The following is a 57671-nucleotide window of genomic DNA, read 5'->3' as shown; positions in this document are numbered from 1 at the left end:
TTATTACATTATTTAAAACAAGCAAACCATCATCACCGCAACAGGCCAGTAGCTTATTACAAGAACTAAAAAAGACAATATCACCCGATGATCTGCTACGGCAAAAAGAATATATTCGTGCCAAATGTTGGAATCAGAAAGTCGAAACAAATGCTCAAATAGAACAAGCGATATCATTCGCAAATGAACAACTTGATATTTTTAATTCACCCGCCCCTTCAAAAATCACAATTGATTTAACATTATGCAAAACAACTTATCAACGATTATTAGGTCAAGTTGATACTACATTGCAAGATTTAACAAACGCGATTAACCAAGCATACATCATAGAGGCACCATTATTGATTGCCCACGGGTACAGTCAACGGGGCACTTTGCACTCATATCAAGGTAATTACTCTGCATCCCTTGAAGATTTACTGACCGCACAAAGTCACTACGAGTCTCTTAAATTGAACTATTGGGCCAATATAAACTTAGGCGAGCTCGCAACTAGCTACCGCCGATTTGGTGATGCAAAAAGCGCCTTAAAATATCAATTGCAATTAGAAGATATTTATATAAAAGAAGGCAAACTATTTGAAGCTAATGACATAAACATTCAAATAGCCTCTTCGTTAGAGCAATTAAACGACTTAGAAGAAGCCAATGCCCGTTATCGGGTGAGCCAGCAATTTCTGCATGATAAGCAGCCAGTAATTTCAGCGGATATGTCGATAAATATAGCTAATAATCTCATATCATTAGGCCAATACAGCAAGGCACTAACTTTATTACAGCAAGCAGAAAGTACCATTACACCTGAGTACAATGCTCCTTATAGTTTTTTACAATTATATTTAGCAAACACACAATTTAAACTTAATAATTACCCCGCTAGCTTAGCTGCGTTACAAAACGCTGAGAAGGCCTTTATCATTGATAAGAATCAACGTGGTCTTAGTCAAGTACTAGAGCTTAGAAGTAACATTTATCAGGCAGATAAGGATTGGCAAAACGCCTACCAAAGTTTAGCAGACTATCTCAAAGTTCATTTAGCACAAGACGAAAGAGTACTTACTAAACTCAATGCTGAATTACGAACACGCTTTGATACTGACAGAATTAAACATGAAAATGACCTACTGCTGCAGCACGCAAATGATAAAGAAATACAGCTGCATATGTTACAACGTAATAAGACAATGCAAATTATCATAATTACCCTAGTCGGTATTATTTTAATATTGGTGTCTATATTCGCTTATAAGCAGATGAATCATAAACAGCAATATAGAAAGCTCGCATTTACTGATGAATTAACCCAAGTAGCTAACAGACGGGAAACTTACGTTCAGGCTGAAAAATGCCTTACTCTCTGTAAGAAAAGCCAAAAACCATTTTCATTAATCTTCTTTGATGCTGATTATTTTAAATTAGTTAATGATGAATTAGGGCATTATATCGGCGATCAAGTTTTAATCTGTCTTGCCAACATTGCAACTAAGGTCATCCGCAACGGAGATATCGTAGGTCGCGTCGGGGGAGAAGAGTTTATAATTTTACTGCCTGATACCGATATTGAAATAGCATTAACAATCGCAAATAGGCTGTTAACTACTATTGAACAGTATGAATGGTCAACAGTGTCAAGTAACTTGACACAAACGGTCAGTGCTGGCGTCGTAAGATATCAAGAAGAAAAAGACTTATCAGAGTTATTATTAAAAGCCGATAAAGCGCTCTATGAAGCAAAAGCTGCTGGTCGTAATCATGTAAAAGTGTATTTGTAATGTTTACTGAAAGTAAAAATGAACAATTACAAAACTTGTTAATATGCACAAAAATGGTTAGTGAAAACTCCCGATAAATGTCACAGCAAAGGTAAGCACCTAAGTAACTTTCCTCCCCATTAAATAAGCATGCGCCTTTACTTCTCCTAACTCAGCACTAAACGCGCTTTTATCAGTACTTAACGCTTTATAAATCACTCATCCAATCTAATTGCTTATTCGCTTGATTTTTACGATCCATCAAATCACGTATTAAAGGAGTTAAAATTAGCTCCATCGCTAGTCCCATCTTGCCCCCTGGAACTACGAGGGTATTAATTCGTGACATAAATGCCCCATCAATCATTCGTAGATAATACTGAAAGTCAACATTTTTGACTTCACGAAAACGAATGACGACAAAACTCTCATCTAAGCTAGGAATTGCCTTAGCGCTAAATGGATTTGAGGTATCGACAGTAGGCACCCGTTGAAAGTTAATATGAGTGCGAGAAAATTGTGGTGTAATAAAGGATATATAGTCCTCCATACTGCGTACTATGCTGGCTGTCACAGCCTCTCGAGAGTGACCACGCTTATTAGTGTCGCGAATGATCTTCTGGATCCATTCCAAATTAACAATCGGTACCATGCCAATAAGTAAATCAACATGTTTGGCAACGTCATTGTCCTTGGTTACTACACCGCCATGGAGCCCTTCATAATATAACAAATCAGTACCTTCCCCAAACTCTTCCCACGGGGTAAAAGTACCTGGCATTTGATTGTACGGAACTGCTTCATCAAACGTATGCAAATAGCGTCGAATTTGGCCTTTACCTGTTTCACTATAATCATGGAACAATTTTTCGAGGGCGGTAAAATCATTAGCGAGATCACCAAAGTAACTGATGTTAGTGCGTGCCTCTTTTGCTTTACGTTTTTCCATATCCATTTCTTGTCGGGAAAAACGATGAAAACTATCCCCTTCGACATTGACTGAGGAAATGCCGAGTGTTCTAAAGATATGCTCAAATGCAGCAGTCGTTGTAGATGTTCCAGCTCCTGATGAGCCAGTAACGGCTATAATAGGATTTCGTGTCGACATAAAGGCTCAAAGATTCAACTAAAGTATAATAGATATTTTATACGGTGAATTTACGTTTAGGTCAAGGAAGAAAGCGACAAGTTTAACAGTGAAAACGGCATAACCACTATCCATATGATTAATATATTCATCAAATTCTAGGTAATAAAAAACCGAGCCAAGGCTCGGTTTTTTAATTAAAGTATAAACTTTCGTTTAAGCTTCAGCTGACTCTTCAACTACTTCAGGAGCATCTTCTACTACTGGGCGGTCTACTAATTCAATGTATGCCATAGGCGCTTTATCACCAGTACGGAAACCACATTTTAAAATGCGAGTATAACCACCTGGACGTTCTTGGTAACGAGCACCAAGTTCGCTGAATAAAATACCTACTACTTCTTTATCTTGTGTACGAGCAAACGCTAAACGGCGATTTGCAACACTGTCGGTTTTGGCCAATGTAATCAGTGGCTCAACAACGCGACGTAGTTCTTTAGCTTTAGCTACAGTCGTTTTGATAACGCCGTGCTTTACTAAAGAGCTTGCCATATTGCGGAACATCGCTTGGCGATGACTGCTATTACGGTTTAACTGGCGACCGCTTTGACGATGACGCATAAGTTAATCCTTCTCTCAAACTATTAAAAAAATGATGATCGAACTAGTCGTTGTCAACAATGCTTTCAGGTGGCCAGTTTTCTAGGCGCATGCCTAGAGACAAACCACGCGACGCTAACACGTCTTTGATTTCAGTTAGAGACTTCTTACCTAAATTAGGCGTTTTAAGAAGCTCCACTTCAGCACGTTGTACTAAATCACCAATGTATTGAATTGCTTCTGCTTTTAAACAGTTAGCTGAACGAACAGTTAATTCTAGATCATCAACAGGACGAAGCAAAATTGGGTCGAACAATGGTTTTTCTTCCACTTGTTCTACTTCTTTGATATCACGAAGTTCAACAAACGCATCAAGCTGTTCAGCAAGAATAGTTGAAGCACGACGGATAGCTTCTTCCGGATCCAATGTACCATTGGTTTCCATATCTAAAACTAATTTGTCTAAATCTGTACGTTGTTCAACACGTGCAGAATCAACATCATAAGCAATTCTAACTACTGGGCTGAATGAGGCATCAACCAACAAACGACCAATAGCACGATCTTCTTCCTCGGCATCACGGCGCGCAGAAGCGGGAACATAACCACGTCCCATTTCAACTTTAATGCGCATGCTAACAGAACCTTCACCTGTTAAGGTGCAGATAACATGGTCAGGATTTGCAATTGTTACATCTCCGTCATGTTGTATATCAGCTGCCGTTACAGGGCCTTCACCAGACTTAGTTATGGTAAGAACGGCTTCATTCTTGCCTTCTAACAAAACTGCAAGCCCTTTAAGGTTTAACAATATTTCGATGATGTCCTCTTGAACACCTTCTTTACTACTGTACTCATGTAAAACACCGTCAATTTCAACTTCAGTAACGGCACAACCCGGCATTGAAGATAAAAGAATACGACGTAACGCATTACCTAAAGTGTGACCAAAACCACGTTCTAGTGGTTCCAAAGTTACCTTAGCACGACGAGGGCTAACGGTTTCAATGCCTACTAAGCGCGGTCTAAGGAATTCGGTTACAGAACCCTGCATATATGTCCTCTCTTAAAGTGCAACTTTACTATTTAGAGTAAAGTTCAACAATCAACTGTTCATTAATTTCGGCAGATAAGTCAGCACGATCTGGAACACGTTTGAAAACGCCTTCAAGCTTCTTATTATCTACTTCAATCCAAAGTGGCTTCTCACGTTGATCAGCCAATTCTAAAGCAGCGATGATACGCGCTTGAGTTTTAGACTTCTCACGAACAGAAACAGTATCTTCAGCTTTAACAGTGAAAGATGGAATATTAACTACAACGCCATTTACCACGATAGCCTTATGGCTAACTAATTGACGGGCTTCAGCACGTGTGCTTGCATAACCCATACGGTAAACTACGTTATCTAAACGAGTCTCTAAAAGCTGTAACAAGTTTTCACCTGTGTTGCCTTTTTGACGTGCCGCTTCTTTGTAGTAATTACTGAATTGTTTTTCTAGTACGCCATAAATACGACGAACTTTTTGTTTTTCACGAAGTTGAACACCGTAGTCAGACAAACGACCGCGACGGGCGCCATGTTGACCTGGTATTGTTTCGATTTTACATTTAGTGTCAATTGCTCTAACACCGCTTTTAAGGAACAAATCTGTACCTTCGCGGCGGCTAAGCTTTAACTTAGGACCTAAATATCTAGCCATTTTCTTTCTCCAACTATCCTAAAAAGTGCAATTAAACGCGACGTTTCTTAGGAGGACGACAACCATTATGAGGAATAGGTGTAACGTCAGTAATGTTGGTGATTTTAAAACCAGCAGCATTTAAGGCACGGATAGCAGATTCACGACCTGGACCTGGACCTTTAACGAACACTTCAATATTCTTCAAGCCAAACTCTTTTGCAACAGCGCCTGCGCGGTCTGCAGCTACTTGCGCAGCGAACGGAGTTGATTTACGTGAACCACGGAAACCTGAACCACCGGCAGTCGCCCAAGATAACGCATTACCTTGACGGTCTGTAAGAGTCACGATTGTGTTGTTGAAAGAAGCATGGATATGAGCCATGCCATCAGCAACTTGTTTTTTTACGCGTTTACGCGTACGAACTGGTGTTTTAGCCATTGTCTAGTTCCTCTTACTTCTTAATTGGCTTACGAGGACCTTTACGGGTACGCGCATTTGTTTTAGTGCGTTGACCACGTAGAGGAAGACTGCGACGGTGACGAATGCCACGGTAACAACCTAAATCCATAAGACGTTTAATGTTCATTGAAACTTCACGGCGTAAATCACCTTCAACGGTAAATTTATCCACTTCAGCGCGTAGCAAATCTATTTTTGCTTCGTCTAATTCACTGATCTTCGTTGATTCAGCGATACCAGTAGCTGCACAAATTGCTTTCGCACGTGTAGCTCCGATACCGTAAATCGCAGTAATGGCGATTACTGCATGCTTACGATCAGGGATGTTAATGCCAGCGATACGGGCCACTAACACATCTCCTATTAATAATTAAAATTACTTTGGTTGGAAAGCCCGTTAGGATACCCAACCATTCTCTTTTTCTGCAAATCGAAGCGGCATTATACAGATAAATCTGCATAATGCCACTTCTAAAAGATATTAGGTTAAAAGCTAAGCTTAACCTTGTCTTTGTTTGTGCTTTGGTTCAACACAAAGAACGCGAATTACGCCTTTACGCTTTACCACTTTACAATTACGACAAATCTTTTTTACGGATGCACGTACTTTCATTTTATACTCCGTTAACTAAATCGACTCGGTCTAACGACCATAGCCTTTTAAGTTCGCTTTTTTAAGTACATTGTCATATTGATGAGACATCATATGCGTTTGTACTTGTGCCATAAAGTCCATAATCACTACTACGATAATCAATAAAGATGTACCGCCGAAATAGAACTGTACGTCCCATGCCATGATCATAAACTGTGGAACCAAACAGACAAAGGTAATATACGCTGCACCAGCTAAGGTTAAACGTGTCATTACTTTATCAATATATTTGGATGTTTGTTCACCCGGACGAATCCCTGGAATGAACGCACCTGACTTTTTCAAGTTATCTGCAGTTTCACGCGGGTTGAATACAAGAGCCGTGTAAAAGAAACAGAAAAATATAATTGCTGCCGCTAACATCATCACATACAAAGGTTGCCCTGGAGACATAGCTCCTGAAACACCTTGTAAGAAATCAGCTACGGGGCCGTCACCTTGACCAAACCAGCTCGCAAGCGTGCCTGGAAACAAGATTAAACTTGAGGCAAAGATTGGCGGTATAACACCAGCCATATTCACTTTCAAAGGTAAGTGAGTACTTTGTGCAGCAAACACCTTACGACCTTGCTGACGTTTCGCGTAATTAACAACAATACGTCGTTGACCACGTTCCACAAATACTACTAAGAAAGTTACTGCAAATACCACAACGCCTATAAGCAATAATACTAATAAGTGCAATTCACCTTGACGCGCCATTTCAGCCGTTTGACCAACTGCGGATGGCATGCCAGCAACAATACCTGCAAAGATAATAATCGAAATACCATTACCAATACCACGTTCAGTAATTTGTTCACCTAACCACATTAAAAACATGGTACCAGTGATTAAACTAATGACTGCGGTGAAATAGAAACTAAAGCCTGCATTAATAACAAGCCCTTGCATCATATCCGGTAAACTTCTGGCAATCGCTATCGATTGTACTGTTGCTAGAACTAAAGTGCCGTAGCGTGTGTATTGACTGATTTTACGACGTCCAGCTTCACCTTCTTTTTTAAGCTCTGCCATTGCGGGATGAACCACAGTTAGCAATTGCATAATAATCGAAGCTGAGATGTACGGCATAATACCAAGCGCCAATACTGAGGCTCGCTCAAGTGCACCACCGGAGAACATGTTAAACATTTCTACAATGGTGCCCTTTTGTTGTTCAAAGAACTGAGCTAATACAGCGGCGTCAATACCAGGGATTGGCACAAAAGACCCTAAACGAAGCACAACTAAGGCGACGAATACGAACCATAATCTTTGTTTAAGCTCAGACAAACCGCCTGCGCCCTTACTACCTTGTGAAGTAGCCGTTCCTGGTGTAGCCATTGTGTATTATTCCTCTACTTTGCCACCAGCAGCTTCAATTGCTGCTTGTGCGCCTTTAGTTACTGCAATACCACGTAATGTAATTGGACGAGTAATTTCGCCAGATAACATAACTTTAACAGCTACGATATTACGTGTAATTAGGCCAGCGTCTTTAAGTGCGTGAATATCAACAACATCGCCTGTAATTAGGTTTAATTCGTGTAAACGAACTTCAGCGCGAACTAAAGACTTACGTGAAGTAAAACCAAATTTAGGTAAACGTTGTTTCAATGGCATTTGACCACCTTCAAAACCAGGACGTACACTACCGCCAGAACGAGACTTCTGACCTTTGTGACCACGACCACCAGTTTTACCGATGCCTGAACCAATACCACGACCACAGCGTTTTTTAGCTTTGTTAGATCCCGGTGCAGGGGATAAAGTATTTAAATGCATAATTAATCCTCCACCTTAACCATATAGTAAACCTTGTTAATCATACCACGTACAGATGGAGTATCTTCTAACTCAACTGTATGATTGATACGACGTAGACCAAGGCCTCTTAATGTAGCTCTATGCTTCGGTAAACGACCGATAGAGCTTTTTAGTTGAGTTACTTTAACTGTTTTAGACATGCTCAATTACCCCAGTATTTCGTCAACGCGCTTGCCACGTTTAGCTGCCATGCCTTCTGGTGAATGCATATTCACTAGGGCAGAAACAGTAGCGCGAACTACGTTGATTGGGTTAGTAGAACCGTATGCTTTTGACAATACGTTCTGAACGCCTGCAACTTCAAGTACTGCACGCATCGCGCCACCGGCGATGATACCTGTACCTTCAGAAGCTGGTTGCATGTAAACTTTAGAACCAGAATGCTTGCCAATAATGACATGCTGAAGAGTAGTTCCCTTCAGGTCAACGTTTACTATGTTACGGTGTGCTTTTTCCATTGCTTTTTGGATTGCAGCAGGCACTTCACGTGCTTTACCGTAGCCAAAACCAACACGACCGTTACCGTCACCAACTACTGTTAGTGCAGTAAAGCTGAATATGCGACCACCTTTAACCACTTTAGATACGCGGTTAACGGCGATTAGCTTTTCAGCCATATCACTTTGCTGTGAGTTTTCTTGATTATGATTAGCCATTATAAACCCTTAGAACTGAAGACCAGCTTCACGAGCTGCTTCTGCTAACGCTTTTACGCGACCATGGTAAAGGAAACCAGAGCGATCAAAAGCTATCTTAGAGATACCTTTTGCTACAGCACGTTCAGCGATTGCTTTACCTACTGCAGTTGCTGCTGCAACATTACCTGTTTTTTCAATTTGAGCTGCAACTTCTTTATCTAAAGTAGACGCAGATGCGATTACTTCAGAACCCGTAGGAGCGATCAATTGAGCGTAAATGTGACGAGGAGTACGGAATATAACTAAACGATTCGCACCCAACTCGCTAATTTTTGCACGAGCGCGTTTAGCGCGGCGCAAACGAGATGTTCTCTTATCCATAGTATTACCCTACTTCTTCTTAGCTTCTTTACGACGAACGTATTCATCAGCGTAACGTACACCTTTACCTTTATAAGGCTCTGGCTTACGGTATGCACGAATGTTCGCTGCGGTTTGACCAACTAAATGTTTATCACAACCTTTCAGTGTGATTTCAGTTTGGCTAGGAGTTTCAACAGTAATTCCTTCAGGAATAGCGTGTTTAACTGGGTGTGAAAAACCTAAAGATAAATCTAAAGATTTACCAGCAGCTTTTGCACGGTAACCAACACCCTGTAAAACTAATTTCTTTTCAAAACCTTTACTAACACCTTCAACCATATTGTTGATTAAAGCGCGTGCAGTACCGGCTTGAGCCCATGCATTTCTGTCATCACATGCGATTGTAGTAATGATGTTGTTCTCTTCTTGAGAAACAGCAACAAAACTATGGATCGTACGTGATAATTCACCTACTGGACCTTTAACTGTAATGTCTTGACCTGATAACGTAATGGTAACGCCGGCAGGGACAACGACAGGTGCTTTTGCAACACGAGACATATTATTCTCCTTACTCTACGAAACCAAGAACTTCACCGCCAATACCCGCAGAGCGAGCGGCGCGATCCGTCATCAAACCTTTAGAAGTCGAAATGATCGCAATACCCATACCAGCAAGAACTTTAGGAAGTTCATCACAGCTTTTGTATATACGAAGACCAGGACGTGAAACACGTTTGATCTTTTCAATTACTTCTTTACCTTCAAAATACTTCAAAGTTACAGCTAGCTCAGGTTTTACATCACCTGATACTGAATAATCTGAAATATAACCTTCTTCTTTAAGCAAGTTTGCAATTGCAACTTTAACTTTTGAAGATGGCATTTGTACTGCAACTTTTGCTGCAGATTGACCGTTGCGGATGCGTGTAAACATGTCCGCGATAGGATCAGTCATCATAACCATTTACTCCCGTGAATTACCAACTAGCTTTCTTAAGACCTGGAACTTCACCACGCATCATAGTTTCGCGTAACTTAATACGGCTTAAACCAAATTTACGTAAGAAACCATGTGGACGACCAGTAACATTACAACGATTACGTTGACGGCTACGTGATGAATCACGAGGTAAACTTTGAAGTTTCAATACAGCATCCCAGCGTTCTTCATCAGAAGAATCAACACCAGAGATGATTGCTTTTAATGCAGCACGCTTTTCAGCATATTGTGCTACTAACTTAGTTCTTTTAGCTTCACGAGCTTTCATTGACGTTTTAGCCATAACTCTACACCTTCTTCTTGAACGGGAAATCAAAGGCAGACAATAGAGCTAGTCCTTCTGCATTATCTTTCGCGCTAGTAGTAATAGTGATATCTAATCCGCGAATTTTATCGATTTTATCGTATTCGATTTCAGGGAAGATAATTTGCTCACGAACGCCCATGCTGTAGTTACCACGACCATCGAATGACTTAGGATTTAAGCCACGGAAGTCACGGATACGAGGAATAGAAATAGAGATTAAACGCTCTAAGAATTCCCACATACGCTCGCCGCGTAGAGTTACTTTTGTACCAATAGGGTAGCCTTCACGAATTTTGAAGCCCGCAACTGATTTGCGTGCTACTGTCGTGATCGGCTTTTGCCCTGAGATTGCAGTAAGATCATTTGTGGCGTGTTCTAAAACTTTCTTATCAGAAATAGCTTCACCAACACCCATGTTTAGGGTGATCTTTTCAATCCGAGGGACTTGCATGACACTTTTATAACCAAATTGCTTTTGCAATTCAGCTACAACTGTATCTTTATATAAATCATGCAGTTTCGCCATCGTTTACTCCAATTAAATTAATTCGTTATTAGATTTGAAAAAACGTACTTTTTTGTCGTTTTCAATTCTAAAACCAACACGATCTGCTTTGCCCGTTGCTGGGTTAACAATCGCTACGTTGGAAACTTGTAAAGGTGCTTCTTTTTCAACAATTCCACCAGGCTGCTGTAACTGAGGTACAGGCTTAGTGTGTTTCTTGATTAGGTTTACGCCTTCTACGAATACTTTGCCGCTTTCAACAAGAACTTTAGTGACTTTACCAGTCTTACCCTTGTCTTTACCTGCAAGTATAATTACTTCATCATCACGACGAATTTTAGATGCCATTATCGTGACTCCTTAAAGTACTTCTGGTGCTAATGATACGATCTTCATAAATTTCTCATTACGAAGTTCACGTGTCACAGGCCCGAAAATACGAGTACCAATTGGTTGTAAGTTAGCGTTTAACATTACAGCCGCGTTTTCGTCAAAACGGATAGCAGAACCATCTGTACGACGAACACCTTTCTTAGTGCGCACCACTACCGCAGTGTGAACATCACCTTTTTTTACTTTACCGCGAGGACTTGCTTCCTTTACGGCAACTTTGATGATATCACCAATGCGTGCATAGCGACGGTGCGAGCCACCAAGAACCTTTATACATTGAACACGCTTAGCGCCACTGTTATCAGCAACATTCAGCTGTGATTGCATTTGGATCATTGATTTTGCTCCATTGTTATCTTTTAAAAAACCTTGTTAAACACAAGATAAACAATAAGATAATATAAAATTTAAGGCCAGAAATTGACCCGTCACTGCCTTTGAAAGACCCCCATCTTGTTTAGAATTTAGACATAAATGTCACCACTCAAACTTAACGGGCGCGAGATTATAACACCACTTAATGTAAAGTGATAGTTTAATTAGTTAAAAATTAAACAGTGTTTATTTATAACGCTTGGAAGGTCAAATTGTTAGGGTAAAGGTAACAGGACCATCGTTAATTAAGCCGACTTTCATGTCAGCGGCAAACTCCCCTGTCGGAACGTTAAAACCTTTATTTCTTAACTGGGAAACAAAAAACTCATAAAGTCGATTACTAAACTCTGGTTTTGCTGCGGTTGTAAAACTCGGCCTCATACCACTTGAAGTATCCGCAGCTAAGGTAAATTGAGATACCACCAAAATATCACCGCCTGCTTGTTGTACATTTAAGTTCATCTTGTCATTTTCATCATTAAAAACACGATAGCCAGCAACACGTTCAGCTAACCGTTTTGCTTTTTGTTCGCTATCTAATGGTTCTACAGCCAGAAAAACTAATAAGCCTTTTTCAATTTCCCCAATTATCTCATCATCAACGGTGACACTTGCCTGACTCACCCGTTGTATTAAAGCTATCATGATGCTTTCTCATCCTTATCTTGTGATCTATCAATTTCTTTTACTTTTTGTTCTTTCAAAACGCCATACTCTTGCAAGGAAACCGTTATTAATGCCCCTGTAAGCACGATGACCCAAGAAACATAGACCCAAAGAAATATAATTGGAATGGTTGCCAGTGCACCATAAATGACTTGGTAAGAAGGAAATGCTGCAATATACAGTGCAAACGCTTTTTTAGCTAATTCAAATAAAACACCAGCCACTATGGCACCACATAAGGCATACTTGAAGGGAACAGCTTTATTAGGCACTGCGATATATAGGATAATAAAAGCGATAATAGAAGAAAGCAGTGGCAATAAGTGTATAAACATATCTGATAAACCTAGTACATCATATTCATCCACTGCGACAATAGAAACAAGATAAGAAGATAACGCAATACTTGCACCTACCAATATTGGACCTAATGTTAAGACCATCCAGTACATAGCAAATGAGGTGATGGTGCGCCGTTTATCTGTGACTCGCCAGATTTTATTGAAAGTATTATCAATAGATGAAATAAGAAGAAGTGCCGCCACAAATAAAAAAGAGATGGCAACTGCCGACATTTTTGAGGCATTAGCAACAAAGCCAGTTAAATACTGTTGCACCACATCGCCTGCAGCAGGTACAAAATTTTGATACACAAACTGCTCAATACTGTGCTGCAACTCAGCAAAAAGTGGGAATGCCGTCATTACTGAGAACATAACAACGACTAACGGCACCAATGACATTAAGCAAACATAAGATAAATAGCCGGCAACCACTTGTATTTGCTCACGCTGTACACGACGGGTAAAATAAAAGAGAAGCCCTTTATGTTCGTGCCAAAAACTTATTAGCTTTGTTTCTTTAAATAAACTCATATTTGTTAACAATTTACTGATTTGCCCTATTTGGCATATATATTAAGATAGAGACAATTAATTAGCTAGTTTATGCTAGTTTCACTATAGAATAATTTGGAGTGGCTAATGGCTAGTCAAGGTTCTGCAGGTAATGTAATTTCTGCAATTTGTAATGTGTTTTTCCCGGGATTAGGGCAATTAGTGCAAGGTAGATTAATGGCGGCATTAGTTTTTGCCATTGTGTGCGTTGGTGGTTATGCCCTTTGGTGGATGGTCGTTCCAGCGATTATTGCTGGCATCTTTCATTTGTGGGCAATAATAGACGCAGCAACTTATCGAGACAATGGTTAATAAACGCAGTCACTAACTTCTATTATCTGCATAACATAAAATAGTACCTCACTATCTAATGACGTTGAGTGCACTAGTATAGTTTTCCTAACCATTATCTTCTGCTTTGTCATCTTCGCCAAAGCAGTTAATTTGTTCTAACAAAGCTGAGAGCTGATGTATTTGTTTCGGGTCAGCTTTTCCTTGACTGAAGATATGACTTAACTCTTGTAGCTCTTTTAGCTGCGCTGGTGACATAATACAATTCCTTTTGTGTTAAAAAAGCGGCTTCTAACTTGCCACTTGATATCTATAAGCGTAGTAATATTGCGCTTTGTCTGCTTAGTTATTTTTAGCGCAGAAGTAACAAAATATGAATAGTCCGATGCTTTTTATCATTTAAAACCTAAGATACAGTCACTTACCTGACAGCATTGCTACTATTATGGATAATGCTTGCACTAATTGCAGACATGTCTTACATACGCTATTGCTAATATTTTAGCTTTCATCATCATAGGCCTAAAAATCACAACCATAAAAAAACGCCTATCACTTTCGCGATAGGCGTTTTTCAATATTTATCAAGAAGTCAGTAATTACTTAGCTGCACGACCTTCACGTTTACGATCACTCTCTTTCAAGAACTTCTTACGTATACGAATGCTATCAGGTGTTACTTCTACTAGCTCATCATTATCAATAAATTCTAATGCTTGCTCTAATGACATAATGATAGGTGGCGTTAACGTTTGCGCTTCATCAGTACCTGATGAACGAACGTTAGTTAACTGCTTACCTTTAAGGGCATTTACTGTTAAATCGTTATCACGACTGTGGATACCAATAACTTGTCCTTCATAGATATCAATACCGTGACCAATTAACATACGACCACGAGATTGTAAGTTAAAGATAGCGTTGGTTAATGCTTTACCCGTAGCGTTAGCAATCATAACACCGTTCAAGCGTTGACCGATTTCGCCACCCTTATGAGGACCGTATTCAAAGAATGTATGGTAAATTAAACCAGAGCCTGACGTAATTGTCATAAATTCAGTTTGGAAACCAATTAAACCACGACTTGGCATGATAAAGTCCATACGGATACGACCCGTACCGTCTGGTGCCATATCAGTAAGTTCAGCTTTACGAACCCCCATTTTTTCCATGATTGAACCTTGATGTTGCTCTTCAACATCAATAGTTACTGTTTCGTAAGGTTCTTGTAACTCACCATTTACTTCACGAATAATAACTTCTGGACGTGATACCGCTAATTCATAGCCTTCACGACGCATGTTTTCAATTAAGATACCTAAATGAAGCTCACCACGACCTGATACTTTAAATTTATCAGGATCATCTAATTGCTCAACACGTAAAGCAACGTTATGAACTAATTCTTTTTCTAAACGATCTTTGATATTACGTGAAGTTACATACTTACCTTCTTTACCACAGAATGGTGAAGTATTTACTTGGAAAGTCATGTTGATAGTCGGTTCATCAATTGATAACGCAGGTAAACCTTCAACTTCAGTTGGACAACAAATAGTATCAGAGATTTTTAATTCTCCTAAACCGGTAATTGCAATAATGTCACCAGCAAAACCTTCTTCGATATCATGACGCTCTAGACCCAAGTATCCAAATACTTTACCTACTTTAGCGTTATGAACACCACCGTTTGCTAATTGAATTGTTACTTGTTGGTTAGGCTTAACAGAACCACGCATAATACGACCAACACCAATTACGCCTAAGTATGAGCTGTAATCAAGTTGAGATATTTGCATTTGGAATGCGCCATCAGGATCCGCTTTTGGTGCAGGAACTTCATTAAGGATGGTATCAAAAAGTGGCGTCATATCAGAACCTGTTTCGCCTTCTTCAAGTGATGCCCAACCGTTGATAGCTGAAGCGTATACCACTTTAAAGTCTAACTGTTCGTCTGTTGCACCTAAGTTATCAAATAATTCAAAAACTTGATCCATAACCCAATCAGGACGAGAACCTGGCTTATCAACCTTGTTAATTACAACAATTGGTTTTAAACCTTGTGCGAATGCTTTTTGTGTCACAAAACGAGTTTGTGGCATAGGGCCTTCTTGAGCATCAACGATTAGTAGTACAGAATCAACCATTGACATTACACGCTCAACTTCACCACCAAAATCAGCATGGCCAGGAGTATCTACGATATTTACACGGTATTCATTGTAGTTAATAGCCGTGTTTTTAGCTAAGATTGTGATACCACGCTCTTTTTCGATATCGTTCGAATCCATCGTACGTTCTTCTAAACCGCCACGGGCGTCTAGTGTACCTGACTGTTCTAATAGTTTATCAACTAAAGTGGTTTTTCCGTGGTCAACGTGAGCAATAATTGCCACATTTCTTAATTTATCTAACACAGGCTTTACTCGCTGTTTCTGTCGTTGACCGCTACTTTAAGCAGGTGAACGAATAGGACTATAATTGGGCGCGCATTATACAGCTCTTTAGGCTAAAAAGAAATCAATATATAAACTATCGCTTTTATCAAGTAGTCAGTACACGCCATAAACAAAAAAAGCTTACCAAGTAACCCCGGCAAGCTTTTTATAGATAACTCAATAAGCTCTGCTAATACTTAGCCGCTTCACCAGCCTTAGGTAAGCTGCTTTTAATAAACTCACGAATATCTTGGTTAGCATCTCGCAAATCTTCATGACGTAAATACATCATATGGCCACTCTCATATCCTTTAAAGGATAAACGATCTTTCATTAAGCCACTGGGATCTAATTGCCACATAGTATATTTAGCATCAAAGTAATTGGTTGCGCCATCAAAGTATCCCGACTGAATCATTACTCGTAAATATGGATTCTGTGCCATAGCTGAACGAAGACCTTCACCTGTTTTATTGCCAGTACGATCCCATGGGTGGACCTTACCAAACATGTTGTATTTAATATCTGTTTTATACTCTAATTCCTCACGTAAATAATAATTAATCGCCGGAGTAAAACTGTGCAACCATGAGCTTAATTCCGCGTTATAATCTGGGCTCGAGCCTGCGACCTTTTTATCAATGCCTAAATAACGTGAATCCAACCGACCGATAGTTTGCTTTCTATCGCGTAATAACTCCTTCCAAAAAAAGGCATTATTAACATCTAAATTATTGGCAATGACTGCTTCAACTGATAAACCCGCATATTTTGAGACTTGCTCTGCAATCGCTTGTTTCTCTTGCTCGAGAATAAAACCGCCTTTAGCGAGTGCAGGCAAATATTCACTAATAGTAAACATCTCAACTTCTACAAGTAACTCTGCTAACGACTTTTGCTGAAGAGCTGGTATTAAGGCTTTGTGATACCATGCCGCGGCAGCAAAATAAGGTAACCTATTTGCCGCTTTTACCGGTCCCTCTCGTTTGATGCCAATATCGGTTGGTGACACTAAAATCACACCATTAACATACATCCATTGGCGTGCTTGTAGCTCTTTCGCTAACCCTGAGACACGCGTAGTACCATAACTTTCACCTATGAGATATTTTGGCGAGCGCCAGCGTTCATTACGCGTTACAAAAGTATTAAGCCACTCAGCCAAATAGTTAATATCAGCATTAACGCCAAAAAACAGCTCTTTTTGCTGCTCTTTACTAGGCATTTTTCCATCTTTATTTGGTAATACACGCGAGTAGCCAGTATTGACTGGGTTAACAAAAACAATATCTGCAACATCTAAAATTGAATAAGGATTAGTTTTTACGCCATAGGGCTGTAGTGGATAACCTTCATCATCAACATTCAGTACTCTTGGTCCAGTATAAGCTACATGCATCCATACAGACGCAGAGCCTGGGCCCCCATTAAAGGAGATTAATAACGGACGTTTTGCACGATCTTTTACATCACTACGTTGATAGTAAGTATAAAACAAACTTGCGATTGGCTTACCTTCTTCATCCCACACGGGCTGTGTTCCAGTAGTCGCACTATACTTAAATTTTTCTCCATTAACTTTAGTACTATGTTTGGTGACATGTTTGCCATCAATAGTCAGTTTGCGTTCATGAACACCGTGCTGTTGTTCAACCTTTTCATTAGTAGCTAAAACTAAGCGGGAGAAAAAGCTAAGTATCACTATGACAGAGATTAGAATGCTAAAGCCTTTCTGCCTACGTGGAGTTGTGCGAGCGATTGAAGCAAAAATAATGTAATCCTCATCAGAGTAAGTTGTTGAAATTAACGTGAGTTAAATTAGGAAAAGGCAAACTAACAGCTAGTGTAGCTGGGATAAAATGATTTTCGGTAAAGTGAAGATAAAATGGGATGAACAATCCCAATGCCATTAAGTTTGTATTCCTATCGTACATAGGAACAAATAAATCAGCACAAGTCGGCAATAATTTAATAGGCTTGGTAAAATATATAGGCAAAAAAAAGCCGCGACACTGTCACGGCTTTTTGTCAATCAACACAGTGTAGTTACATTATGCTTGAGCTGTTTTCTCTGTAATGAAGAAACTAGCGATATAAGAAATCAAACCTATAAGGAAGATCACACCAGAAATTTCACGTAACCAGTAGAAGATAGCAAGTTTATCTTGAGTTGCCATAAAGCTTAACGCTTCGCCAGACTCAGGTAAACGTTGTAGCCATACTTGTAAGATACCAGCACCTGTTAAGAATAAAGTGATGAATACCATAGCTACTGTCATTAACCAGAAGCCCCACATTTCAACAACTTGTGCTTTGTTACAGTTAGCTTCACCGATACCGCGTAACTTAGGCATTGCATAAGAGATAATTGTCATAACAATCATTGCATATGCGCCGTAGAAAGCCATGTGACCATGAGCAGCAGTAATTTGTGAACCATGCGTATAGTAGTTAACAAATGATAATGTATGTAAGAAGCCCCATACACCAGCACCTAAGAATGCCATTACCGCTGTACCTAGTGCCCATAATGTAGCAGCTTTGTTAGGATGTTCACGGCGACGACGGTTAACCATATTAAATGCATACAGTACCATAGCGAAGAAAGGAAGTGGTTCAAGTGCTGAGAAGATAGAACCAACCCACTGCCAGTATTCAGGAGTCATTAACCAGTAGAAATGATGACCTGTACCTAAGATACCTGAGATAAGTGCCATCGCAATGATTACGTATAACCATTTTTCGATTACTTCACGGTCAACACCAGTAACTTTGATTAATACATAAGCTAAGATAGCGCCCATGATTAATTCCCAAACACCTTCTACCCATAAATGAACAACAAACCACCAGAAGTATTTATCTAATGCTAAGTTAGTCGGGTTGTAGAAAGAGAATAAGAAGAATACTGCTAAACCGATTAAACCAGTCATCATAACCATGTTAATAGCCGTTTTACGACCTTTTAAGATAGTCATGCCTAAGTTGAATAAGAAGCCTAAACAAACAACAACAATACCTAATTTAGTAACGGTTGGTTGCTCAAGGAATTCACGACCCATAGTTGGCCATAATTCATTAAAGGTAATATCTGCTAACGTTGAGTAAGGTACTAATAAGTAACCTAAAATTGTTAATACACCAGCAGCTGCAAATATCCAGAATAACGCGATTGCAAGCTTAGGACTAAAGAGTTCAGTTTCTGATTCTTCAGGCACTAAGTAATAAGCAGCACCCATGAAACCAAAGAGTAACCAAACAATCAGTAGATTGGTATGCACCATACGAGCAACGTTAAATGGAATAATTCCACCTAAAAAGTCACCAACAACATATTGCAAGCCCATGATAAGACCAAATAATATCTGGCCTACAAACAAGATCATAGCGAAAATAAAATAAGGTTTTGCTACGGCTTGTGATTGATATTTTAAAGTATTCACGCCCTACCCCTCAATGTTCGGTGGCCAGTTATTGTCATCTAGCTCTGAAGTCCACTTAAGGAATTCCGCTAAATCATCAATTTCTTGGTCATTTAAGTGAAAGTTAGGCATTTGACGACGACCTGGGATGTTTAAAGGTTGAGCCTTCATCCAACCGTTTAAAAAGGCTTTAAAACCTTCTTCACTACCACCGCCACGACGATCATAAACGTTTGCTAGTTCCGGAGCAAAATAAGCACCTTCACCAATTAACGAGTGACAACCGACACAATTGTTTTTTTCCCATAGGTGTTTACCGCGTTCAACTGCTTCGGTAATATTTTCTCGATTATCCCGTTTGGGCATCTCTTTTACTGTGTGAAAAGTCAAAGCTAAGAATATTAAGAAGAAGAAGATACTTCCACCGTAATAAATATTCCTTGCCATGCCTTTAGTAAAGCTCTCTGACATGGTGTTTCCTTAATGAAATAGTTCATGCGTAAGTTTTATAAAGCAAACAGATAATAGCGAGGAAGCTTAGTAAGCAACTTGATGGAAATCAAGTTTTCGAGGGGTTGTAATAAATAGTTACATAATTAGGAAAAATTTTGAGCTATATCAAAAAACTTGCCTTTTTATCATCCTATTTCACAACAAAAAAGCGCTATAACCTCAAGTAAATTAGGGTTATAGCGACTTGATAGCTAAGTTTAAATCAATAACTTTTATAAGGTTATTGCTCGGTCTTTTTAACAATAACCAAACCTTTCATCTTAGGATGAGGGCCACATTCATACGCAAAACTACCTAACTTATCGAATGTGCGTTCATAGCTTTCATCGGGGAAAAAGTAGTCTGGCTCTTCTTCGCCTGAGCCTTTAAACCAAACATTGTGATATTGACGTTTTTCAATATTTTTCCAAATAACTCTATCGCCGGCTTCTATTGTTATTTCGCTGGGAATAAATTTTTTCTTATATATTTCAACAATGACATCTTTAGCTTGAACTTGCCCTGCTAAACATAACAAGCTCCCTGCAATAAATAACCATGCCTTACTTCTATGCATCATCTCATCCTTATTTAGCCAATATAGCTAATCTTATTTACAACCTGTTTGTTATGACATCAACATTCGGTGTTTTAATCGAATAAAGCTTATCTCAAGTATATCGCATTCTAATAAGAATCCATTATTCTAGATCACCAAGATGTATTTCATATAGTTGCATAAACTTACACTTTTTATACAGCTATTTTCTTGCTATATGCTGCTAACAAGATAAGCTACCAACATGCTAAATATTCCTGCCAAAATTGCAACAATCATATTACTTTCACTAACGCTAAGTGCTTGTGCTGGCACTTCATTTGGTGATTTATTTAGTAACTACAGTCAACAAATGCAAGGGGTAAAAAATGCCCAACAACAAGGCAACTTTCAACAAGCCGTTTCATTGTTGCCAGAGCGTAGTAAAAGCAATGGTAGTTATGGATTAAGCTTATTAGAAAAAGCCCGTTTAGAGTTTCTCGCCAATAATCATACCGAAAGTCAGCAAGACTTTGCCCTGGTTTACCGACAAGTTCAACAAGCTGAGCAAGCAGCTAAAATTCAGCTAAGCCGTGGCATCGAAAATGTTCAAGCCGTCGTGAGTAACGATAACGCTATCCGATACGACATTCACTATTACGAACAAAGTATGCTGCATTGTTACCAAGCACTTAATTATTTAAACCAAAACGATCTCTCGGGCGCCTTAGTTGAGATTCGACGCGCGAATTTAGTTCAGCAAAAAGCTTTACAAGCCAATCAAAAAGCACTTTATGAAACTCAAGAGGAAATGACAAAAAAAGGTGTCAGCTCAGAAAGTTTAGCAAGTAGATATCCATCAATGAGTAACGCTATTGGCGAAGTAAAAAATGGTTTTCAAAATGCTTATACCTTTTACTTATCTGGCGTACTATATGAAGCTGCTGGGCAAGCCAATGATGCCTACATTGATTATAAAAAAGCATTAGAAATATATCCTCATAACATAACCGTACAGCGAGATGTCTGGCGTTTGGCAACCAAGCTTGGCATGAGCAATGACATTCAATTATTTGGTAACCGTTTTTCGAGCGATATTACCCAAGGCACACGCCAAAATACTAGTGAACAACAAAATTCGACTAAACATGGGCAACTTGTTGTTTTGGTTGAACAAGGCATTATTCCAGGTAAACAGGAAGTATCCATCCACCTGCCTATTTTCACCAGCCATAACGATATGCGCTTTTACAGTTTAGCTTTACCAAATTATCAAAATCGCTTACGCCAATATTCAGGCCTTTCATTAAGCTATCAAGGCAACACCTATCAATCGCAAGAAATTGTCCGCTTACAATCTCTTGCTGCCAAACAATTACAAGATGAGATGCCCGCGATTGTTACAAGACAAGTTGTTCGACTTGTTGCTAAAGAAGAGCTGAGACAACAAATGAGTCGCAAAGGTGGTGATGTCGGTAATATTTTAGCAGGGCTTTACAACATCGCCTCTGAAAAAGCAGATACTCGAAGTTGGAGCACACTTCCTGATAGCATTCATATACTGCGACTTGATTTAGCACCTGGCCAACACGAAGTTGATTTGAGCATTAACGGCACTAACCGTACCATCACGGTTGACATTAACGAAGACAGGCAAACCTTAGTAAAACTAACCTCAATAGGCAGTTATACTAATTACCAGAGTATGAATCTTTAAATGGCACAAAGAAGACTACCTAAGCTATCAATTATAATTAATTGAGCCTAGCGCCCTGTTAAACATGGAGTACTAAAAATGAAAATTATGAAATTGAATACAGCTATCACCACTAAACCTTCTGCGCTGTTAATTGCAGCGTTAACAACAACGTTATTAATCAGTGGCTGTAAAAATATTCCTCCTGTCACTTCAGGCATGGGTAGCGATCAAATAGCCCCTGGACAAAAATTCAGTAAACACCTACAAGTACATAACCCAGAGTTAGGCGAGAAGCTGCACATAAGTGATATTAGATCTCGAACCAATAATGATCTGCTAGAAATTAATTTATCACTTACCAGTACCTATGAAAAAACACTAAAGCTGCAATATCAATTTACTTGGTTTGATAAAGATGGCTTTGTCATTGAAGCGGGTAAGGCCCCTTGGAAACCTCTTGACTTACATGGCATGCAAACCGAGACAGTTCCGGGGTTAGCGCCAACAAATAAAGTTGCAACCTTTAGTCTCTATGTTCGAGAAGTGCCAGAAAAATTCTTTAAATTTTAGAGCATAAACATTAGCACTTAACCAATAAAGCATATTTACTTATTCAAAATAGTTAAAGGAAAAACCAATGAAAAAACTTATTATGATCACCAGTGTTGCATTAACACTGACGTTAATCGCAGGCTGTACCAATAAATCTGTAGTACGCTATGGCGATGCGACTGAAGTTGAAACGACCGACATTAGTTTTGGCTCAACTGACCTGCAAAAGGTGGCTGGCGATATGACTGACTCACTATTAGTGTCTCCTGTCGTTGGAACTCTGACAGCAAACTCACGCCCTATCATGTTTGTAGAAAGTATTAAAAATAAAACCAGTGAGCACATTGATACTGAATCAATTACCGACTCGATTTCCACCAAATTACTTCGTTCTGGTAAGTTCAGGTTTGTAGACATGGGCCGAGTAGCTGCAGCACGTAAGCAGCTTGATTATCAACAAAGCAGCGGTATGGTTGATCCAAACAAAGCCATGCAGTTTGGTAAGCAAGTTGGTGCACAATACATGCTTTATGGCAACTTAGCGAGCATAGTTAAGTCTAATAAAGATCAGTCTGACGTATATTACAAATTCACCTTACGTTTAATGGATTTAGAAAGTGGTCTAGTCGAATGGGCTGATGAAACCGAAATCCGTAAAACAAAAGGCAAAGAATTCGTTAGCTGGTAAGAACGGCATAAGGCTTAACATAAAGAAAAAGGTAGAATCACAATGAAAACACTAATGTTAACAAGCTTAACCCTACTGACATTCTTCTTTTGTAATGTAGCCAGTGCTGACTATGACAGAAACAAAGCGGTACCTGTAGAACAGGTGCTGTTTGGCACAGTGATTTCTGCTAGAAACGTAAGCCAAGAAGAATTGATTCAAGATAAAAATAGTGGCTGGAAAACCTTTGGTGGCGCATTAATTGGTGGTGCCATTGGTAATCAATTTGGTGGTGGCAGTGGGCGTGACATAGCCACTGTTTTAGGCGCTGTTATTGGTGGGGCCGTTGCCAATAACCGTAGCCAAGATAGAACTGTCGTTATTCACCTAGTCGAATTAATGATAGAAGTAGACTGCGCTGAACAACAATGCCAACAATATATGGTCATTCAAGATTATGATCCACAAATGGTCTTTCATCACCAAGATGCGGTGAGAATGGTTTATCTTGCCAACGGCAATGTAAGAATTGATAAACAGTTTTAAGACGTTAAATCATTCCGGCAATGTCTGTGCCTTTACCGGAATAATTTAAAAAGAGAAGCGAAGCTAATACGACTCTTAATGACTAATAACAACTAAAAATTAGCGACAATTTCCTGTAAGTAAGCTTTAAAGTCACCATTCAAACTCGCATGACGTAAACCATATTCTACATTAGCTTTCATATAGCCTAACTTAGAGCCACAGTCATGTGATTTTCCTGTCATATGAAATGCTTCAACAGTTTCTAACTTCATTAAGCTCGCGATAGCATCTGTCAGTTGAATTTCATCACCTGCACCTGGAGGCGTAAACTCCAACATATCCCAGATTTTTTCTGATAAAACATAACGGCCAACAACAGCAAGGTTTGAAGGAGCTTCATCAACCGGAGGCTTTTCCACAACCGCAGTCATGGCTTTAGACTCTCCTGCAGCAAATTTATGCCCACCGCAATCAGCAACACCATAACTACTTACCATTTCCATTGGCACGGGCTCAACCATAATTTGGCTATAGCCGACCTCGTTATAGCGCTCAAGCATACTCGCTAAATTCTCAGTTTTTAAATCTGCTGAAGCTTCATCTAAAATAACATCCGGTAAAACTACGACAAAAGGCGAGTCACCAATAATTGGACGAGCTTTTAATACCGCATGGCCTAGACCCTTTGCCTCGCCTTGACGAACATGCATAATAGTTACCCCTTTCGGGCAAATTGCTTGAATTTCATCTAATAATTGACGTTTTACCCTATTCTCTAAAGTAGTTTCTAATTCAAACGACTTATCAAAATGGTTTTCAATTGCGTTCTTAGAGGAGTGAGTTACCAATACTATCTCATTGATACCAGCAGCCACACATTCATCGACTATGTATTGAATCATAGGCTTATCTACAATAGGTAGCATTTCTTTTGGAATAGCTTTTGTTGCTGGGAGCATCCTTGTACCAAGTCCTGCGACAGGAATTACTGCCTTTGTAATTTTCTTTGACATCTTCTTCCTTAATTTAAGATTATCAATTTATTATGGTGATGAGTCTAAAGCATTCGCAACTATATTTCACCTAAAATGCAGGTACTTTAGCAATAATTGATAAACCGACCATAAGCCTCTTTTGAACGGAATATTTTGATTAAAAAAACAGCTGCCTGAGCTAATTCAGGATTGATTGTTAAATAAAGATAATAATTTGATTATTAATGACTAAAGTATAAAGCTTACCATTGTGCAAATGATTACAAATCGGTATCATCATGCGACAAAATTCATTTATCCATGTGAAAAAAGGGATTTTAGTAAGGCTTTCAATCACTCAGTTAATATATAAGGTAATTAAGAATGAAAAAAGCAATTCAGACTACGCTTGCTGTTAGTATAGCTTTGGCTTTAACCGCTTGTAATAATGATAATAATGATCCAACGCCAACAACAATGGATATAGCTGGTGGAGCTATTAAAGGGGCTTTAGCTTCAGCAACTGTTAATGTATACGCTGCAAACGATACTGCTAAAGCGACAGTGCTTGCCACTACACAAACTGATGCAAACGGCGATTATACCGTACAGGTTATTGATGATTCAGGCGCTGCTATTACGGGTGCATTCTTAATTGAAGTAGTTGCAGACGAAGATACAACCATGATCTGTGATGCTACAGCCTGTGGAACACTGTCATATGGTGATACAATACCAAATGAAGAACTAACAGGCTTATCTTTATCAACCATCTCTTATTCAGATGGCGAAGCAATTGACGCTGATGTGAACTCATTAACTACAATGGCAACAGATTCTATCTTAGCCTCAGCCGCTCTTGAAGGTTCAGCTCTAGATTTAGGCAATGTTACTGCAGAAAGCTTTTTAACGCTTCAAGAAGATGCCTCTGAAATAGTTGGTGCTATATTAGGTGTAGATCTTTCAGAATCAAATATTTTTGCTATCGACATTGTTGATGCTTCAAAAGCAGACACTGTTTCTACAACAGACTCAATTGCTGCAACATTAACCCTTATTAATGCATCTTTAACAAGCTTAGACGTTGCTGATGGTTCATCGCTAGCTGACGAAATTGTTAGTTACCTTGATGCCGTTGAAGTTGTTACTGCTACATTATTAGCTGACCCTGATGCTGACTTAGGCACTGGTGATTCTGCAGCTGCACTTGCAACAGTTAATGCAACACAAGCACAAATTGCAGATGAAGTTGATATGATTGCAGCTGAAGTAGTAGCTGAAACAGGTGGTGATGATATTCCAGTGACAGACGTTCCTACTGAAGTTGATGAAGATGCCCTTGGCGATACTGTTGGTGACATCATTATAGGTACTGGTGGTACTGGTGGTACTGGTGGAACTGGTGGTACTGGTAGCTAATTAGTTATCTATTTGATAAAACCCGCCTCATGGCGGGTTTTTTATTGCAATATTTTAAGAGGATTAAACTCAAATGAAGCGCAGGTTAATTACATTAATTTTCATGTTGCCAGCCTTAGCTACGGCTAAACAAGAAGTATCAACTTCATTTCAAGGTTATAGTGGCCTTATTAATACTCCAACGGCTGAGCTGTTCGATTCCGGAGAGTTTCATTTTCAATACAGTAACCATTCAGAAACAAGAGGTGCTTATCGAGAAACTGCCAACTTTCATTTTGGTATTGGATTATGGGATTTCGTCGAAATCTCCGGACGAAATTCAGCATATTATACCAGCTTGAATGAAAGCTCCGATCTTTCTGCTAACATAAAAATTGGCGTACCTTTTATACCTAAGGATTGGTTTACCCTTGCCTTAGGTGTTCAAGATGTAGGCGGAGCAAGCCCAGCAAGTTTTTATGATGCAAAATATGCAGTCGCTTCGAAAGATCTATTCGAAAATATTAACTTATCAGTTGGTTTAGGTCAGAGCGACTCAGAGCTAGGAAGGCTTGATGGCATATTTGGCAGCATTTCATGGCAAGCATATGACTGGGCCAAAGTATCAGTAGAATATGACGCTTCTGATACTAACCTCGGACTACATCTTTCATCACCACGTAGCTGGTTTAGTAATGGTACTAAATTAACAGCTAACGTATTAGCTTTAAGCTCAACTGATGAGGTGGATGGAGAGTTTTACTATGGTGTTGGATTATCGATGCCACTAGAGTCACCAGCGACTAAATCCACCAAACAGCAAAAGGAGTATACCAATTCAACTCATAATTGGGGTCAGAACCATATTGATAGTACAGGCAGCCTAGAAAAAGTAAAAAACAGACTAATTAAAGAAGGATTTGAATCAATAAGAGTAGGTAGAACTGACAATAATACCGCCTATATAGAGTTAGAAAATCATATCTACAACCGTAACCAGATTGATGGGCTAGGTGTAGCGCTCGGATTTATCAGTACGGGTTTAGATACAGAATACAGTAATTTTATGCTAGTAATTAAAGAGCGCGAAGTGCCAATTCTAGAGGTTACTGGCTCATTGGCTGATTACCGAGAGTTCTTATATGAACAACAACCATTAAAAATTAAGATTTCAACCGACACATTTTCCTCGCAGCAAAAAGTGCAATTAGCAGATAAAAACAACGCCAATGATTCTTGGTTAAAACCGCGCTTTACTTTTTGGCCATCGTTAGTTTCTGCTGTGGGAACTGAATATGGTATGTATGATGTATCTTTAGCCTTGGTCAGCCATCTCGAACTACCATTGTGGCCTGGTGGTGCACTTTCTGCCGTTCATATGACACATCTAGCTGAAACCGAAGACTTTAAAGACGGCCGCTACTTTGGCGATTGGAAGCAAAAAACCGGATTACAAGAATATAGCTTACACCAAACCTTTTCACTGCCTTATAACATTAAGAACATGACTTTTGCTGGAAGATATCGTGAAAGCTATAATTTCTTAGCTAATGAAGTTCGCTGGCAAAATGGCGATGGCAGCCACCGAATTAACTTGTTAACGGCTAAGTATGAAAACCAAGAAGTTGCCGAAAGAAAACCATACCAAGGCTGTAATATTCTATTTCCAGCCTGCTGGCCGCCAAAAGAAGAAGCTAAAAGAGAAGTAATGATGGCGATGTACCGTTATTACTCAGCAAAATTCGACGCTTCAGCAGAAATAAAGGTCGGTCAATACTGGCAGCAAGATAAAGGGGTTGTTGTCAAGCTAGAGCGAATGTTTGGCGATGTAACAATCAATCTTAACTATAAAAATACTAAAGTTGATAATCAAGAAGCTAATGAGTTTATTGGACTCGGCTTTTCAATTCCACTTACACCACGCAAAGACCATAGCAACAAGTATGTTCAAGTAAGAGGGATACCTAAATGGAATTATACGATTAATACATTGGTTGGAACTAATAAAAATATATTGACTCCAGGAACAGGCGATTCAGCCCGATTGTTCTATAACCTTGATAATTTTTACTATAACCTCGACCGCTTAGGTGAAGCATATATTTATAATAATGCAAGAAGATTAAAAGGAGCTTTTGTGCAAACTATTAATCAAAAAGATAAATAGTAACCACCAGTTAGCATTGTGACATATTCGTCACTATGCTAACTGGCTTTAGTTCAAGAAGTTCTCAATAAGTAACCGTTTAGTAAGCATTCTTATCAATAAAACCTTTAAAAATAGTAGCTATGATTATTTTAATATCAAAACCAAGGGACCAATTACGAATATAATCAAGATCATACTCTATTCGTTTTTCCATTTTATTTAAAGTATCTGTTTCGCCTCGCCAACCGTTTACTTGTGCCCAACCGGTAATACCAGGCTTAACTTTATGGCGTAGCATGTACCCATTAATAATAGTTCGATATTCTTCATTATGTGCGACGGCATGAGGTCGAGGTCCAACTATTGACATGCGTCCTTGTAATACATTTAAAAACTGCGGTAACTCATCTAATGATGTTGAACGAATAAAGCCCCCAATTAAGGTTAAACGAGCATCATTCTTTTTAGCCTGAGTAACTTTACCGCCATTTTCCATTACAGTCATAGAGCGAAATTTCCACACTTTGATTGACTTCCCATCAATACCATAACGAATTTGTTTAAAGATCACTGGGCCTGGAGAAGTAACTTTCACAGCAATGCTAATTGCAATAAGTACAGGCATAATTAACAGTAAAATAATACTTGATAACACTATATCTTCGATACGCTTGATTACCGAATTACTTCCATCAAGCGGTGAATCATAAATACTGATAGTTGGTATACCAGAAATAACATCACTTCTAGAGTGTAAAAGTTCAAAAATAAAAATATCAGGAACTAAGTAAACAGAAGCAGTACAATCCGCTAGTTCTTTCATCAACCATTTTATTCGCTTATCAGCTCGCATTGGTAATGTTATGTAGACTCTGTCTGTTAATCCCGCCTTGCAATCTTTGACCAATTGCTCTAAATCACCACCCAATGCTATTTGCGAACTATCTCTAACAACAGTTCTATCATCATAAAATCCTTGAAAAACTAAACCTAACGACTGGTCGGAACCAATCTTTTGAACCAAGCTTTGACCAAGCTCTCCAGCCCCTGCTATTACAAAGGTACGAGTATTAAAACCTTTGCGACGTAAGCTTGATAAAATAAACCGTAAAGTAATGCGATAACTGATTAACAGCAGAAAGGTAGTACCTAACCACATTAACATTAATGCTTCAGATATTGGTAACTGTGATGTATTGAATGTGGCGTATATAATAATCACACAGGCAGAAATTGCCCAGTGAAATGTTACTTTCTTCATTTCCTTGTAAAGAGAAAGACCACGCCACGATATATATAAATTATCTAAACTACTGGTAAAAGTAAATAAAGTTACAGCGACAGCAGCTATTGCACTTTGCTGTAAGCCCCAACCTAAACTTACATTATCTACAGCAATGTATAAGCTGAATATTATAAAGAACATATCAAATATTCTTTGTATAAATGAAATGAAAGATTGGTTACTTTGCAAAATGCCTTGTACGTTTTGTGTCATGTTAGACTCTAGATTGGTTACTTAAGACTGGAAAATCCACTTAGTTAAGCTTAATAGTTCAATTTACTGAAAATAATCTAATCAATTTTTTTGAATTTAAGTTTTTCTTTAAGAAGTAAATATGCAAATTTTGAGTTAGTTATCAGATACCTCTTCCACATTCGTCCAGGTTCTTGTATCACTCGATATAACCACTCCAGACCATAATTTTGCATCCACACTGGCGCTCGTTTAACCTTTCCTGCTACAACATCAAAAGTGCCACCAACCCCCATGACAAAATTAACGCCGAGACTATCTTGCCATTTATTTATGAAGTTTTCTTTTTTCGGAGATGTTATCGCTATAAATAAAAGCTTAGCGCCTGATTTTTGAATTTTTTCAACTACAGCTTTTTCATCATCCCAAAAATAGCCATGATGATAGCCTGCAATTTTAAGGTCTGGATTTTGAGTTTTAATCACTTCAACAGTTTGAGTTACCACATCTTCGGTAGCACCTAGCAAAAATACTGGAAATTCACACCTAGCACTCATTGTAAGTAAATGATGAAACAAATCTACACCGGCAACCCGTTCTGGTACTCTATGGCCGCAGCTTCTAGCTCCCCAAACTACCCCCATACCATCAATATTAATTAAATCGCATGAATTTACCGAATTAGCTAACTCAGTATCTCTTTGCATATTAACTAATTTTGCCACATTAACTACACAATGTTGCATAAAATTCTGAGCGAAAATAGAAGATTCAATCCTTGATATAGTACTTTCCATTGATGAGGTATCTAAGCTCACCCCCATGAATTGTATTTGTTCCTTAGTATAACTCACTGCTACAGACCTCAATTAAAAACTTATTATGATTAGCATAAAATGCGGCAAGCCCAAAATGTTTTTTGATGTAAGCTTGCCTTTGTATTAAAACTTTAATATCACTCAAGGAATCAGAAAAACTTTTTGCTTTGTTAACTGCTTTTTCAAAAGATTCATGTGAATTAATATTAAATGAAAATGATAATGGATCCTGGCCACAAATTTCACGTAATGCGGGAACATCAGAGTATATAACAATCTTATGCTGAAAGATTGACTCAATCGCAACTAAACCAAAACCTTCTTCTAAAGATGGAATAATAATAAAAGGGCTGTCTCTAAGTGTTTCAAATGGGTGCTCCTGAAATCCTCTTAAGACTAATTCAATATTAGGGTGAGAATCTGCCGCTAGGCTTAATGACTTTCTTTCACTACCTTCACCCACAATACTATATACAAACTTATTATCATATTTCACTGAGATTAACCCCAGTAAATTTATCGCCTCTTTAAAGCCTTTCCAGGCTCTTAGGCTACCTACAGAAGCAAAAGAGTTATAATTGAGATTATCGTGTATGATTTCGTAATACTCTTCACCAAAATAAGGGTTCGGTATTACTTTAATTAATGAAGACTCAACACCTTGCTTTTTCAAACTCACCGCAACAGCTTGAGATACAGCTATATAATGATTACATCTAAAATATTTAAACAACCAACGATGACTTCGATAATGAGCATGTGTATAAAATACAACTTCAACACCAAATAGCCTAAAAACACATGAAAAGGGTAAATAACAACGACTATGGATGAACACACACTTGGGTCGGTTAATAAGATTACAAAAAAACACTAAAAAAAATTGCCACAACAAAACACCTAATTTAAACTTTATAAGGCTGTCCTTTAATGTCAACGTACCGACATCATCATTCGTTAGTAAGTTAAGAATTTTTTGAGCGCCACCACGAGAAACGTCAGAATCATTAATTAAATGTAAATAACTAAAGTTATAAAAGCTCTTTTTTGTGCTCATCAAGCAACTCTCTATTTTTGGAATTATCAAAACCTGTATCTTTCTCACGTTTGAAAACTAAAAAAAGACTTTGAAACTTTCTATTGGATAACTTTCAGCAGAAATCAATTATTAGTATCCTAATAAAAATCAGTAATAAATATATTTACTCAATATAATTCTCACTCCCACTATTTAGAATAATAACTATCTAAAAAGAAAGTTTGATATCTCAAAATATGGAAAATATTTTGAGATCTAGAGCAAGGTTATTTTCATCATTAACAAAAAAGTGGTTAATGAACTTTTAATTAATATTATGCAGTGCTATTTGCATCTTCAGTGCCTCTATTACCGTGAATCGATGCCCTCAAATAAAAATAATAGGGCATATACATCCAAAACTTAAACGTTGGGTATAATGCCAAACAAATAAAAAACAATAAGATTCCGCCCCTTAAATGAAACAACCTAGCAGGGCACTTAAAGAAAGAGATTATTAAATCAATTATAATAATAAAGCAGCCAAAGAGACCAAGTTCGAAAAGGATAACTGGAACCTCACTTCCGTCCCTTGCACCTACTTTCGGTTCAAATACTAATACCGAAAGCCGATTTTCCACCGCAAGAGTCCCCCAGCTTCCCAAACCTTGACCAAAAATAGTTTTAGTCAAACTATCTTTTCCTTGAAACTCAATCACACGTAAAAATGGTATTACTCTAGAAGAATGATTTAAAGCTGAGGCTCCAGCTTGCTTTTGACTGATACCCTCTCTAAAGCTAAAAACAGCAGCCAATAACGACAACAACACAAATAATATTAAAACCCCCTTTATAGGTGATCTTTTTAAATATGGGACAGAGTATATTATTATCAGGGCACCAACAGTCGCCAGAGTGCCATTTAAAATAAAAACAATAACAGTAAAGAAAGTTATCCAAGGCTTCTCTTTGATAAAGAGTTCCACTTTATCCCCAATCAATAATAGTGTGTTGAATGTAAGTGCTATAGCATACCAATTCGGTTCTATGAAAAAACCTCGTAGGCGATGAGATACAGATGAGCCCTTTTGGTAATGCTCCGCATCAATAAAACTGAGCTGATAACCAAAGATTTTAAATGCAAAATATTGAGCAAGGCCTGTTACAATCATTACAATTTGAAAATACTCAAAGGCCTTTTTATCGATGAGTTCTAGGGTGTATGCACAAAACACTAAAACATTACATGCAATGAGTAAATATATTAATAAACCAGCAAAACCTGAATTAGCAAATAAGACACCATTGATAGTGCAATAAAGGGTAAAAAATAAAAAGAAATAATCTTTAAGCAGTGGTGAAACGATTGATGTTGGCCTTGTCATAAAGACAAGCCCATTTGTCATCAAAATAGACATTATGCCTAGATGAAGCTGAATACCAGCATTGATTTTTAATGCTGAGTCTAACGCAAAAGATATATATATAAAAAGAGCTACTTTATCTAGTTTTAATATCATCGGTTACAACTTATTTAAGCGACTCTATTAAAAAACGTTGAGACTTTGTGACAACTTCATTCAATATTGGAGTAACCCTTGCGTAGTCAATATCACTTATTTTTTTTGTCGTTAAGGCCTCATTATCTTTCAACATTCTGTCCATTAACCCTACACTTGTTAGTAATGTCGTTTGCCTTGCATTTAAGTTACTTACAATATGCGCTACGAATATAAAACTTTTCTCAAAGTTGATAGAAAAGGCAGTGCCATGAAACGAGTTTGTCACTACATACTTAGCTCTTTTGATAAATGTAATCCAATCCGATGGTCCTATATCTAAAATATTCACGTCTGCCGCATCTATACCCTTTGCGCCTATATGAATAACAGGTAAATCAGAGTACTTTTTAAATTCTTTAATACGGTCATTAAAACGCTCTAGCATTTCGCCCGATCCAACTACATAACTAACTATAAATTCACCTTTCGGTATGCGAGTATCATCAAAAACTTCCGTGTAATCTTTAATTAATAAACATGGATCAACAACAACAACAGGGTTCGTATCTGGGGCTATTTCTTTCACATCCTCAGCTAAGATAGACTCTCTGGTACCAATAGAATCGAACGCTTCAAGAAATGGCTTAACTTTACTTGCTGAGTCATTCAACCGAATACTGCCAGCACTGGCTGCAAAGGCAACTCGCTTAGTATCATCTTTTGCAAAATCTAGAAAAAAAGTGGGATCAAAATTTTTGTTGGTTAAGTTTAAGTTCCATATTTGGTCGCTACCACAAATAACAGCATGAGCTGCCGGTAGTTTTTTTAAAGCATTTAGTGAAAAATAAGCCTTTGGTGTTAGCGACATAAATTTGTTTCTGAAATTTTTGAACTGATGAAACTTTCTGTATTTATCTATAGTTTTTTGATAGCCCTTTGCTGGGCGGTATGTTTGCAACAAGAAATACGAAGGCGCATAGTCTAATACTTCCACATCATAATCATGTGATTTAAGGAACTTCATTAAAGCATAAGCCTGTAGAACCGCACCATAATTTAATACTCGTTGAAAAGTAACCGTGTATACTTTTTTCATTTCTCTCATCCTGTAATTACAACTTCGGGCTCTAGGGTAACGCTAAACTTTTTATATACATCTGTTTGAATATTTTCTGAAAACTCTCGTATTTCTGCCCCTGTAGCACCACCATGGTTCAACACTATTAAAGGACGATTCGCTTCTACACTTACTTCTCCCACTCTTTTACCATTCCATTTGCACGATTTGATTAAATCGCCCGCTGAAACTTTCACCTTACCATTTTTAAATGGATAAAAACCGACGCCAGAGTCAATTGCTCTTATACTGTTGAACTTTTCTAAATCAACAATTGGACTTTTAAAAAAACAACCTACATTTCCAATTTTCTTTGGATCTGGCATCGTCTTCGTTCTAATTATTCTAACAAGCCTCCTTTTTAAGGCAGGAGGAATAATGTTCAATGAAAGAAATTCTCTTACATATTGAAAATTCATCTTCAACTTCCATTTCGTCTTGGGGCCGATCTTTATAGATTTAAAAGAGAGTTGAATACTTCTTGCTAACTGAGGAAGAGCTTTTAAGCTCCCTTTAAACTTACCATCGCTAAATAAGGCATTAAACGGCGTTGAAAAAAGTTTGAAATCAACAGAAAGTACAATCAACTCTGGACGTCGTTTAAACAAACTATCTCTATATGTAAATTCACATTCCTCATTTTCAAAACGGAGCAAACATTTCTCCTTCAAGTCATAACAGTTCACTGCGTCAATATACTCACAAACTTCAGTACCGTAGGCTCCAATATTCTGAACAGGACATGCTCCCACATTGCCGGGAATTAAAGTCAAGTTTTCTATACCTTGCCAGCCATTGTCGACACATATGCCAACAAAAACATCCCATTCAAGCCCTGAATAAGCTCTAACTGTTACTTTCTTTTTATCGTTACTTAATACTTCAACATTTGATTTAATAGGGTGAATAACTACACCATCAAAATCGGCTGAAAATAGTACATTGCTTCCTCCTCCAAGAACAAACCAAGGATGAGCCTCATCAAATGCCGTTTTGGCATATTGATCCAATTCACTTTCCTCAGTAAAGCAAAAATAATTTTTTGCTTTACTTGGGATCTTGAACGTATTTAATTTTTCTAAATTATAATTTTTTTTAAACATAACCTCTGCCTAACACTTGGTGTTTGAGCTAAATACACGATTTTTAGATAAAGGAATAAAGAAAGCTTTCAAGCTTCGACATTGAATAAAAAATATATTCCGATATCTAGGTATAAAATAATGAGCTAAAAAATTTGCAATAATTAGACCTATTAGAGTTGAAATGGCAGCTCCCATAAGTCCTATGACAGGTATGAGTATTAAATTTGAAATGATGGTTGCGAAACAACCTATAATACTCTTTATGTAAGCTAAATTTTGCGAATTATCTGCAACAATTAATTGACCCGCCACACTTCCTAAAGCGATCAATAGTGGACTAAGAGACAAAACTAACAATGTAGACCATGAACTCAAATAGCTTTCACCATAAAACAGATAAATTAGAGGGTAAGAAAACAAGCACATTAGTAATGACAAGCCCCCTCCTACGGAAATAACTATAAAGCTAAACTTAAATCGCATTTCATCAAAAGATTCAGCCCCTATCTCTTTAAAGATTTTTGGTGCTAAGGACTCCGACAAAACAAGTGGTACGAGTGAAAATAAAGTCATAATATTAGCAGCACTTCCATATAGGCCAGCTTGATAGTCTCCCATATACTCTCGAATTAAAATGATATCAACTCTTTGGAATAAGAGCATTGCTGCACCTGACAAAACTAACGGTGCTGACTTTATAATCAGATATTTTGATACTTTTAAACTAGTGTCAATCTTAAATTCATTTTGACGATAAGTATAAAAGCAAATAATAAATAGTAGTGAAATGAATAAAAAATCTAACGACCTTCCCAAAAGAATGTATTCTATTGTGAATTCATTATAAATAAAAAAATATAACAAAGAGATAGTCAGAAAAGACGAGATTATTTCACATTTGGCAATAATTACATTTCTTTCAATTGAAATGAAGAACCCTCTAAGTAGCCGTGGAATTTTATAAAAAAAACTTAAACCATAAATTAACATTCCAGTAGCAACAATAGGGTCATTCTCAATGATCGTATATAGATAAACTAAAGCGAATCCAACTACAGCAAAGAATGTGTTTACCAGTAAAGCACTACCAAGTAGTACCTTTAATTCAAAATCACTTTTTGAGTACTCTTTAATTAAAACACTTTGCAACCTAAATTCTGCAACAATTGCAATCACGGAAAGTATACTAATAATAAAAGTATATTTACCAAATAATTCAGGACCGTAATACCTTGCGACAAAGGCATTTATTGCGATTATCTTCAGCCCTTCAATTCCTTTAGCAAGCAAAGCATACAATTGATTTGAAGAAATTAAGTCTTTAAAGTTCATGCTTTTAATATCAAGCCATTAACAAATTTCACAACCAAATCCCTTTGCAATCGATAACAAAATTGGAACTTGGCTTCTTAATATAGAATTCTTTATGGTCCACTAGTAATACATGGAGATCTGCTGTTATTAGAGCATTGTCTAAAGTAACTAATTGTAAGTTTTCTTTTTGCAAAAATTCGATATTAGGCTCTACAGCTATTACCCCCCCGGAGTGAAACTCAACAATTTCATTGTAAATATTAAATGCAGGGCTTTCACGTAAGTCATCAATATTAGGCTTGAATGCCAAACCATAACAAGCAACAGTAACTTCTTTAACTGTTTTATGTGGATTCGCTTGTAAAAAATCAGAAATGGCAACCTTTACCTTGTTAATAACCCACTCAGGTTTATAATCATTAACCTTGCGTGCCGTATGAATAAGTTGTGCCTGCTCTGGAGTTTTACTAATAATAAACCAAGGGTCAACGGCAATACAATGTCCACCAACACCAGGACCTGGTTGTAGAATATTAATACGTGGGTGACGGTTAGCTAAAGAGATCAGCTCCCAGACATCAATATCTAGTTTGTCACAAATAATTGATAGTTCATTTGCAAATGCAATTTGTACATCACGGCAAGAGTTCTCAGTAAGTTTTGCCATTTCAGCAGTGCGAGCATTGGTGGTAACACAATCGCCTTCAACAAAAGTTTTATATAACTCAATTGCACGTTCAGAACACTTGGCTGTCATCCCTCCGATGACGCGGTCGTTTTCAACTAACTCACGAACAACATGCCCAGGAAGAACACGCTCTGGGCAATGAGCAACGTTCACATCGGCAACTTCCCCTACTTGCTGTGGAAAACTTAAGTCACTTCTAGCTTCAGCAAGCCATTCAGCCATCTGTTCTGTTGCCCCAACTGGTGATGTTGACTCAAGTATAACCAAGTCACCTTTCTTCAATATTGGTGCTATAGCTATAGCTGCTGACTCAATATATGCTAAGTTAGGCTCTGGAATATCATCAGTTGCGCAAGGTTTGAAAGGGGTAGGTACTGCAATTAAAAATGCATCAGCCTCTTCTGGTATTGTTGTTGCTTTTAAATAGCCTTCAGTCACTGCAGCATGAACTAACATATCTAGTTCAGGTTCAACAATATGTATTTCACCGCGATTGATAGTATCAACCGCATGTTGATTTATATCGACACCAATTACTTTGATTTTACGTGATGCAAACATGGCTGCTGTTGGCAGGCCAATATAGCCAAGGCCTACTACTGAGATCGTTTTAAAAGACACTTTATTTATATCCAATTAATTTTATTACTTGTAATTAACTATCTACAGAGCGCGAATAAACTCTCGCCTACAATAATTATCATTCTGTTTTATGTTTAATAGCGTTTACTTCGCTAAAATATCACAAATACGCTGACATGCTTTGCCATCACCGTATGGGTTATGAGCAAAACTCATGGCATTATAAGCATCATCATCTGTCAACAACTTGTCTAGCTCTGTAGTAATTTTAATCACATCTGTACCAACCAATTTAACCGTTCCTGAAGCAACAGCCTCAGGCCGTTCTGTGGTATCGCGCATAACCAGTACTGGCTTTCCTAAACTAGGGGCTTCTTCTTGAATACCACCTGAGTCAGTTAAAATGATGTGTGCTCTGTTCATTAAGAATACAAAGGGCAAGTATTGCTGAGGTTCGATTAAGTGAACGTTATTCACATCTTTCAGAATACGGTTGACCGGTTCTTGTACGTTAGGGTTCAAGTGAACTGGATACAAAATCTGGCAATCTGGGTGTGCTTTCGCTGTAATGGCTAATGCTTCGCAAATACGTTCAAAACCACCGCCAAAGCTTTCACGGCGATGACCGGTTACTAAAATGAGTTTTTTAGCTTCATCTAACATTGGGAATTGTGCTGTTAAGGTAGCACTTAAGTCACTATCACTTTCAATTTGACGTTTAACGAGTAGTAAAGCATCAATCACTGTATTACCCGTAATATAAATAGCCGTTTCTGGGTAGCTTTCATTTAATAAGTTTTGTTGCGACGTTTCTGTAGGTGCGAAGTGAAACTTCGTTAATGCTCCAGTCAGCTTTCTATTACCTTCTTCAGGCCAAGGAGAATAAATATTGCCAGTTCTAAGGCCGGCTTCAACATGACCGACTGCAATTTGTTCGTAATAAGCGGCTAAACTTGCAGCAAATGTTGTTGCTGTATCACCATGTACTAATACGACATCTGGTTTAAACTCTTTCAAAACTGGTGTCAGCTCAAGGATTATACGGCTAGTGATTTCAGGTAAGGTTTGACCAGCTTTCATTAAATCTAAATCATACTCAGGTGTTATTTCAAATAACTCCAATACTTGATCTAACATTTCCCTGTGTTGTGCTGTTACACATACTTTTGAGTCAAAACGGTCATCACTTGCTAATGCATGAACTAACGGGGCCATTTTGATAGCTTCTGGACGGGTTCCAAATACTGTTAATATTTTCACTTTTTCTTCCAATTGAATAATTTTCTACAATCCCTTCCATATGTTGGACTGCAAGAGGATATACTTTCTGAATATCCCTGAGTAAAACACGTTAGAAGACCTATATTGCTTTCTAGATTCAGGATAATTGTTCCTGCATGTTCTAACTAGTGCCACCTATTTCTCATCCTCGGCCACAGTCCAAGAATGATAACTAATTATTTTACTTGTCTGATTTATATTCGTAGTTATAGTAACCGTAATAACCATAGGCGTTACTTGCTTTTTTCACTACACCATTAAATACTACGCCTTTTACATCAATACCATTTTGCTCAAAACGTTGGCGAGCGTAGTCAATTTCTTTTAAGGCATTCTGTCCAAAACGTGTCACCAATAACATAGTCCCCGCATGACCACCGACAATCGCAGGGTCAGTTACCGCTAATATAGGCGGAGTATCAATAAGGATGATATCGTAATTGGCTTTTATTTCGCTTATTAAGTCACTGAAATTGCTATGCATCAATAATTCTGAAGGATTCGGTGGTACTTGGCCGCGTGTAATGATATTTAGCCCTTCAACATTGGTTGTTTTGATAACTTGTTCTAGGCTTAGTTGCCCAGATAAGTAATCTGATAAGCCATTCTCCCACACTAATCCAAATTGTTTTTGCAAATAACCTTTACGCATGTCAGCATCAATCACTAACACCTTCTGACCACTTTGAGCAAGTACTGCACCAAGGTTAGCTGAAATAAATGATTTACCTACACCAGGTGAAGGCCCTGATATAGCTATCACATTATTTTTTGCCTCCATCATGGCAAAATGCAAGCTGGTACGTAAGCTACGTAATGCTTCTATTGACAAATCAGCTGGGTTTTCTACGGCTAACACATTCTTATTTTTATGTATTTTACGTTTTCGGCCTTTAATGAACCCTGTTAACTTATCTTGGTTTACAGAAAATGGCACACTAGCGTAAACAGGCATTCCGATGCCTTCTATTTCACTAGGGTCTTCAACACCTTTATGCAATGCTTTTTGTAGCAGCACAATAGCAATAGCTAAGACACTGCCCAACATGGTAGCGATTATTACTATTATGGCTTTTTTAGGCTTTACTGGCTTAGTAGTATTAACCTCCGCCACATCAATAATGCGCACATTACCGACAGTACCCGCACGTACAATATCTAATTCTTGTACCTTACCTAATAACATCATGTAAATTTCATTACCAACCTCAACATCTCGTGTTAAACGCAGTAATTTCTGTTGCCTTTCCGGTAGATTAGAAATTTTTCCAGCTAAACCATCTCGTTGTTGTTGAACCGCTTCTATTTGTTCAACAATACCCTGATAATTAGGGTGATTGCGTTTAAACATACGAGACATGGCTAGGCGCTTAAGATCTAATTCTTGTAGCTTGGTATCCAGTTCAACTATTTGCTCTAATACACCTTGTGTTTCTAATGTAATATTAACTGACTGTTGATCTCGTTGGTAATCATTAAATAACGCTTCTGAATATTCTAATTGTTTTTTAATTTCAGGTAATTGGATCTCTAAAAAGTCTAGTGACTTTTTAGCTTCAGCAGAATTTCGTTCAACATTTCTTAGGACATATATTTCGGCTATTTTGTTTAATATTCTTTCAGCATATTCAGGTATGGCATGCTGAAAACTTAGGTTAACAATACCAGAATCTTTACCTTTTTCACTTGCACCAATAGTCGTTTGTAGATCAAGAATGGTATTTAATCGATCTTTTCTGGTAACAATAAATTCAGTACCTACTTTAGCTACTAGAGCTTTTATTGTGATTGAAAAACGTCCATTTGTTAGCTCTTGTCCGATTTTACCTTGTAAAATCACTTCACCACTTTCAGAGAGTAATTTAAAATTCTGATTTTCACCTGCTAGAACTATAAATTCTTCATCAATTGCATATTTTGGCACGTCAAAACGGAATACATCAATTTTTTCACCTCCCCATGCGTAACTAGATGCTCCCAGACTCGATTCTGCAAGGTCCCCTTCTTTAATAGGATTGAATTTCCTAAAGCTTCTATTACCAACTACAGGGAACAATTTAGGCAATGCAACAATATCTAATTTTAATTCATCAACTGCTTCACCAATAACTGAGCGAGATTTTAGTAGCTCTATTTCTGTAATTGATTTAGAACTGCTTTCAAACATACCCGCCATATCATCTAAACCAGGTACTGAGCTTCCACTTTCTTCTACTTGAATCATGGCTGTTGCATTGTAAATCGGTGTAGAGAATATGGCGATACTTATACCTACAATCGCAAATAGTGCAGTTATTGAGACAATAAACATTTTGCGATCGATTAATACGCCCAAAAGTGCCATTAGATCAATTTCGTTTTCAGCCCCTTTACTTGAGATATTCATAGTCTGCTGATTACGCATCGAAGGTTGAGTTATATTTTCATTGACTGACATAGTTAATAATTTTCTTATTATTTATTGTATCTTGTTTCATATATAGGGTTTTGCGAATCATTTTCGGAATGGTTGATAATCATTCCCTTAGTAATTATGCGCTAAATATACTTAGTCCAGGCACTACAGGCTTTATCAATTAATTGATAAACATGTTCAAATGCTTCATGGCTTTGACGATAAGGGTCCGGAATTTCAGTATCATCAATCCATTTACCTAGTAAAAAAGTTTTACCACGTGCCTGTGGATATTGCCCTAATAAATCACTCAAATGGCGCTCTTCCATCACTAATATCAAATCATTATCAGCGATGAGCGAAGAACTCAGCTGGCGCCCTTTATGTGCACTCATATCAATATTATTTGTTAAAGCAATATTGCTCGCGGTTTCCTCTGCACCTTTACCTACTAGCGCGGTTAAACCTGCTGAAGATACTTTGATATCAGTGTCTGCCAGCTTGTCTTTTAATAAGTATTCGCCGGTTGGACTTCTACAAATATTACCCGCACAAACTACTAAAATAGACTTAAACATACCCATTAGAAGAAGTTTCCTTGCGTTTTAATCGTTGAAACTGATTCAAGCGCTTCAACAGTAGGGACTAATTGGCTAATTAGACGATTCCAACGTGCAATAGGAGCCGTTGTTACATAAACAATATCACGAGGTTGCAGTTTAAACTGGTCAGCCAATACTAACGCAACTACATTTTGTGCGTGTAATTGGTAAACATCGGCGATTACACCTTCTTCATTAGCTGGACGTTTACGTAATACAAAAACGCCATTAGCATTGGCGGTTCGTTCATTTAAACCACCAACATCACTTAACGCTTCAGCCAAACTTAAACCATAACGATTTATCTCAATGCTTCCGGCTTTGTTTACATCACCTAATACGAATACTTTTTGATTATCAGTACGATTAACATGGATTATGTCGCCATGCTGTAGCAAACGATTTTGAGTAATATCACCTTGGGTATAAAAATCGTCTAATTTTATAATTTCAGTACGATCACCTCGGGTAAAATTAACCGTGTTCCAATCAGCCCGCTCACTTAAACCGCCTGCTAAATTTAAAGCATCAATTAAGGTCAGTGGTATTTCGCTTATTGCTTGCACCCCTGGTTTTTTTACTTCGCCTGTCACATAAGCTCTTTGGCTTTTAAAGCCCACCACTTTAAGATCTATCTGAGGCTTTTCGATAACCTGGCTTAGTTTTTCTACTAAAACTTTATGTAACTCTCTAATCGTTTTACCGGCAGCGGGTACATTAGCGGCATAGGCATAGGTAATAGTGCCATCGGCTTGAATTCTAAAACCATCAAATTCTGCAGTACGTTGCACGGCAGCAGGAATAGTTAACTCGGGATGGTCCCAAACACCGATAGATAAAACATCGCCTATACCCAGCACGTAATCATAGCCGTCGGTAATGACTGGCGTATATTTTTTAGCTTGAGAATAAGCTTGTTGACTGTCGTTTAAGCGAGATATTAATGAAGAGTCTATAACAGAGATATTTATATTTGAGAGATCATGTTCAAGCGTAGAGGTTTCAGGTTCTACATCAACGCCTTCCATATGGCTACCGGGGATAATACTACAGCCGCTTAATAACAATAACGATAGTGAGATAATTATTTTTTTAGAAGATATTAACATTGTGTAAATTTTTTCATTCCTTCGCTAATTTAATCAACTGCCTTGTTGCTTTTCGATGTTTTCTGCAAAATAACACCTAAAACTCATGCAGTTTTCGCTTTATTTTTATCTGCTCTATCTACTTTATTTAGTCGTCATTGCACTCACAGCTACCAGCAAAGTGAATTATGTTAATACAAACACATGCAAACTTATTGATTTATGCAAGCACAGAGCTTACAAACATAGATAGTTCCGTAGCATATTAAGCGCGGAATGATACGCAACTTACCCATCATTGTCTATATAACCTGATTTAAAAATTGTGATTAGGTAAGGCTAGAGTCTTTGTAGAATATTAGTGACACTTTCTCTCAGTGAATTGGTTCTCCGACTGAGGCTTTATGCTCTAATGAACGAAGCTAAGCGCGCCACTAATAATAGGTTATTGGTAAGAATCCAAAAGGAGTGTCAACGCTCTAATCCCGAAGGTTATAGATGGCTAGCTAAATGTCTAATGGTAACCACACCAAAACTTGTAACCCACCTTGAGGGTGGTTATTCAAGGTAATTTGGCCATGATGACCATCGATAATTTCCCGGCAAATACTTAAACCAATACCGCTACCATCCGCTTTAGTTGAATAATAAGGCAAAAAAGCCTTAGGCAATATATCAACGGGCATGCCTGTACCAAAATCTCTGACGGTAATACAAAGTTGGCCTTGCTGCTTTTTAATACTCACTTCAGTTGGTTGCACAGTTTTTTGCGTAGAGCATGCTTGTTGTGCATTTTTAAGTAAGTTAATCAGCAATTGTTCAATTTGGCTTTCATCGCCAGAAAACATCAAACTCTTATCATCAGAACATAAAGTAAAGTGATATAAATTCTGTAATTGTACTAAGGTTTTCATTAAATCAAAGGTTTGCTTTTGTGGTCTCGATAACCGTGCCAGTTGGCTATAACTTTGAATGAATTCTGCCAATTTATTAATGCGTTTAGAAATAGTAGTAAATACTCGCGTTAATTGTGGCTCAGCCAAACGCTCTGCTAGTATATTGCCGCTATGACACATAGAGCTAATGGGTGCGATAGAGTTATTAAGCTCATGATTTATGACTCTTATAACCTTCTTCCATGTTTGTAATTCTTGTTGATGCATTGCTTGCGTAATGGGTTTTAGTAAGGTGAGTTGATGACGACTGCCATGCAATTTCAAATGATGTCGAGATAAATGCCAACTCTGCTCAGATTTCACCTTTGTATTCGCATCAGCATCAGAGTATTGGGTATCATCTGCCCCAAAAGAACTGTAACCACTGCCATATTGAGGCTCTGCTAACATTAATTGAATAATGGCATTACCTTTATCTTCATGTTGACCGAGTTCTGGCATGTGCTCTGTTAATAGCTTTTGCCAAGACATACCTAACATACTGGTCTGAGCAAAGAAGTACTCAGCAGCGCGGTTAGCAAAAATGATGGTATCTCTGTGATTCACTAACACGGTGACAACATCCGAGGCATTGACCACTTTATCAAGTAATAACTCCCTTTGATAAAGTGACTGTTTCTCTTGTCTTAGTTTGTCAGTTACTTGATTAAAGAGCGCTAATACTTCAGCTTGGCTATGACTTTTGTTGCTCTTGTTATTCGCTAAGGTAATAGAAAAATCACCGTCTTGTAAGTTACGTAGGCCATGTAATAACGTCTGCAAGATCTGATGACTTTGCCTATGGTAATACTGATAACGCATAACAGCTAAAGCAATCAATAGTATTGAAATTATAGAGAATAACCAAGGAGAGCTAGGCAATAGCAGAGAGTAGCTGATGATAAAAGCAATATTGATGAGAATGAGTTGTACGATTAGCATATGGCTTCAACTAACATAATGAGTCCACATCTATTTGATATTTTTCTATGCGGCGATATAACGCTTGTCGACTTAACCCTAACTCGAGCGCCGTATGTTTGATAATGCCCTTATGTTTTCTCAGTACTTGCTCTATATTTTTCTTTTCATCTAACGCGGGTTCTATTTGAGCCGAAGCCAATTGAAAGTCACTTGGCGCTAAAATATTACTATTAGCAAAAACTAACGCGCGCTTACAAGCATTTTCTAATTCACGAACATTACCCGGCCAATTATGATGCGTTAATGCTTTAACTGCTTCATCACTTAATGAATAATCATTACCGATAAAGTATTGCACTAACGGAGCAATATCAGTTTTTCTCTGTGCTAAATCTGGTAAGTGTAGCTCTATGACATTGAGGCGATAATATAAATCTTCTCTAAATGTGCCTTGCTGCACTGCTAACTGCAGATCTGCATTAGTCGCACTAAGCACTCTTACGTCAACTTTTAATGTTGTGTTAGAGCCTAAGCGTTCAAATTCGCCCGTTTGCAAAACCCTCAGTAATTTCATTTGACCCGATAGGGTTAAATTAGCAATTTCATCCAGAAATAAAGTGCCGCCATTGGCGGCTTCAAAACGACCAACCCTTGCTTGATTAGCCCCGGTAAACGCCCCCTTTTCCGTACCAAAAAGCTCTGCTTCCATCAGTTCATGCGGCAAGGCGCCCATATTCACTTTAATAAAAGCACTGTTATGGCGAGGAGATTGTTGATGAATATAATCAGCAAGCTTTTCTTTACCTGCGCCATTCGCCCCTGTAATTAATACATTAACGTTTGCAGCTGCAACTTTGCTCGCTTGAGCTATCAAGGTATGCATCTCTTGGCTTTCATAAATAAAGTCATCTACTGCTATTTGATTACTTTCGTTTTGGCTGTGCTTACTCTTATTTGTTTGAGTTTTCTGACTATATTTTTCGACTAAAGCAAGCAGTTTTACATCATCCCAAGGCTTTTGTAAGTAGTCTGTTGCGCCACTTTTCACCAAGGATATCGCGGTTTCTAACTGAGTCCACGCAGTAATGAGGATGATAGGTAAATCACTATTTAACGCTTTCAAGGTCGTAAATAATGACTTTCCTTCTTTTCCAGAGGTAATACCCTGCGCAAAATTCATATCCTGAATAACGAGATCAACACGTTGATGAGATACAGCTAATAGCGCTTGTTTTTCATTTTCAGCCGTTAATACTGTATGACCATGTAAACTTAATAACAACTCAAGTGCTTCGAGTATATCGGGGTTATCATCAACAACTAATATTTGTGGCATTTATTTCCTTTAAAATTTTTCGGTATCCGGGAATTTATTCGCGCTTTGCTACCGGAAATTATTACAAATCTGCGCGATTAAAATCACGTCTACACTGTTCTCGTAGCAATGACTGGTGGAATATTACTGGTCTTTATTGCAGGGATCAAAGTTGCAACCGTACCGGCAATAAAAATGACCACACTTGCGAAGATGAACAACATAATATCTGGTTTACTCAAGCTAATATACTGACTTAATAAAATATTAAACCCTAAAGCCATCATTAAACCTAATGTACAACCGAGACTATAAACCAACCAATTTTCTGTTAATACATACAAAAGAATATCTTTTTTCCGAGCACCTAAGGCACGCCTGATACCTATGTATTTTTTCTGACGCGAAATATGAAATTGTGAATAAGCATAACTGCTAATCGCAGTGACAAATAACATTAATCCACAGAGTAATAAAAATAATTCAGCTAAGCCTTTGTCATGACGATAAAAACGTTTCATATGCTCTGCCATAGTTATTATTCTGTATATATCACGCTCAGCTTGTACTGCTAAAATGGTGTCAGTTACTTTATTGCGCACAGTTTCTACTTGACCAGGAGTCACTCTTAGTAAGTAAAAGCGACCTGTAAAAATGAACTCCATTGATCTATTATCAAAAACACCGTATTGCTTATCTACCGGTATCGTCGGATCAAGCATAATATCTTTTACCACCCCGACAATACGGCCATTATTAGTTTCTTGCCCTAACGCAGAATCGTCGCCATAAAGTGCTTTTTTCAGTGAATTGGTAATAATTATATTCCCTGGTTCATTACCACCAAAATCTCGTTGATCATCTTTCGTTAGATAACGCCCCTCCAGTAAAGCTAACGCTAAGGTATTACCAAGGTTTTCATTGGATATAAAAAACTTCACATCTCGTAGGTACTTGTCTTTGCGAATAATTTCAGGATCATCTAGATCATAAAAGTTACCCAACATACCATTTTTATTTATAGGTAATTGATTCACTAGAGATACACCTTCAACACCTGAAAGCTTACTTAATTGATGTAAGTCTTCACTTACAATTGAACGATAGTAGTCTAAATTACGGTATTCGCCCGATGTAGGGCGTAATGAAACAATTAAGGTATTTTCTATATCTAAGCCCGTTTCTTGCGATAATTTATTGTTAGTATCTAACGCTAAAATGACACTGTTAATTAACAAACCTAACGTTATAGATAATTGTAATATTAATAGGCCGGTGGTAAATTTTCTGAGCAACAAAGATTTAAGTAGTGCTTTAATATTCATAATTTTTCCTCATGAGCTAGCTATTTAAGCTCAGCAGAAATGCTGTAACAATTAGCTCGGTATATCGGGTATAGCGCGCTAGCGATAGAAGTAACCAATGCCAATAACATGCCTAACACCAATAGCTTAGGCTCCAGTACAGCAATATTGGCCAACCGTGGTAGGAACTGCACAGATAACTTGAGAAATAACCAACTTAGCACTAACGCTACTACCCCAGTAAAAAAACCTAATAACACACTCTCTGTTAATCCCTGTACCAGCATATGTCGATTGCTCGCCCCTATCGCGCGTCGTAAACCCACTTCAAACTTTGCCGCATGAAATCGTGAAAGAAGTAAGCTACTGGCATTGAAAATACAGACAGACAAAAATAAAACCGAAGCTAAAGTGAACGCCAAAACTTTTTGGTCAACAACCTTATTTACTTTTAACCATTCATTGACATTATGTAGTTCATTTTTTATTGCTAAAGGATGTTCTCCAGCGTCTTTGAGCTGTTGGCTATAGTTATCTAAGTAGCTTTGCAATGCAGGTTTTTGATTAATATCTGCTAACTCAACCCATGCTTGCAAATAATAAACATCTTTATCACGTGTTTCTTCAATGCCTGTGTAATTAACAGCAGATGAGCTTCGCGCATGTATCGACCAACCTAAATCTATCGCTGTTTCAAGTGGTGCAAAGATATCATCAGTTAAGTTAAAGGCTCGTCCTTCTGTTGGGTGGTAAAATAGAGGACGTAAAAGCCAAGGTTTCAACACTCCAACAATGGTAAGCAATTCGCCATCTAGTTCGAGTGTTTTACCGACGCTGTTTTTACCGGCAAATATCTTTTGGTTTAATTCATCACCAATCACTATTTCCATGCCTGTACTGTTTTCAAATGCCGAGCCATAAGCAAAAGGAGCATTAGTGAGTTCAAAAAAACCTGGGGTTGTGGCTCTCACCTCTGAATCAAAACGTTTCATACTGCTCGATTCAGCATCTCTAGCGTAAACACCTGAAGCATAAAAAACTGCGCTGCCTTTGGTTAAGTTAGATTTCGTGACCGCCATTGCGTCTCTATAGCGCAGTATGTGCATGGGCTCATCTGGTGGTTGGTCATCAGGCCAAGTATTCATATTAATATGAAATAAATTCGCACTTTTTTCTGGTATTGGGTCACTTGCCATAGAGTTAACTAGAGCAAGGTTTGCACACATTACACCAACACCAATAGACAGGGTAAGAATGATTAAAAAATACAGAGTGGGAGCTCGCTTAAAACTCTGCATTGCTAAAGTGAGGTTATAAAAAAACATACTGTCATTAGGCATTTTCCACCTCCTCAGCGACTGCTGCACTCGCCGCTTCAGAAATTGTTTTACTTTTAACTTCAGAAGAGCGGCCTAACGGTGCGTAGATTTTAAAATCAGCAAGTTGACCATCTATCACTTGTACATTGCGATTTACTTCACGTGCTTGGTCTGGATCATGGGTAACCATAATGATGGTAGCGCCATCGTTGTTTAGATTGTGCAATATTTCCATCACTTGACGTGCCATTAGTGAATCAAGGTTACCCGTTGGCTCATCGGCGAGTAATATTTTAGGTTCTCCAGCCAATGCTCTCGCAATAGCTACACGTTGCTGCTGACCGCCTGATAGCTGACTTGGTAGGTATTTGAACCTTGACGCTAAGCCGACTTTCTCTAGGGCTTGTTCAACTCTACGCTTTCGCTCACTCGCACTAAAACCACGGTAACGTAGTGGCATATCTACATTATCAAAAATACTATAATCTGGTATCAGGTTATAATTTTGAAAGATGAAACCTATCTTTTCATTTCTTAAGCGCGAAAGCTCATCATCTTTTAAACCCTGCACACTCACACCATCTAACTCATACTGTCCTCGGTCAAAGTTGTCTAATAACCCTGCAACATTTAGAAAAGTAGATTTTCCAGAGCCCGAAGGACCAGTTACTGCAACAAACTCTCCCTCATTTACTCTTAATGAAAAGTCTCTTAAAGCGTGAGTCTGAATAGTATCACTTTGGTAAATTCTAGAAATGTTGTTCATGTTAAGCATGATCGTTCCTTTTGTATTTCGTCTTATGTAGAAACATTCAGTAAATGAACGTTTCTTGATTTGTTTATTTTTATTAAATTACACTATGGTTTTCAGCCGCCTAGGTATATTTGTTCTGCTTTATTAAAGTCTTCATAATCTGATGTGATAACCTGCTGGCCAACCTCAAGACCCGACGTGATCTCGATAAACTCAACGCTGCTAGCCCCAGTTGTTATAGCAATCTTATTTGCATAGTTATCTTCTGCAATTGTGAAGATAAAATTACCACCTAAAGACCCCATAAATGCACCACGTTTGACCATTAGCACGTCTTCTTTTTTCTCAAATTCAATGCGGGCATTAATACGTTGATTTTGTCTTAATTGAATGTGCTGTGGGTCGATTATTTTCGCCCTCACCGTTACTTGATTGCTTTTCACTTCTGGTGAAATGGCAATGATTTCACCGCGTACTGTTATACCGGATATCTTCATTGAAACTTCAAGCCCAATACCTAAATCATCAGCATAGAACTCCGGCACGCTCAACTCTGCTTCATATTCAGATAAATCAACAATTGTCATAATTGCGGTATTAGCTGAAATAGTATTTTTTTGTGCAACCAGCCAATTACCTACTACACCTTCAACTGGTGCCTTAATGGCTAATTCATCATGACGACGCAATAATTCTTCCAAGATAAGCTTTTCTTTTTGCACTAAAAAATCTCTATGCTGCTTCTCAAACTGTAGGCGCTCCATCGAAAACAGAACTCTCTTTCTAGCATGCTCAAATAATCGTTTTGCATCAGTCACCGAATCTTGGCTTTTTAACCAATCGACCTCACTAATGATTTGTTTACCGTATGATATTTCTGCACGCTGAAACTCACGTTTAGCAACATTCAGCTTGGATTGCGCAGTGTTCATGTTACTTTCGAGATCAAGTTGTGCTTCTTTATCAGCTAAAACACCTCGATTAGCATTGATACTCAACTGTTCTAGTGTTGATTGTTGTTGCTTAATTAAAGCATCTAACTCAGGACTCATTAAGCGAGCGACTACTTGATTTAATGCTACAGCTTCTCCTGGTTTGGCTAACAAGGTAATTTTGCCCATTTCCGTGCTATAAAGTTGCGGTGCATTTGCTGCAACAGCTTTACCAGAAACAACAACATCACGTATTAAGTCACCTCGGATCACGGTTTCAATGTTGATACTTTTACTATCAACACTTGGTATAGATGAATACCACTGAGATAAAGTTGGCAATGTAATATAAGACAATGCAAATAACAGTGATATGCTCAGCAATATCTTCTTTAACGCTACCTTTTTAGGGGGGGCTACCACTTGGTCCTGGCCACTTGTGCCTTCAATCATGTATTTCTTCTTAATTATCTAGCAATGACCAAGTATTGCAGAATCAATGCCAGAAAGATCATAACCGTAGGCTACTGAAATAATTAACATTTATAGATTTGACTTAATAGCGTGTGTCCGAACGGACACAGGGCATGTCCGTAACTGTCCGTATAGTGCAATACGGACACTAGCAATTAGTTTACTAAGGGTTACAAAAGCTACACACTCATTATGATTAGTATGAAGAAACAATAAAGCGATCTTGAAGTTCATGCAAAGCGCATAATAAGGATACGATCAGATTTATGTTAATCGATTAGATTAGAAATTTAATAGGATGCCAGCTATTCTAAACTACCATGTTTTTCTGTTAATGAATTCCTTAGCTTTTTTATCTTGATTAATTTGATTATAAGTTTTAATCGCTCTGTTCTTACCGATTAAAATTTTAATTTGATAATAGGACTCTCTCAACAGTGCCAAACCTAGTTTGCTCCACCAACTTTTATTGTAGAGTTTTTTTGTTGCAGCAACAGAGTCGGGTGATTGCTGAGATATCATGTCGGCAAGCTTAACAGCTCGTTGGTAAGGATCTTCATCAACATGGGTAACTAAACCATATTGAAGTGCTTGTGAGCCTTCAACAACTTCTCCTGTCATAGCTAACTCTTTCGCTTTATCCAATTTAAGGAGTTCTTTTAGTGCTAATGTTCCGCCCATATCAGGTATTAAACCCCAGCGAGATTCCATAATTGATATGGATGCATCAGGAGTAGATATTCTAAAGTCACCACCTAAGGCAATTTGTAATCCTCCTCCCCAACAACGGCCTTTGATAACCATTATTACAGGGGCAGGGATATCTCGCCAACCGGTTGAAACGTATTGGGCTAAGTTAGCTCGCCAAGGCAGTAACTTGAAGAGTAATTCAAGCGGTCCTTTCGTAGAAGACATTACCGCTTTAATATCTAAGCCAGAACAGAAATCCTCGCCATTTCCTGTAACAATCACGGCTCTAATAGACCGGTCCTTTTTCAACTGATCAATAGTTTTGCGTATCGCATGAAACATCAATAAATCTAGCGCATTACATTTGTCAGATCTATCGAGCTGAACATGGGCAACCCCGTTAGTTATTTCAAGATTGACTCTCTGTTCTGCATCAGTAGACATGGTAGGTACTCATATTTAAAAGTGGTATGACCACCAAGATATCGTAAATTTTCTGACAAGTCGACTGGAAAAGTATGTAATTTACAATAAGCAAGCTACCACGGATGACACTTTGCTTCACAATCAGTGAGCAATTCTCAAAAGTCAGAAAGCAAAAAACCCGTAGCGTGAGTTACGGGTTTCTTATTATTTATTAGAGAGTCAAGTTTAGCAATGTCTTACGCTCACATGGGCATGCCTACTGTAGTGCCGCGTCGATTTTTGAAAAACGTTTGAATGAATTTTGAAATAGTCATTAATGGAGCTTTAGTTGGTGCTTAAAGTGCCATTAATGTCTGATTATGTCTTAGAGTCTGTAGGGGGATGTTTTACGAGTTGTTTATTATTCTGAGGTAACAAGTCAAATACTTTTTATTATCAGTCACACGCCCCATACACGACTCCTTATTTTTGAGCTAATGGTTATATTTCAAACTAAACGTTTTGCATTTGAATTAAAGAGAGATAGCTGCCGCTATCTTTTTTTAATTACGGGCTATCGATGCTTGTATATTCTTAACTACTAATCACTACGTTTATTAAATTGTGCGTCCCATGTTACCGCTTTCTTGCAATGATCAGTTTGCTTGTAGAATAGTTTATCAATACTATTACGCGCAATATCCCAACGCTTACTATGCTGACTGTTAACGTAAGCTCTCGCGGATAAACTCTGATTAGCACGACCCCCTAATAGCGTATTGAGTAATCGCGTGGAGGCCATGGCTAAGTTATTTATATAACTCATTTTGCTATATTCCCTTTTGTTAAGAAAAAACACCGATTTTATAGGGTGGGGTAAACTCCACCTTACCGCCCTCGCCATCGTCAATCATTCGCGATTTAGTATCGTAAATGCTTTCATAGATTAACTTGTCGTTGTCACTATCAAAAACATACTCGCCATTAATGCACTCACCTAACACCTTAATGCTGCTAGATGCTTCGATGATAGCGCGTGAAACGCCACGAACAAGACAAATAGTTGCACCATTACTTGAGTGAGTAACAGGCACTTTAGCCACGTTAAAAGTTGCGCCTTGTCCGTCTTCATCAATAGTAAAGTACTTAGCGAGTGCGTTATTTTCGTCTGATTGAATGGCTCTCGCCTCTGCCAGCATTGCTGCCAAACTTGGCACATGGGTAATTAAATCCATTGCGTTATTCTCCCGCTAAAAAGCTTACTTCATCTGAGTTAAGAGCAAAGTCGTATGTTCTGAAATCGTTTAGGTGGCCGAATAGATGACCAGAACCAGACATGCTACTAGCCCCTAGAATCAAATGCGTGTCACTGCCAATTACGGGGTTTACTATTGCTTTCGCCATACCCACTTTATCGTCGCTATATGCATTATAGAACTCGCCATCCCCAACCAGTGTATACCTTTGACTTTCTCCCTGTAACGAGATACTAGGAGAAGATACCGCATCACTCACGCCTCCTATATTAGTAGCTACTGTTTGTGCTGGGTGTGCAAATGCTTGTATTTTCCCGTCTGCAAAATTATTTGAAGTAGCGAAGATGTTGTTATAGTTAACCCACCCCAAGACACTAAAACAAGTTGATATTGAGAAGTTACTAACTGGCGTCAACATATTGCCATAAAACGGTATGCTTAGCCTATCAGATGCCCTAGTAGCTGCACTATTTGTTGTTGGAATGTAACTTGATGCAAAGGGTAGTTTTTCTAATTGCGCGCCCCAAATTTCAAACGAATCACCGTCAGAGCCATTGCTAAAACCATTAAGTCTAATTTGTGGTGATACATTCCCTATAACAGTAGTAAACGTAAATTCAAACCGTTGAAATTCAGCCGTTAAATTGACATTAACGCCATCCTTGAAAGCTCCACCGTCATAATAAGCAAGTTGAAAATTCACAGATGAATATTGACTTGATTTTAACCAGATTGAAAATGTGTACTCTTTACTGTCTTCTTGTTGGAATATCTGAACTATTTGATGGCCATCTTCTAGTGAAAGCGTTATCAGGTCCGTTGTTGTACTACCGTCAGGAGCAACATCAAAGTCAGAAGTAACAGCAACATTGCTCCCTTTAGTCCAACTGACATTAGCAATATCCTCACTCCACAAAATCAAATTAGTACTTGTGCCTTCAATCAACCACCCCTCTGCTTCTTGTCTTGGCTCATCGATAGCGGCTGTTTTCAGTACGCCATACCTGTCTATATAGGTTGCCGTTGTTGCTCTAGACCATGTAAGTTCGCCCTGCAACGTGTCAACAAGTTTATTCTTTTTGAATAAATGGCAAAGTGGGTTATCTAGTTTTGAATAGCGAATTTTGGCTAGGCTGGCCGTGACTTCATCACTAATCAATTGCGCATTGTTAGCTATAGCCGTTTGTAATTGGTCAATTAAATACTGATACGGCACTGTAGTAATGCTAGTTGTCTGCCCAACAGCTATATCAATAGTTGGAGTAGTCGCTGTTAACAAGTCTTTTAACTTGGTTAATATACCGCGCGTTACGTCATTCAAAGCGCTCATTGCGGCTACTGATTCATAAATTTTAGCGAAAGTAGGAAAAACAAATAAGTCCTTATTGCTTAATGTTGCCCCCGACCAAGCATCAACCAGTATTAACGTTGAATCGCCATTAATGTCTGGTGCTGTGCCTGACTCTACGCGTAATACATAAAGGCCATTATCTACCACAGCTAGATAATCATCTGCTTTTGAAAAATCAACGTGTTCACCCGTAACCGTAATAGATTTATTGCCATTAGTTAACGTTGCCGCTACAGCGGAAAGATACGTTATATTCATGTTTTTTAACCTTCTGAAGTCGTAATTGATAATCGTTGTGAGGGTGAGTAAGACGAGCTGGTTAGCAATCCTGAACGGCTAGTCATTCTTAATCGGTATCGTCTATTCGCGGTGTTTTTTTTGTTGTCTGTATAAGTAAACGAGCCGCCCAAACTTTGCACTTTGGTAGCGCGCCATTTGTTAAATTCGCGTTCATACTCAGCGCCAACCACTGAACCTGTCCCGATATAACTAACGTTTTGTCTAAGCACCCAACTGCTACCCACATATTCTTCTAACCGTATTGAACAAGCAGGGTTTGCGGGGGCTGATGGTGCGCTTGCCGAAAAATAGTCATAACTGCTACTTAGCGTCACTGAGCATGCAATAGCAATAGAGCCGCCATTGCTACCAAATGTGCCTAAATCAACAATGGCCGTCGTAGACATTGACGAGGTAGCCAAGCTGTTACTTAACGTGCCTGAGACAATAGCGCCGCCGAAATAAGCCTCACCGTTACTTTTTAGAAAACTAATAGCGTTAGACTCTTTGATTTTGGTGAAATCAGGGTCGCCGCTGCCATTTAGTAATCGAGGGCCAAACCATTCAATAAATTGATTGCTTGAGCCAAAGGCGTTGGCACTTGATAGCCGCATATGTGTTGCGCCAATTAAGTTGATACTGCCCTGAAAAGCAAAGCTTTGTTGTGCTGCCGACCATCTAAAATCAACGTTATTTGTTATCGGGTTAGTAAATTGTATTTTATCGCCCATAAAATCTATCAAACTTTGGCTAGATGAGCCGTTGATAAACATACCTGTTATTTTACCGTTAGCGTCTACCCCTAAAAAAACTTTGGCTTCTAATTTACCTATATCGTCAGCCTGAGCATTCATGGTTAGTATGGCGGCGGCGCTTTTGTTTTCTTCTGCACTAACGCGAGCGGCAAGGTTAGTTAGCGCACTGGTACTGGCTTTACTAGCTACCGTTTGGTTAGTAGCAGTAATTTCACTGTGCGCTTTAGCGAGTCCAGTTTCAGGGTCACTAATAGTTGAATTAATACCCTCAATAGCTGTGGCGCGGGTTTCGCTTTCATCCGATACCGTTTGATTCGTGCTAGCTATTTCACTGTGCGCTTTAGCAAGTCCGGTTTCAGCGTCGTTAATCGTTGAATTAATACCCTCAATAGCTGTGGCTCGGGTTTCACTTTCATCCGATACCGTTTGATTCGTGCTAGCTATTTCACTGTGCGCTTTAGCAAGTCCGGTTTCAGCGTCGTTAATGGTTGAATTAATGTCCTCAATAGCGGTGGCATGAGTTTCGCTTTCAGTGGTAATAACCTGTTGAATCTCTAAAATCTGACTAGAACGGGTATTCTTTTCGTCGGCAATTTCAGCTTGTAGCGTTTTGGTTACTTCGGCTTTAGCCAATTTAAGCGACGACAAAACATATTCAGTCGTAGACAACAAACTCAGCGACTCTTTAAACGCGGCCATTAATATTTTATTGTTGCTTGCTTCGGCCTTAGCCTCGTCAATGTTACTGCTCATTTCTTCTTGAGCAAAAGCAAAATCGACGTTACTTTCTGCTAATTGCGAAAGTTGAAGCTCTGTATTTAAGGTTTGCTGAAGCTGGCCCCACTCGTCACCTTTTAGCGCGATAGCTTGCTTAGTTATCGCGTTACTTAAACGATTTAAATCAATAGAGACTTGCGTTATTTTGCTAAACGCGTCGGTAACATCATTATTACCCGTCAATAAGGTAATAGCGTCAATGTTTTGCTGTATTTTACTGTGCGCCGCACTTAATCCAGTATCGCCATTACTTACCTGGTTAATCATACTGGTTAGGCTGGCATTAACGGTATCAACTAATAACTGATACTTAACAAATTGGTCATAACTGACTTTGCCGCCCTCGACTAATAACAAGCCTAGTTGTTCGTTAATATCGAAAACAAACTGGTCCGTGTCGGCCACTTTTTCTAACATAGCGGTAAAAGCGCTGTTGGTGTCACCTTGCGCCGTAAGAACATCAAGCCCTAATTGTTGATAGGTATTATGTAAATTAGCAACCTTGGTTTCATCTAATCTAACGCTACTTAAGGCTAAATCCGTGGCGTTAATATCCTCGACCAATCCATCAAGAAAAACAGGTAACGTTTTTTCAGTTGATATATTTTCAACTTGTTCAAGCAGTGCGGTCACTTCGCTTGCAAAATTTGACTTGCCCAGATTATTCGTAGCATTGGCAATATCATTAGCAATCCCTTCATAGTCGGTAACATCAGCACCACTTTCAGGGATCTCTTCCCAGCCAGCTTCATCTAAAATAGTAGCTGACTCTTTAGTGAACGTAATTGTTCTTACTTGAAATACACGGCTGTTTAATCGGTTTATTGCCGCAACGACAACTTGATAGGTGCCAACAGGCACGCCATTTATCTTAATCGACTTTTCAGCGG

Annotated in this window: 58 protein-coding genes (1 of these 58 running past the window's edge); 8 read left to right on the top strand and 50 right to left on the bottom strand. The window is 38.4% G+C overall.

Annotated features, from left to right (window positions below):
• A protein-coding gene (locus ND2E_RS06480) for a tetratricopeptide repeat-containing diguanylate cyclase (RefSeq protein ID WP_052056747.1) crosses the window boundary here: on the top strand, window positions 1-1775 show its 3' portion. The gene continues 109 nt to the left of window position 1, outside the view; only the last 1775 of its 1884 coding nucleotides appear in the window; its start codon lies off the left edge, out of view; its stop codon occupies window positions 1773-1775.
• Between the two features lie 187 nt (window positions 1776-1962).
• On the opposite strand, the gene ND2E_RS06485 is transcribed toward ND2E_RS06480, so the two are convergent.
• From ND2E_RS06485 to ND2E_RS06575, 20 genes are all read right to left on the bottom strand, one after another.
• Window positions 1963-2862 carry a phosphoribulokinase gene (locus ND2E_RS06485; RefSeq protein WP_033094757.1) on the bottom strand — a complete coding sequence of 300 codons (900 nt, stop codon included), beginning with the start codon at window positions 2860-2862 and terminating at the stop codon, window positions 1963-1965.
• A 195-nt stretch (window positions 2863-3057) separates the two neighbouring features.
• Window positions 3058-3462: a 50S ribosomal protein L17 gene (rplQ, locus tag ND2E_RS06490; protein ID WP_033094756.1), complete on the bottom strand. Its 405-nt coding sequence runs from the start codon at window positions 3460-3462 to the stop codon at window positions 3058-3060.
• Between the two features lie 43 nt (window positions 3463-3505).
• Window positions 3506-4495, bottom strand: a complete 990-nt coding sequence (locus ND2E_RS06495; protein ID WP_033094755.1) for a DNA-directed RNA polymerase subunit alpha — start codon at window positions 4493-4495, stop codon at window positions 3506-3508.
• A gap of 28 nt (window positions 4496-4523) precedes the next feature.
• On the bottom strand, window positions 4524-5144 hold the full coding sequence (gene rpsD / locus ND2E_RS06500; protein WP_033094754.1) for a 30S ribosomal protein S4: 621 nt from the start codon (window positions 5142-5144) through the stop codon (window positions 4524-4526).
• Window positions 5145-5175: 31 nt separating this feature from the next.
• A complete protein-coding gene (gene rpsK, locus ND2E_RS06505) occupies window positions 5176-5565 on the bottom strand; it encodes a 30S ribosomal protein S11 (protein ID WP_011041474.1) in 390 nt (129 codons plus the stop codon).
• 13 nt (window positions 5566-5578) lie between these two features.
• Entirely contained in the window at window positions 5579-5935 is a 357-nt protein-coding gene (gene rpsM / locus ND2E_RS06510; protein WP_011041473.1) for a 30S ribosomal protein S13, read from the bottom strand.
• A gap of 150 nt (window positions 5936-6085) precedes the next feature.
• A complete protein-coding gene (rpmJ, locus tag ND2E_RS22720; protein ID WP_011041472.1) occupies window positions 6086-6199 on the bottom strand; it encodes a 50S ribosomal protein L36 in 114 nt (37 codons plus the stop codon).
• A 30-nt stretch (window positions 6200-6229) separates the two neighbouring features.
• Window positions 6230-7567 carry a preprotein translocase subunit SecY gene (gene secY / locus ND2E_RS06515; protein ID WP_033094753.1) on the bottom strand — a complete coding sequence of 446 codons (1338 nt, stop codon included), beginning with the start codon at window positions 7565-7567 and terminating at the stop codon, window positions 6230-6232.
• 6 nt (window positions 7568-7573) lie between these two features.
• Window positions 7574-8008, bottom strand: coding sequence for a 50S ribosomal protein L15 (gene rplO / locus ND2E_RS06520; protein WP_033094752.1), 435 nt, complete (start codon window positions 8006-8008; stop codon window positions 7574-7576).
• A 2-nt stretch (window positions 8009-8010) separates the two neighbouring features.
• Window positions 8011-8190 carry a 50S ribosomal protein L30 gene (rpmD, locus tag ND2E_RS06525; RefSeq protein WP_033094751.1) on the bottom strand — a complete coding sequence of 60 codons (180 nt, stop codon included), beginning with the start codon at window positions 8188-8190 and terminating at the stop codon, window positions 8011-8013.
• A gap of 6 nt (window positions 8191-8196) precedes the next feature.
• Entirely contained in the window at window positions 8197-8706 is a 510-nt protein-coding gene (gene rpsE, locus ND2E_RS06530) for a 30S ribosomal protein S5 (protein WP_033094750.1), read from the bottom strand.
• A gap of 9 nt (window positions 8707-8715) precedes the next feature.
• Window positions 8716-9069, bottom strand: a complete 354-nt coding sequence (rplR, locus tag ND2E_RS06535) for a 50S ribosomal protein L18 (protein WP_033094749.1) — start codon at window positions 9067-9069, stop codon at window positions 8716-8718.
• A gap of 9 nt (window positions 9070-9078) precedes the next feature.
• The gene (rplF, locus tag ND2E_RS06540) at window positions 9079-9612 is read right to left on the bottom strand and encodes a 50S ribosomal protein L6 (protein ID WP_033094748.1); all 534 of its coding nucleotides are present in this window, start codon (window positions 9610-9612) and stop codon (window positions 9079-9081) included.
• 10 nt (window positions 9613-9622) lie between these two features.
• A complete protein-coding gene (gene rpsH, locus ND2E_RS06545) occupies window positions 9623-10012 on the bottom strand; it encodes a 30S ribosomal protein S8 (protein ID WP_395858443.1) in 390 nt (129 codons plus the stop codon).
• A 19-nt stretch (window positions 10013-10031) separates the two neighbouring features.
• A complete protein-coding gene (gene rpsN / locus ND2E_RS06550) occupies window positions 10032-10337 on the bottom strand; it encodes a 30S ribosomal protein S14 (protein ID WP_033094746.1) in 306 nt (101 codons plus the stop codon).
• A 4-nt stretch (window positions 10338-10341) separates the two neighbouring features.
• Window positions 10342-10887, bottom strand: a complete 546-nt coding sequence (rplE, locus tag ND2E_RS06555) for a 50S ribosomal protein L5 (protein ID WP_033094745.1) — start codon at window positions 10885-10887, stop codon at window positions 10342-10344.
• A gap of 12 nt (window positions 10888-10899) precedes the next feature.
• A complete protein-coding gene (gene rplX / locus ND2E_RS06560; RefSeq protein WP_033094744.1) occupies window positions 10900-11214 on the bottom strand; it encodes a 50S ribosomal protein L24 in 315 nt (104 codons plus the stop codon).
• A gap of 12 nt (window positions 11215-11226) precedes the next feature.
• A complete protein-coding gene (gene rplN / locus ND2E_RS06565) occupies window positions 11227-11595 on the bottom strand; it encodes a 50S ribosomal protein L14 (RefSeq protein ID WP_011041461.1) in 369 nt (122 codons plus the stop codon).
• Between the two features lie 246 nt (window positions 11596-11841).
• Window positions 11842-12279, bottom strand: a complete 438-nt coding sequence (gene dtd / locus ND2E_RS06570) for a D-aminoacyl-tRNA deacylase (RefSeq protein ID WP_033094743.1) — start codon at window positions 12277-12279, stop codon at window positions 11842-11844.
• Window positions 12276-13175, bottom strand: coding sequence for a virulence factor BrkB family protein (locus tag ND2E_RS06575; protein ID WP_052056745.1), 900 nt, complete (start codon window positions 13173-13175; stop codon window positions 12276-12278). The genes dtd and ND2E_RS06575 overlap by 4 nt, the downstream gene beginning before the upstream one ends.
• A gap of 108 nt (window positions 13176-13283) precedes the next feature.
• Between ND2E_RS06575 and ND2E_RS06580 the strand changes: the two genes are divergently transcribed.
• On the top strand, window positions 13284-13508 hold the full coding sequence (locus ND2E_RS06580) for a hypothetical protein (protein WP_033094742.1): 225 nt from the start codon (window positions 13284-13286) through the stop codon (window positions 13506-13508).
• Window positions 13509-13595: 87 nt separating this feature from the next.
• Here ND2E_RS06580 and ND2E_RS23145 read toward each other — a convergent pair whose 3' ends face one another.
• The 6 genes from ND2E_RS23145 to ND2E_RS06605 form a co-directional block, all read right to left on the bottom strand.
• Window positions 13596-13745: a hypothetical protein gene (locus ND2E_RS23145; RefSeq protein WP_190277849.1), complete on the bottom strand. Its 150-nt coding sequence runs from the start codon at window positions 13743-13745 to the stop codon at window positions 13596-13598.
• Window positions 13746-14086: 341 nt separating this feature from the next.
• On the bottom strand, window positions 14087-15904 hold the full coding sequence (gene typA, locus ND2E_RS06585; protein WP_033094741.1) for a translational GTPase TypA: 1818 nt from the start codon (window positions 15902-15904) through the stop codon (window positions 14087-14089).
• Window positions 15905-16115: 211 nt separating this feature from the next.
• On the bottom strand, window positions 16116-17630 hold the full coding sequence (locus ND2E_RS06590) for a S10 family peptidase (protein ID WP_150113774.1): 1515 nt from the start codon (window positions 17628-17630) through the stop codon (window positions 16116-16118).
• Between the two features lie 346 nt (window positions 17631-17976).
• Window positions 17977-19368, bottom strand: coding sequence for a cbb3-type cytochrome c oxidase subunit I (locus ND2E_RS06595; RefSeq protein ID WP_033094739.1), 1392 nt, complete (start codon window positions 19366-19368; stop codon window positions 17977-17979).
• A gap of 3 nt (window positions 19369-19371) precedes the next feature.
• Window positions 19372-19818, bottom strand: coding sequence for a c-type cytochrome (locus ND2E_RS06600; protein WP_033094738.1), 447 nt, complete (start codon window positions 19816-19818; stop codon window positions 19372-19374).
• 262 nt (window positions 19819-20080) lie between these two features.
• Complete coding sequence (locus ND2E_RS06605; protein ID WP_223303645.1) at window positions 20081-20419, bottom strand: cupredoxin domain-containing protein; 339 nt, start codon at window positions 20417-20419, stop codon at window positions 20081-20083.
• Between the two features lie 223 nt (window positions 20420-20642).
• Here ND2E_RS06605 and ND2E_RS06610 point away from each other — a divergent pair, with 223 nt between their 5' ends.
• The 4 genes from ND2E_RS06610 to ND2E_RS06625 all read left to right on the top strand — a co-directional run bounded on the left by ND2E_RS06610 (window position 20643) and on the right by ND2E_RS06625 (window position 23841).
• Window positions 20643-22094, top strand: coding sequence for a COG3014 family protein (locus tag ND2E_RS06610; RefSeq protein ID WP_033094736.1), 1452 nt, complete (start codon window positions 20643-20645; stop codon window positions 22092-22094).
• A gap of 78 nt (window positions 22095-22172) precedes the next feature.
• On the top strand, window positions 22173-22646 hold the full coding sequence (locus tag ND2E_RS06615; protein WP_052056742.1) for a YcfL family protein: 474 nt from the start codon (window positions 22173-22175) through the stop codon (window positions 22644-22646).
• 67 nt (window positions 22647-22713) lie between these two features.
• Window positions 22714-23316, top strand: coding sequence for a penicillin-binding protein activator LpoB (gene lpoB, locus ND2E_RS06620; RefSeq protein WP_033094735.1), 603 nt, complete (start codon window positions 22714-22716; stop codon window positions 23314-23316).
• Between the two features lie 42 nt (window positions 23317-23358).
• Window positions 23359-23841: an outer membrane lipoprotein gene (locus tag ND2E_RS06625; protein ID WP_033094734.1), complete on the top strand. Its 483-nt coding sequence runs from the start codon at window positions 23359-23361 to the stop codon at window positions 23839-23841.
• 92 nt (window positions 23842-23933) lie between these two features.
• Here ND2E_RS06625 and galU read toward each other — a convergent pair whose 3' ends face one another.
• Complete coding sequence (gene galU, locus ND2E_RS06630; protein WP_033094733.1) at window positions 23934-24836, bottom strand: UTP--glucose-1-phosphate uridylyltransferase GalU; 903 nt, start codon at window positions 24834-24836, stop codon at window positions 23934-23936.
• A gap of 345 nt (window positions 24837-25181) precedes the next feature.
• Here galU and ND2E_RS06635 point away from each other — a divergent pair, with 345 nt between their 5' ends.
• Together ND2E_RS06635 and ND2E_RS06640 are read left to right on the top strand one after the other, a co-directional pair.
• On the top strand, window positions 25182-26216 hold the full coding sequence (locus tag ND2E_RS06635) for a hypothetical protein (RefSeq protein WP_033094732.1): 1035 nt from the start codon (window positions 25182-25184) through the stop codon (window positions 26214-26216).
• Between the two features lie 73 nt (window positions 26217-26289).
• Complete coding sequence (locus tag ND2E_RS06640) at window positions 26290-28362, top strand: YjbH domain-containing protein (protein ID WP_033094731.1); 2073 nt, start codon at window positions 26290-26292, stop codon at window positions 28360-28362.
• A 79-nt stretch (window positions 28363-28441) separates the two neighbouring features.
• Here the strand turns inward: ND2E_RS06640 and ND2E_RS06645 are convergent, their stop codons facing one another.
• The 23 genes from ND2E_RS06645 to ND2E_RS23140 all read right to left on the bottom strand — a co-directional run.
• Complete coding sequence (locus tag ND2E_RS06645) at window positions 28442-29842, bottom strand: undecaprenyl-phosphate glucose phosphotransferase (protein ID WP_033094730.1); 1401 nt, start codon at window positions 29840-29842, stop codon at window positions 28442-28444.
• Window positions 29843-29919: 77 nt separating this feature from the next.
• Window positions 29920-30675: a WecB/TagA/CpsF family glycosyltransferase gene (locus ND2E_RS06650; protein WP_317628130.1), complete on the bottom strand. Its 756-nt coding sequence runs from the start codon at window positions 30673-30675 to the stop codon at window positions 29920-29922.
• On the bottom strand, window positions 30662-31696 hold the full coding sequence (locus ND2E_RS06655) for a glycosyltransferase (protein ID WP_033094728.1): 1035 nt from the start codon (window positions 31694-31696) through the stop codon (window positions 30662-30664). The genes ND2E_RS06650 and ND2E_RS06655 overlap by 14 nt, the downstream gene beginning before the upstream one ends.
• Before the next feature lie 296 nt (window positions 31697-31992).
• Complete coding sequence (locus ND2E_RS06660; RefSeq protein WP_033094727.1) at window positions 31993-33177, bottom strand: hypothetical protein; 1185 nt, start codon at window positions 33175-33177, stop codon at window positions 31993-31995.
• Between the two features lie 10 nt (window positions 33178-33187).
• Window positions 33188-34255, bottom strand: coding sequence for a polysaccharide pyruvyl transferase family protein (locus tag ND2E_RS06665; protein ID WP_033094726.1), 1068 nt, complete (start codon window positions 34253-34255; stop codon window positions 33188-33190).
• 5 nt (window positions 34256-34260) lie between these two features.
• Complete coding sequence (locus ND2E_RS06670; protein WP_052056740.1) at window positions 34261-35379, bottom strand: FAD-binding protein; 1119 nt, start codon at window positions 35377-35379, stop codon at window positions 34261-34263.
• Between the two features lie 9 nt (window positions 35380-35388).
• Window positions 35389-36693 carry an oligosaccharide flippase family protein gene (locus ND2E_RS06675; protein ID WP_033094725.1) on the bottom strand — a complete coding sequence of 435 codons (1305 nt, stop codon included), beginning with the start codon at window positions 36691-36693 and terminating at the stop codon, window positions 35389-35391.
• 28 nt (window positions 36694-36721) lie between these two features.
• Entirely contained in the window at window positions 36722-37984 is a 1263-nt protein-coding gene (wecC, locus tag ND2E_RS06680; RefSeq protein ID WP_033094724.1) for a UDP-N-acetyl-D-mannosamine dehydrogenase, read from the bottom strand.
• A gap of 105 nt (window positions 37985-38089) precedes the next feature.
• A complete protein-coding gene (gene wecB / locus ND2E_RS06685; protein ID WP_033094723.1) occupies window positions 38090-39205 on the bottom strand; it encodes a non-hydrolyzing UDP-N-acetylglucosamine 2-epimerase in 1116 nt (371 codons plus the stop codon).
• Between the two features lie 202 nt (window positions 39206-39407).
• A complete protein-coding gene (locus tag ND2E_RS06690; RefSeq protein ID WP_033094722.1) occupies window positions 39408-41663 on the bottom strand; it encodes a polysaccharide biosynthesis tyrosine autokinase in 2256 nt (751 codons plus the stop codon).
• A 101-nt stretch (window positions 41664-41764) separates the two neighbouring features.
• Entirely contained in the window at window positions 41765-42199 is a 435-nt protein-coding gene (locus ND2E_RS06695) for a low molecular weight protein-tyrosine-phosphatase (protein WP_033094848.1), read from the bottom strand.
• Window positions 42200-42204: 5 nt separating this feature from the next.
• A complete protein-coding gene (locus tag ND2E_RS06700; RefSeq protein ID WP_033094721.1) occupies window positions 42205-43332 on the bottom strand; it encodes a polysaccharide export protein in 1128 nt (375 codons plus the stop codon).
• A 485-nt stretch (window positions 43333-43817) separates the two neighbouring features.
• Window positions 43818-45188 carry a sensor histidine kinase gene (locus ND2E_RS06705; RefSeq protein ID WP_033094720.1) on the bottom strand — a complete coding sequence of 457 codons (1371 nt, stop codon included), beginning with the start codon at window positions 45186-45188 and terminating at the stop codon, window positions 43818-43820.
• A 10-nt stretch (window positions 45189-45198) separates the two neighbouring features.
• Entirely contained in the window at window positions 45199-46506 is a 1308-nt protein-coding gene (locus ND2E_RS06710; RefSeq protein ID WP_033094719.1) for a sigma-54-dependent transcriptional regulator, read from the bottom strand.
• An 89-nt stretch (window positions 46507-46595) separates the two neighbouring features.
• Window positions 46596-47810, bottom strand: coding sequence for an FtsX-like permease family protein (locus tag ND2E_RS06715; protein WP_033094718.1), 1215 nt, complete (start codon window positions 47808-47810; stop codon window positions 46596-46598).
• Window positions 47811-47830: 20 nt separating this feature from the next.
• Window positions 47831-49129 (bottom strand): ABC transporter permease, encoded by a 1299-nt coding sequence (locus ND2E_RS06720; protein ID WP_033094717.1) that lies wholly within the window; start codon window positions 49127-49129, stop codon window positions 47831-47833.
• Window positions 49122-49883, bottom strand: a complete 762-nt coding sequence (locus ND2E_RS06725; protein ID WP_033094716.1) for an ABC transporter ATP-binding protein — start codon at window positions 49881-49883, stop codon at window positions 49122-49124. The genes ND2E_RS06720 and ND2E_RS06725 overlap by 8 nt, the downstream gene beginning before the upstream one ends.
• Window positions 49884-49975: 92 nt before the next feature.
• The gene (locus tag ND2E_RS06730; RefSeq protein ID WP_033094715.1) at window positions 49976-51247 is read right to left on the bottom strand and encodes an efflux RND transporter periplasmic adaptor subunit; all 1272 of its coding nucleotides are present in this window, start codon (window positions 51245-51247) and stop codon (window positions 49976-49978) included.
• 336 nt (window positions 51248-51583) lie between these two features.
• The gene (locus ND2E_RS06735; protein WP_052056738.1) at window positions 51584-52402 is read right to left on the bottom strand and encodes a crotonase/enoyl-CoA hydratase family protein; all 819 of its coding nucleotides are present in this window, start codon (window positions 52400-52402) and stop codon (window positions 51584-51586) included.
• A 562-nt stretch (window positions 52403-52964) separates the two neighbouring features.
• On the bottom strand, window positions 52965-53189 hold the full coding sequence (locus ND2E_RS06740) for a hypothetical protein (RefSeq protein ID WP_033094714.1): 225 nt from the start codon (window positions 53187-53189) through the stop codon (window positions 52965-52967).
• A 19-nt stretch (window positions 53190-53208) separates the two neighbouring features.
• On the bottom strand, window positions 53209-53598 hold the full coding sequence (locus ND2E_RS06745) for a hypothetical protein (protein WP_033094713.1): 390 nt from the start codon (window positions 53596-53598) through the stop codon (window positions 53209-53211).
• A gap of 4 nt (window positions 53599-53602) precedes the next feature.
• Window positions 53603-55228: a phage head spike fiber domain-containing protein gene (locus tag ND2E_RS06750; protein ID WP_033094712.1), complete on the bottom strand. Its 1626-nt coding sequence runs from the start codon at window positions 55226-55228 to the stop codon at window positions 53603-53605.
• 5 nt (window positions 55229-55233) lie between these two features.
• A partial coding sequence (locus ND2E_RS23140; RefSeq protein WP_033094711.1) for a hypothetical protein occupies window positions 55234-57671 on the bottom strand: 2438 nt, incomplete at its 5' end.

Source organism: Colwellia psychrerythraea (genome assembly GCF_000764225.1).
GTDB lineage: Bacteria > Pseudomonadota > Gammaproteobacteria > Enterobacterales > Alteromonadaceae > Colwellia > Colwellia psychrerythraea_D.
The sequence above is the reverse complement of the archived record's forward strand: the minus strand, read 5'-3'. Positions and strand labels throughout refer to the sequence as shown.

Bases quoted from the DNA above. Each gene is read 5' to 3' on its own strand.
- ND2E_RS06485 (WP_033094757.1), bottom strand. From the start codon at position 2,862: ATGTCGACACGAAATCCTATTATAGCCGTTACTGGCTCATCAGGAGCT.
- rplQ (WP_033094756.1), bottom strand. From the start codon at position 3,462: ATGCGTCATCGTCAAAGCGGTCGCCAGTTAAACCGTAATAGCAGTCAT.
- ND2E_RS06495 (WP_033094755.1), bottom strand. From the start codon at position 4,495: ATGCAGGGTTCTGTAACCGAATTCCTTAGACCGCGCTTAGTAGGCATT.
- rpsD (WP_033094754.1), bottom strand. From the start codon at position 5,144: ATGGCTAGATATTTAGGTCCTAAGTTAAAGCTTAGCCGCCGCGAAGGT.
- rpsK (WP_011041474.1), bottom strand. From the start codon at position 5,565: ATGGCTAAAACACCAGTTCGTACGCGTAAACGCGTAAAAAAACAAGTT.
- rpmJ (WP_011041472.1), bottom strand. From the start codon at position 6,199: ATGAAAGTACGTGCATCCGTAAAAAAGATTTGTCGTAATTGTAAAGTG.
- secY (WP_033094753.1), bottom strand. From the start codon at position 7,567: ATGGCTACACCAGGAACGGCTACTTCACAAGGTAGTAAGGGCGCAGGC.
- rplO (WP_033094752.1), bottom strand. From the start codon at position 8,008: ATGCATTTAAATACTTTATCCCCTGCACCGGGATCTAACAAAGCTAAA.
- rpmD (WP_033094751.1), bottom strand. From the start codon at position 8,190: ATGTCTAAAACAGTTAAAGTAACTCAACTAAAAAGCTCTATCGGTCGT.
- rpsE (WP_033094750.1), bottom strand. From the start codon at position 8,706: ATGGCTAATCATAATCAAGAAAACTCACAGCAAAGTGATATGGCTGAA.
- rplR (WP_033094749.1), bottom strand. From the start codon at position 9,069: ATGGATAAGAGAACATCTCGTTTGCGCCGCGCTAAACGCGCTCGTGCA.
- rplF (WP_033094748.1), bottom strand. From the start codon at position 9,612: ATGTCTCGTGTTGCAAAAGCACCTGTCGTTGTCCCTGCCGGCGTTACC.
- rpsH (WP_395858443.1), bottom strand. From the start codon at position 10,012: ATGATGACTGATCCTATCGCGGACATGTTTACACGCATCCGCAACGGT.
- rpsN (WP_033094746.1), bottom strand. From the start codon at position 10,337: ATGGCTAAAACGTCAATGAAAGCTCGTGAAGCTAAAAGAACTAAGTTA.
- rplE (WP_033094745.1), bottom strand. From the start codon at position 10,887: ATGGCGAAACTGCATGATTTATATAAAGATACAGTTGTAGCTGAATTG.
- rplX (WP_033094744.1), bottom strand. From the start codon at position 11,214: ATGGCATCTAAAATTCGTCGTGATGATGAAGTAATTATACTTGCAGGT.
- rplN (WP_011041461.1), bottom strand. From the start codon at position 11,595: ATGATCCAAATGCAATCACAGCTGAATGTTGCTGATAACAGTGGCGCT.
- dtd (WP_033094743.1), bottom strand. From the start codon at position 12,279: ATGATAGCTTTAATACAACGGGTGAGTCAGGCAAGTGTCACCGTTGAT.
- ND2E_RS06575 (WP_052056745.1), bottom strand. From the start codon at position 13,175: ATGAGTTTATTTAAAGAAACAAAGCTAATAAGTTTTTGGCACGAACAT.
- ND2E_RS06580 (WP_033094742.1), top strand. From the start codon at position 13,284: ATGGCTAGTCAAGGTTCTGCAGGTAATGTAATTTCTGCAATTTGTAAT.
- ND2E_RS23145 (WP_190277849.1), bottom strand. From the start codon at position 13,745: ATGTCACCAGCGCAGCTAAAAGAGCTACAAGAGTTAAGTCATATCTTC.
- ND2E_RS06600 (WP_033094738.1), bottom strand. From the start codon at position 19,818: ATGTCAGAGAGCTTTACTAAAGGCATGGCAAGGAATATTTATTACGGT.
- ND2E_RS06605 (WP_223303645.1), bottom strand. From the start codon at position 20,419: ATGATGCATAGAAGTAAGGCATGGTTATTTATTGCAGGGAGCTTGTTA.
- ND2E_RS06610 (WP_033094736.1), top strand. From the start codon at position 20,643: ATGCTAAATATTCCTGCCAAAATTGCAACAATCATATTACTTTCACTA.
- ND2E_RS06615 (WP_052056742.1), top strand. From the start codon at position 22,173: ATGAAAATTATGAAATTGAATACAGCTATCACCACTAAACCTTCTGCG.
- lpoB (WP_033094735.1), top strand. From the start codon at position 22,714: ATGAAAAAACTTATTATGATCACCAGTGTTGCATTAACACTGACGTTA.
- ND2E_RS06625 (WP_033094734.1), top strand. From the start codon at position 23,359: ATGAAAACACTAATGTTAACAAGCTTAACCCTACTGACATTCTTCTTT.
- galU (WP_033094733.1), bottom strand. From the start codon at position 24,836: ATGTCAAAGAAAATTACAAAGGCAGTAATTCCTGTCGCAGGACTTGGT.
- ND2E_RS06635 (WP_033094732.1), top strand. From the start codon at position 25,182: ATGAAAAAAGCAATTCAGACTACGCTTGCTGTTAGTATAGCTTTGGCT.
- ND2E_RS06640 (WP_033094731.1), top strand. From the start codon at position 26,290: ATGAAGCGCAGGTTAATTACATTAATTTTCATGTTGCCAGCCTTAGCT.
- ND2E_RS06645 (WP_033094730.1), bottom strand. From the start codon at position 29,842: ATGACACAAAACGTACAAGGCATTTTGCAAAGTAACCAATCTTTCATT.
- ND2E_RS06655 (WP_033094728.1), bottom strand. From the start codon at position 31,696: ATGAGCACAAAAAAGAGCTTTTATAACTTTAGTTATTTACATTTAATT.
- ND2E_RS06660 (WP_033094727.1), bottom strand. From the start codon at position 33,177: ATGATATTAAAACTAGATAAAGTAGCTCTTTTTATATATATATCTTTT.
- ND2E_RS06665 (WP_033094726.1), bottom strand. From the start codon at position 34,255: ATGAAAAAAGTATACACGGTTACTTTTCAACGAGTATTAAATTATGGT.
- ND2E_RS06670 (WP_052056740.1), bottom strand. From the start codon at position 35,379: ATGTTTAAAAAAAATTATAATTTAGAAAAATTAAATACGTTCAAGATC.
- ND2E_RS06675 (WP_033094725.1), bottom strand. From the start codon at position 36,693: ATGAACTTTAAAGACTTAATTTCTTCAAATCAATTGTATGCTTTGCTT.
- ND2E_RS06690 (WP_033094722.1), bottom strand. From the start codon at position 41,663: ATGTCAGTCAATGAAAATATAACTCAACCTTCGATGCGTAATCAGCAG.
- ND2E_RS06695 (WP_033094848.1), bottom strand. From the start codon at position 42,199: ATGTTTAAGTCTATTTTAGTAGTTTGTGCGGGTAATATTTGTAGAAGT.
- ND2E_RS06700 (WP_033094721.1), bottom strand. From the start codon at position 43,332: ATGTTAATATCTTCTAAAAAAATAATTATCTCACTATCGTTATTGTTA.
- ND2E_RS06705 (WP_033094720.1), bottom strand. From the start codon at position 45,188: ATGCTAATCGTACAACTCATTCTCATCAATATTGCTTTTATCATCAGC.
- ND2E_RS06710 (WP_033094719.1), bottom strand. From the start codon at position 46,506: ATGCCACAAATATTAGTTGTTGATGATAACCCCGATATACTCGAAGCA.
- ND2E_RS06715 (WP_033094718.1), bottom strand. From the start codon at position 47,810: ATGAATATTAAAGCACTACTTAAATCTTTGTTGCTCAGAAAATTTACC.
- ND2E_RS06720 (WP_033094717.1), bottom strand. From the start codon at position 49,129: ATGCCTAATGACAGTATGTTTTTTTATAACCTCACTTTAGCAATGCAG.
- ND2E_RS06725 (WP_033094716.1), bottom strand. From the start codon at position 49,883: ATGCTTAACATGAACAACATTTCTAGAATTTACCAAAGTGATACTATT.
- ND2E_RS06730 (WP_033094715.1), bottom strand. From the start codon at position 51,247: ATGATTGAAGGCACAAGTGGCCAGGACCAAGTGGTAGCCCCCCCTAAA.
- ND2E_RS06735 (WP_052056738.1), bottom strand. From the start codon at position 52,402: ATGTCTACTGATGCAGAACAGAGAGTCAATCTTGAAATAACTAACGGG.
- ND2E_RS06740 (WP_033094714.1), bottom strand. From the start codon at position 53,189: ATGAGTTATATAAATAACTTAGCCATGGCCTCCACGCGATTACTCAAT.
- ND2E_RS06745 (WP_033094713.1), bottom strand. From the start codon at position 53,598: ATGGATTTAATTACCCATGTGCCAAGTTTGGCAGCAATGCTGGCAGAG.
- ND2E_RS06750 (WP_033094712.1), bottom strand. From the start codon at position 55,228: ATGAATATAACGTATCTTTCCGCTGTAGCGGCAACGTTAACTAATGGC.